This window comes from uncultured Nostoc sp. (genome assembly GCF_964245445.1).
Taxonomy (GTDB): Bacteria; Cyanobacteriota; Cyanobacteriia; order Cyanobacteriales; family Nostocaceae; genus Nostoc.
In genome coordinates, this window is the sequence record NZ_CAXTNE010000010.1 from 1 (window position 1) to 57,671 (window position 57,671).

Here is a 57,671-nt window from a genome sequence, read left to right on the forward strand (position 1 = left end):
ACTAAGTAGTTATCCTCAAAGGGTGGAGTATTTACCACAACCTTCCCAACCCGTAATCCCGTTAATAAAATTATTTGGGATATTTATATTCTTTGAAAGTAGCAAACTTCGATAATCTATTGTATAAACAAATAATCCTAACTAGTAGGGTGTATAGGTGTGAGAGTACAACACCATTCTTAAGGGTTTGGTGCCGTACTTCCGCAGCTATGCACCATACAAATACCTAACTTTGTTCAAGAATCAAATCGGATAACTATAGATCAATTAAGAATAAAAAATTAAATATTCTTAACAATAAATTTAATAAGTATTTGGATAGTAATAACTGAAAAGACTAAATCTAGATTTAAAAATGACGGTGACATGAGATATCATCAAATCCCTCGAAATTAAATATCCCAACAGTTAATCTGTTATTTCTAGAAATTGGCTTGCTAGCACTTAAATTTAATTGAACGTAAAATATATGGGACAAGGTTTTTTGCAAATCGGCTTAACGCTGTGTATTGTCATAACAATCACTCCGTTACTGGGTAAATACATAGCGCGTGTTTTCTTGGGAGAAAGAACACTGCTTGATTTTTTAATGAACCCAATAGAGCGAAGTATGTTCGTACTAGCGGGTGTCCGCAGGAAAGATGATATGACGGGTTTGCAGTATATTCGGGCTGTAATTTGCAGTAACCTGATCATGGGTATTTCAGTGTATTTCCTGATATATTTTCAGAGACTCTTGCCCTGGAATCCTAACGGCTTCGGTGCTATAAAATGGGATGTATTATTACACACAACCATTTCCTTTGTGACCAATACCGACCAGCAACACTATGCTGGTGAGACAACTTTAAGCTATTTTAGCCAGGTAGCGGCTTTAGGCTTTTTGATGTTCACCTCCGCAGCCACCGGGTTAGCCGTGGGAATTGCTTTTATTCGCGGGTTGACGGGTAGAAAGTTAGGAAACTTTTACGTCGATCTTGTCCGTGGAATTACGCGAATTTTGCTGCCAATTTCGATTATTGGAGCGATCGCTTTACTTGTAACAGGTGTACCACAAACATTAAAAGAGACTCTGGATTTGAGAACCTTAGAAGGTGGAACGCAATATATAGCCAGAGGCCCGGTGGCATCTTTTGAAATGATAAAACTTTTGGGCGAGAACGGCGGAGGCTTTTTTGGCGTAAACTCAGCCCATCCTTTTGAAAATCCCAATGGTGCTTCTAACTTGATAGAAATGATCGCCATGATTTCTATACCAGCAGCCTTAATTTACACTTACGGTATATTCGCTAACAACATCAAGCAAGCTTGGCTACTTTTCTGGATGGTGTTTGTGATTTTTATAGTTCTGGTGGGAGTGGCAACCGTAGGAGAACTCCAAGGTAATCCCCTTGTTAATAACGCCTTTGGATTAGAACAACCCAATTTAGAGGGTAAAGAAGTTCGATTTGGCTGGGCACAAACGGCATTTTGGGCAGTTATGACTACCGCTACTATGTCTGGTGCTGTGAATGGAATGCACGATTCTTTAATGCCGCAAGGAATATTTTCGACTCTCTTCAACTTGTTTATTCAGGTTATCTGGGGTGGCCAGGGAACTGGAACAGCTTACTTATTTATTTACTTAATTCTCACAGTATTCCTAACCGGACTAATGGCAGGGCGCACCCCAGAATTTTTAGGACGCAAAATTGAAAAGCGAGAAATCGTCCTCGCCAGTGTCGTGCTGTTGATTCACCCAATTTTAGTTTTGATTCCCAGTGCGATCGCCTTGGCTTATCCCATCTCCCTATCTGGAATTAGCAACACTGGCTATCACGGTATTTCTCAAGTAGTTTATGAATACGCCTCAGCAGCAGCAAATAATGGCTCCGGCTTAGAAGGGTTGAAGGATAACAGCCTATGGTGGAACTTGAGTACAATAGTTAGCTTAATTGGAGGACGCTACATTCCGATAATTGCCATCCTCTTGTTAGCTGACGGCATGTCTCGCAAACAACCAGTTCCTGAAACCCCTGGTACTCTAAGAACGGATTCTCTAGTATTTACTGGTATCACTGCTGGAGTGACATTGGTTTTGGGAGTATTGACTTTCTTTCCCGTTCTGGCTTTAGGCCCCATAGCTGAGGGTATGAAACTAGCATCTGGCAGTTAGAAAATTTATGAGTTATGAGTTATAAGTTTGGAATATAACGAGAATACTAAAAAATAAATTATTCCGTTTCGTAGGGTGTGTTAGCGATTGCGTAACGCACCTTCATCAGATGGTGTGTTAGTAACGCACTCTACAGATTGGATCTGTTTTTTATTGGAAGTTTCTAAGAACTCCTAACTCTAGCCATGTCAGCCCCTACGGGGAAGTCAAAAGTCAAAAGTCAATAATTTTGAACCCCACAATAAATTTAGGGGCTTGTCAAGGTGATCTGTAGCTTAAATTTCATATTGGTTCAAACAAAATCTTCACTTATTCTTTTATATTTTTGAAAATTCGGAGTTCAATGGCTCAACTTCCGAGTTCAGAAGCTAGTTATGAAAACAAAATTCACCTTGACAGCGCTACTCCTACTCCTAACTCCTAACTCTTGTACAGACGCGATTAATCGCGTCTCTACTTCTAGAGGCGATTAATCGCGTCTCTACTTCTAACTTTATTCATAAATCAAGTGGCAACTAACTTCAAAGCTAGACGGCCAAATCCTCGTTCTGGCGATCGCCGCCAAGCACGTAAAAAGGCCAAAACAAGTAATAAGTGGCTGTACTTAAGGGCAATGAAAGATGCTTTTGTCAAGCTCAACCCTAAGTATGCAATCAAAAATCCAGTGATGTTTGTGGTTTGGGTAGGGACAATCATCATCCTATTGCTAACAATTGATCCCAACCTATTTGGACCAACCCTCCAAAAGAACCCGCAAGTTTTCAACGGCTTGTTATCGGGGATTTTATTCTTTACAGTTTGGTTTACCAATTTTGCCGAAGCAATTGCAGAAGGGCGGGGTAAAGCCCAAGCCGATGCCTTGCGATTAACGAGATCAGAGACGATCACTAAAAAAATTGCTGCCGACGGCACAATTAGTGAAGTTTCATCCACCAGCCTTAAACAGGGCGATAACATCTACGTCATTGCTGGCGATATCATTCCCGCCGATGGTGAGGTAATCATGGGTGTCGCCTCAGTGGATGAATCGGCAATTACTGGGGAATCCGCACCAGTATTAAAAGAATCAGGTTCCGACGTTGCCAGTTCCGTCACAGGTGGGACGCGGATTATCTCAGATGAGCTAATTATCCGCATCACTAATGACCCAGGTAAAGGCTTTATTGACCGGATGATTGCCTTAGTAGAAGGGGCAGAACGTAGCAAAACACCTAATGAAATTGCCCTGACAGTATTACTGGCAGTTCTCAGCTTAGTGTTTTTGTTAGTCGTGGTAACTCTGCCTGCACTTGCTTACTATGTCAACAGTCCAGTCAGCGTGCCAATTTTGATTGCGCTATTAGTAGCATTAATTCCTACAACAATTGGCGGCTTACTAAGTACCATCGGCATTGCTGGAATGGATCGAGTTGCCCAATTTAACGTCATTGCGACTTCAGGACGAGCAGTCGAAGCTTGTGGAGATGTCAACACTTTAGTTCTTGACAAAACAGGTACAATTACCCTCGGCAACCGTTTGGCGGAAGAATTTATTCCCATCAACGGTCATTCAATATCGGAAATTGCTAATGTTGCCTGGGCGGCTAGTGTCTTTGACAATACACCCGAAGGTAAATCTATTGTGCGACTGGCAGAAAAGTTAGGCGCAAGGTTTGATTTCGACTTCAACCAGGCAGAAGGAGTTGATTTTTCTGCCAAAACACGCATGAGTGGTACAAACTTGCCTGGTGGGTATGAGGCAAGAAAGGGAGCAGTAGAAGCCATCAAAGGATTTGTCCGTTCCCGCAACGGACGCGATACACCAGAATTGGATGCTACCTACGAACGAGTTTCTCGCCTGGGAGGTACACCCCTAGCAGTCAGCCTAGATAACGAAATCTATGGGGTTATTTATCTCAAAGATATAGTTAAACCTGGTATCCGCGATCGCTTTGAGCAACTGCGACGGATGGGAGTGGATACCATCATGGTAACTGGAGACAACCAGATTACAGCTTCTGTCATTGCCAAAGAAGCTGGAGTTGATGACTTCATCGCCGAAGCCACACCAGAAGACAAAATCAGCGTCATTAAGAAAGAACAAACAGCAGGTAAACTAGTTGCCATGACGGGAGATGGCACTAACGATGCTCCCGCATTAGCCCAAGCTAACGTCGGCGTTGCCATGAATACAGGGACGCAAGCTGCAAAAGAAGCTGCCAACATGGTAGATTTGGACTCCGATCCCACAAAACTGATCGATATCATTAGCATTGGCAAACAATTGTTGATTACTCGCGGGGCATTGACGACATTTTCTATCGCTAATGATATTGCTAAATACTTTGCGATTATCCCAGTGATATTTGTCGCTGCTAATTTGCAAAGCTTGAATATTATGAATTTGACTAGCCCTAATTCGGCTGTTCTATCAGCACTGATTTATAATGCTTTGATTATTCCCGCTTTGATTCCGTTGGCATTGAAAGGTGTACGGTTTAGACCGCTGACAGCTAATCAGCTAGTGCAACGCAATATCTTAATTTATGGCTTAGGTGGGCTGATTGCGCCGTTTATCGCCATTAAATTGATAGATTTACTGATTACAATTGTGGGCTTGGCTTAAAGACAGTAAAAAATAAAATATTAGCAGCAATTGGAAAAATTTTATGGCTATTATTCGAGAAACTATCAGAGCAATTTTCATAACTCTAATGCTTTGGTTGTTGACTGCAATCATCTATCCTCTGATAATCCTTGTAGTCGGTCAAGTTTTTTTGCCCTACCAAGCTAATGGCAGCATTATGCTGAATCTAAATAATGAACCAATTGGTTCGGCTTTGATTGGTCAGTTGTTCACATCTGAGCGATATTTCCATCCTCGTCCCAGTACTGTTAGATATAGCCAAGGCAAAAAAGCCAAGCCAACTGGCATCTCTGGAGCCAGCAATCTTGCTGCTAGCAATCCAGAACTACTAAAACGGATTCTAGAACAGGCAAATCAGTTGCGAGACGAAAATCTTCAACCGATCGCTGATATGATTTATACCTCTGGTTCTGGTTTAGACCCGCATATTTCCTTCAAAGCAGCACGGCAACAATTGACGCGGGTTGCTGGTGCGCGGGGAGTAAAAGAAGAGGAAATCCTACGTTTAATTAATAGGTATACTGATGGCAGATTTTTATGGATTTTTGGCGAACCAGGAGTCAATGTTCTCCGATTGAATTATGCTCTTGACTTACAAGACTTTAATCGTCAGCAAAATCAGTAAATGGGGAGTGGGGACTAGGGACTGGGGAGTGGAGAGTAGAGAGTTAGGAATAAATAGATAACTTTTTTCTTACTCTCTGCGGCTGTGCGCGAACCATAAAAGAATGTTTTAAAATATTCGTGCAAGATACACCATAAAAAAAGTGAGTACAAAGCGCACGCTACGCAAGCACAACAAAGGATGAAATATATCTACTCCCTACTCCAATACCGTTGACTTAAGCTTTTTTCTCTCCCCCTGCAACGCCAGCCTCCCCTGCCGCCATGCCTGCCTTAACAGATAAATTTCCTTAACCCAAGCGTATTGCTCCCTACTCCCTACTCCCCACTCCCTATTTTCAAATGTCAGATAAAAGTAATACTGGTTCGGCTGGCACTCCTTTAAATTCTGGAAGTTACTCGCTTTATCCAAGACGGCGGCGGGGCAAGCATAAAATATTTATTGGCATGGCTCCTGGAGTAGGCAAAACCTACCGGATGCTAGAAGAGGGACACGCGCTAAAACACGAAGGAATTGATGTTGTCGTTGGGCTTTTGGAAACCCACGGACGCAAGGAGACAGCTGAAAAGGCAGAGGGACTGGAGATTATACCCCGTAAGGAATATCATCGCGGTGAGTTGACGCTAACGGATATGGATACAGATGCGATTTTAAAGCGATGTCTGGCGACAAGCCACTTTGCGTCTACGCCCCAATTAGTCTTAATCGATGAACTTGCCCATACCAATGTCCCTGGTTCCCCACGCGAAAAACGCTACGAAGATGTCGAAGTAGTTTTGGCAGCAGGTATTGATGTCTACTCCACAATGAATGTCCAACATTTGGAAAGTCTCAATGACTTAGTAGCTAGAATTACTGGAGTAGTAGTCCGTGAGCGTGTTCCTGACAGAATAATGGATGAAGCTAATGAAATAGTGGTAGTGGATGTAACACCGGAAACCCTGCAAGAACGGTTATTAGAAGGCAAGATTTACGCACCGCAAAAAATCCAACAATCCCTCGATAATTTTTTCCAACGCCGTAACCTGATTGCTTTGCGGGAATTGGCTTTGCGCGAAGTAGCAGACAAGGTAGAAGGAAATGCGATTGCGCTTCGCGCACGCTTTGCGAACGCTACTACCCCCAATGGGCAATTTTGTAATATTCACGAGCGGGTTTTGGTGTGTATATCCACTTATCCCAACTCAGTGCAGCTGTTACGCCGGGGTGCGAGGCTGGCTAACTACATGAACGCGCCACTTTATAGCTTATTTGTTGCCGATCCAGAACGCTTCCTTACCAAGGAAGAAAGCTTACACATTCACACTTGTGAAAAATTGTGTAATGAATTTGAAGGTACTTTTATTCGTGTTACCAACAGTAACGTAGCTAATGCGATCGCCCAAGTCGCCGAGAAATATCGGATTACCCAAATTGTAATCGGAGAAAGTCAGCGAACGCGCTGGCAAATGCTCCTCAAAGGATCTTTGACGCAAAAATTAGTGCGCTTGCTCAAAAATATAGATTTGCATATCATTGCCAGCGAAAAAATGATTTCACCCAAATAAGGGATTAAATTTCCCTAAAAACCTCAGAAGTAAAGCTTCCATGCAAACCATAGGGGATATGATGCTTTAGATGTAGGCGAGCAATTACGCCTTTAGAGAAATCATTAGCATCCAAAATTACCAAATCTGAGCGGTGATAGGCAGCATCATAAACCAAAGCTAATACCCAACCATCATCTTCCTTTTCAGAACCTGGGCGCGGAACAAAAATCGGTTCACCAACAAAACCACGGGGTGCAGCACTCCAAAATTGTCTTTCTCCAGACTCTAAATCAATTTTCAACAATGCTTGTAAGGGGGCATTACCAGTTTCTGCATGAGCCGCACCTATATATAGATATCGATAAGGGCGTCCCACATTCACCGGATGTATACTGGGAAACTCACAACATCGGCTCTCAATCAATTCTCGCCGCACTGTCCCATCCTTTAGATTCAGATAAAATCGCCAAAGTTGCCCAGGTGAAAGCGCCTCAAAATCAACTTGTCGAAAATCGCTTTTGGGTTCCACTTCGGGGAAATTTTGGTAACAAATGGAGTCAATCAAAATTTCATCTCCTACCTCAAAAGCATTAATGTGGTGGAAGACAAAACCAGAGTGAGTTTCCAGAATTTTTATCTCTTCTTGCCCTTCTTTGGGGAAGCGGGGAATAATTAAAATTTGAGTTGGCTGATTTGGCTGAAATTTGATACATTCTCCCGGCGCACGTATTCCCAAGACAAAAGGTATGGGATTGAAGGTGACAGGATTTTGAAAGAAGATGCAGTAATTGGAAGTAATAAGAAAATCGTGAATGAAACAGAAACCAGGAACACTATGAGCGTGCTGTCTGACAATTTCACCTGCTGGGTTTAGCTCAAAAATAGTAATTGTGGTAGATAATCCCGGCTTAATTGAGAAGTTCACCAAGCAAGGTGCGCCCCCATCTTGGTAACAATTATTTTCCACGCGGGGATGTGCAGCGAAAGCTTCACCTGCTGACAAAGCACCATTAAAATATTCATTGCCCAAGGTTTCAAGAGTATAAGGATCGAGGCGATATGGTTCAGCCGCTTCCCACATTGCTAGCAGTTTACCGCCCCAATAGATAACATTTGTATTGGCGATATTTTTGAGTTTGAAATCAAAGATATTAGCTAGCCAACCTCCGGGCTTTTGAGTGCCAAAAGTACCGCGATGAAGAACTTTTCCCGCCTTTTGCTCTGCCAAATAGCCACTTGTGCGGACAAAGCGATTGCGAAAATGGGCACGACCATTGGTAAAGGTAATTTTACTAATCATCCCATCCCCATCAAAAGGGTGATGAAGAGGTTGCCCATTCACATCGAGCAAACCGGGGCCATTTCTAAACAGCGTACCTTGTAATTCTTTGGGGATTTGCCCTTCTATATCATCAATCCAATAATCAAACTCTTGGGTTAGAGATTGATATCCTCCTTGCCAGTCTACACGGGTATAGGATTTTTCTGTAACTAGGCTTTCTTGAATTTTCAAATGCATATACTTTGTTTTTTCTTGTTATCTTGTACAAAAATTTGTAGCTGCTCAAAATAATTTATTTGCAGCTTTACTACGTTAGTTACTACCACGGAAAGGCAGCACACTGACTCGAAATAGCGTAAAATTTATTACGCTATTCGACTATTTTCGACTCTGGTTCTCTCAGTACCAACTCAGACATCAAATCTGGCAAAAACGCTTGTTCCCCATCTTTGGATGTCTCAGTTTCTTCCTCAGCAGCAGGTAGCCAGTTAATAAATGGTAGGGGTAACAGCGTGCTGAGGTTAGTAATTAGCACCAATAGCCAAAGTGATTCAAAGTTCGTTGCGGTGATGCCCAGCCAATAGGTGATTAGTGCCCCGAATGCATGGGAAACCGTTCCTGCTGAATTAAAGACCGACATTAACAAGGCAAATAATGTCGCTTCCACACCAGAGGGACAAAGCCTTGCTGCTAGAACCATCACTTGCATAAAGGCAATTTTCCCCATCACAGTGAGAATCAGGCTATCACCCAAACTAAACCAGTGGTCATCTATACCTAACCGCCTGTTTGTGTGAGTCACTAACAACAGCATCGTCATCCCCAAAATTGACGAAAGAACAGTACTCCAAGCAAAAATCACGCGAAAAGGGATGCTTTTGAGGAAACGTTGAAAAATCCAAACGCCTGCTAAAGAAGCGAAACTTGTTACCAAATGCACCCGCCCCAAAAATTCTGGTTCAAAGTGGAGTTCGTTGGTAGAGAAGTAGAAAAAGGCTGAGTCAGCATTTGGGGTAGCTTGCCAGATGAAGATAAACGCCGTTGGTAGCCAAATACTTTTTTGGCTAATGGCTTGGCGTAGCTGCCCCAGTTGATGTTTGATTGGTAAAGGGTTGGTCTGATTACTATCTTGAGTATCTTTGCTAACGGGGGACTCAGCAATTAACCAAGCTACCCCTGAGACGATGAGAGGGAATAAGGCGGTAATTCCAAAGACAGTACGGGTAGTAAAGTATTGCAGCAGCAGACCGCTAAAGTATGCTGTTATCAAACCTCCGATCGCAGAAGCACCCCAGCACAAAGATTGTAATGAACCGGCTTTTGCTTGCGATTCGCCTCTAGCTCGTTCCACAACCAGCGAGTCAACTATGACATCACTCATGGCGACAGAAAGAGAACCAAGAGCGATCGCTAATGTAGCTGCCCAGCTAGTATGAACTATTGTGGCCAGACTCGCCCAAGAAGCAGTTCCCAGTATCCCGGATAAAATCAAATAAGGACGTCGACGATAACCAAATATAGGCAAGCCATCAGAGATGAAACCAAACACCGGCTTGATCATCCAAGGTAGGAAGACAATTCCCAACAGCGCCGACACCTCGACTGGACTCAGCAGCAGTTCATCTTTGAGGAAAAAGCTAACGGCTAGACGCGATAATCCTAAAATTCCTTGGACAAAATAAACGGTGAGAATTGCAATTAACTCTGCATTAGGTTCATTACCCAAGAAGATTTTTTGTGTTAATGAGTCTTTGACCTTGGACAAGCCAGATGATTGAAGCACCATTCGATAAATATTTTTTAAGTTTTATCTACTTTTCTATCATATCGATTCTTGAGAAGTGGGCTTTGTTTATGTGCCCGTAAACTTTGCAAATTCCGTTCGTCATTGCTTAAGTTGATACCGATAAGCATTGTTCTACCCCTACCAACGTATTTGTATAACAATCCTAAATCAAAGGATTAGGGCGAACCTACCGTAAGTAAGCTCGCCCTAACTTGTATTTAACTGAATTGTTATCGGAAGTTTTGAAATCCTGTTTACAGCGCTACGCGAACGTGAAGCCTGGTTTTGTAGCCGAGTCAGAAGGAAGATTTCCTGGCTTAGGCATCTACTTATGACAATTCCAAAACTGACTTTTTCTTAACTCGACGAGTTAGAACTGAAGTAGCACCCACAAAACTAATCACAAAAACTCCTAATACAGAAGAAGACTCAGGAACTGCTGTAACGATATTACCAGTGATATTCTTGTAGCTAGTGGCGACTGTGTGGTTATCTGATTCAAAACCAGTTCCGCCAATATTGGTGAATTGAACCTGATCAAAAGTTCCGCCAACATCGTAGAAGTTGATGAACGCATAGGGTTCTCCAGAATTTTGACCTTTGAATGCCAAATTAGGATTACTGTAGTAACTAGCTTTATTTGGTAGCTTTGCGATATAATTAACCACATCAGCAGTGGTCATAGTTTGTACAACCTGACCTTGTGAAAGAAATGTAAGTTTGTTATTAGCGTCTCCCGCAGACCACCAAAGTCCAAAGTAACTTTGTGCGGTTGTCAAATTTAAGGTAGAAACCGTTTGCTGACCACCCGATCTGTTCGTATCTACATCAAAATATTTGCCTGTTCCACCAGCACCACCATATTGGTCTTTATCCACGATTAGAGTATTCGTATAACTACCAATATTTGTTGTTCCATCAGCCCATGTAAAGCCGTTTGCACTGTAACCTGTTGTTAGTGTTGAAGCATCAAAATTTTGTACACGAGCATTAACAAGATTTGAGTAATTTGCAGTTTGTACGGTTGGGTCTTCTATTGATACGGCAAAAGACGCAGCCATTACAGGGCGGGTAAAAGTAGCTAAGGACAAAACAACACCAGAAGCGATCGCGGACTTAATTAAAAGACTTTTCATTTTACAAATCTCTCTTGTTTTTAAAATCTTTCGTGTTCATGCCTATTGTGCGATGTGCTTCTAAATTCCAACATCAGAGAGATTACTACTTTTTTTATTTGATTTTACTTAGACGGAAATGTAAGTTGTTGGACTGGATTTAGAGAGAATCACTGATATTATGTTCTGTGATGTTTATCGCTTTATGTAGAAAGCGCGAAGTTATCAGTGGGAAATTGTAAACAAGCTTTATTTATAAAAAGTGCCATTTTGTGATTCACAGGCAGTTCATATTTTTAGGGTTCTAGGTAAAGAAGGCATGAGGCATTGTGCTATGCCAATTTATTGAAAACCTGTGTATATCCCTTGGCTGAATAGTTTTTCAACCTTACGCTCAAGATTATCTTGGTTTTTATTTAAAGTAATTAAGTAAAACTGTGTGGAAAAACAAAACTATGTTAAGAAAAATTAAATAGGCTTAAACCCTCTTACCTCCCGCCTCCTGCCTCATCCTAACGATAAATATTCACGCCCACCTACTTACATAATCTGCATAATGCTAGAGTCATTAACTGCACAATCTCTTTCTGAAAAACGATTGCATCAATCACAATGACATCCAGGATAGTTCTAATACCTTTCATAACTCTGGAATTGCCGTAATTGAAAATTTAATTCTTCTTTCTGCCTCAAAGGAATACCACTTTCTTTGACGGGTAGTTGTCGGCTGCCTCTTACCCCTTCCCTGACAATTTGTCTTTCTCCAGTCAACTATGCCACCTGAGTTTTTTTGACATGGGTAGTAACATGAATTAAACTACCTCTTGCAACAAAAGAGTCTTGATCAATGCATCCAACTGAAGAAGCTGCTGTCTCTACTCGCGTTATCGGTTTAATTAGTGGCACATCCGTAGATGGCATAGACGCTACGTTGGTAGAGATATCTGGTACAGAATTGGATCTTAAAATTGAGTTGCTAGCCGGGGCAACATATCCTTATCCAGCCGAACTCAGAGAAAGAATCTTGGCAGTTGGTGCAGGCGTTGCCATCTCAATGGCAGAATTGGCAGAAATAGATGATGCGATCGCTCAAGTCTTTGCCCAAGCCGCCCAAAATATTCAAATTGGTCATCAGCCAGCCACTCTCATTGGCTCCCACGGTCAAACAGTTTATCACCGACCACCTGCGGATAGGGGAATAGGAAACAAAACCACTCCCCACTCCCCACTAGGTTACAGTCTCCAACTAGGACGCGGTGAATTAATTACCCATATTACGGGCATTACAACGGTGAGCAACTTTCGCGTTGCTGATATCGCTATTGGTGGTCATGGTGCGCCTCTCGTGCCCAGAGTAGATGCCTATTTACTCAGTCATTCTGAAGAAGGGCGTTGTATTCAAAACATTGGTGGTATTGGTAATGTTGCTTATATTCCGCCTCGGCATGGCGACTGGCTCTCAAAAATTCGCGCTTGGGATACTGGCCCAGGAAATAGTCTGTTGGATCTAGCGGTGGAGCATTTAAGCGCTGGTGCTAAAACTTACGATGAAGATGGCAATTGGGCAGCGAGTGGTACTCCTTGTGATCCATTGGTAGAACAATGGCTCAACCAAGACTATTTTCATCTGCCGCCGCCTAAATCCACTGGTCGAGAGTTATTTGGTGTAGCTTACCTGCATCAGTGTTTAGAAGATGCCCAAGCATATCAACTCAGTGCTGCCGATTTCCTGGCAACTCTCACGGAACTTACAGCTGCTTCAATTTTTCATAGTTACCGCACTTTTTTGCCGGAAATGCCACAAAGGGTACTATTATGTGGCGGTGGTAGTCGCAATCTCTATTTGAAACGTCGATTAGAGTTGTTGTTGCCATCAATACCAGTCTTGACTACAGATGAAGTTGGTATAAGTGCAGATTTTAAAGAAGCGATCGCCTTTGCAGTTTTAGCCTACTGGCGACATTTGGGTATTCCTGGCAACCTACCTACTGCGACTGGGGCACCTCAAGAAGTGCTTTTGGGAGAAATTCACCAAAGTCAGTACTCAGTGCTGAGACAGGAACAATAAACAAGATAAAAAATTTCTTCATTCTGCACTGGCTCAACGCCTTGCTCTCGCTAACGCAACTTAGCACTGCTATAACTGTAGTCTTGGCGGCACTCGATCAAGACAGGGAATATAGAAGGTGGCTCATACTTTTTTATTGGAACCAGGACGCTGGACAATGCAAGGAAATTGGTTGGAACGTAATGGTATGCCAATCAGTGTCAAGGGTATGACCTTGGTAGCTTGGAATCGAGATAACTGGTTTACTATGGCTACAAAACTGATATTTCCTGGTAGCGATCGCTCAGAAATCTCTTTGCAATATAGGGGGCGGCTTCATGAGGGAGAGCGTCAGTATACTTTTTTACTTCAACATAATACTTTGGGGCAGATTGAAGGTGAAGGGTGGATTGGTTTAGATACAATTGTGCAGCGTTACTGGGTAATAGGCGATCGTCAGCGTCGTAGTGGCTTTGAAACCCTGCACCGAATTTCGGAAGATAGATATTACCTCAGTAGTGGCATCTTGGCTGGTCATTTTTTAACTAACACAATGGAAGCTAGCCTAGAGCGTCAGTCAACCTAAAGGTAGCGCTGCTGCCCGTCTAGGCTGGAAGCCTGCCGCTCAAACAATCCCAATCTACTGCTTCTGCTTCTTCAAAGTCCGATATCTCATGCCTGACCTCAAGGAGTTATCGTTTATTATCACTGACCGACTGAGTTGTATACTAAATAAGAAATTATCAAATTATCTTTAGACTTTATAGTATTTTTACCGAACCGTGTAGTCTGGAGTCCAGTTTTATGAATCCTAAAGTCTCTGTAATTATCCCTGCTTACAATACTGAAGCTTATCTTGCGAAGGCAATAGAGTCAGTTTTAGAGCAAACGCTCACAGATATTGAAGTTATCATAGTCGATGATGCTTCAAGTGATAAAACTGTAGAAGTCGCTAAAAGTTTTACTGACCCACGTCTCAAAGTAATAGTTAATCAACAAAACCTTGGGGCTGCTGCTGCGCGTAATCGTGCCCTTAGAGCAGCCCAAGGAGAATGGATTGCTGTACTTGATTCAGATGATTGGTATGCTCCTGAAAGATTGGAAAAGCTTGTGTCATTGGCAAACGAAAGAAATGCAGACATGATTGCTGACGATCTTTATTTAATTAACGATGGCGAAACATCTCCTTGGAGTACATTGATTCAAGAAAGTGAAGAAAGTATAGATAAAGTTTTCCAAATTGATATCGTTTATTTTGTTGAAACTGATGTCTATGGACAACCAGGATTGCATCTTGGTATAAGCAAGCCTCTATTCAAACGAGAATTTCTGGTTAAGCACGGCATCGAGTACGATGATGCCATCAGGATGGGTCAAGATTTTTGGATTGATATGAAATGCTTAATCAAAGGAGCTCGCTTTTTCCTTGAGCCAAAACCCTATTATTTCTACCGCTCACGCCCCGGATCTCTTGTACATAAAAGCCAATTATCACGTCTAAATCAATATTTGAATGCTAGTAATTCTTTCATGCAACAAGAAGTTGTGAAAAAAAATCCAGCTTTAATGCGTGCTATGTCTTATAATAATTCAGTCTATAAAAAACATCTAGCTTACTTTCAAGTTGTAGAGCCTCTCAAGGAAGGAAAATGGTTAAAAGCATTGGCAGAAATGGGTAAAAATCCTTACTTCTTTTATGATTTTATTTCCCGATTGAACAATATTATAGAACGTCGAATTCAATACTATGTAATGGGTAATAAATCAGTTTTTGACATTTCTTATAACATACAGAGACAACGAAAAACTAGCAATTAGTACTATCATATTTTTCTCAATAAATAATTCATCCTTACATCGTCAGAATCAGCCTGAAGGTCAAAAACTTGGTAAAGTAATAAGTATCTTTAATTATCCCTACTTACAAAATCAACGCAGAGTACAGCCTTGCTGGAGGTAGGAGGAAAGTACTAAATTAAGCAAAACTTTAGTTGTAGACCACTGCTCACTAAAATAACCTGAGTGTGACGAACCTCTCCCTGCCTTGAATTTTAGTTTAAGTCGTCCCTCTCCCACTAGGATAGGGACGATTTTGGGTAGTAAAACTTCTTAGAGGTCTTTTGAGCAAGGCAAATTAGGCGGACACTATATGAGCCGTCGAATTCACGTTAAAACAACAGTCATAAATCCTAATAAGCTAGAGCATTATTTACGAGGCATGAGAGTTTGGAGCTTATAAAATCTGCCCAGCACGGCTTCATGTCGTTCCTGAAGACTTTATTGATATTCAAAACTCCACACTCATTACTGAGTTCTTATAACTCTGTGGTGAGTGTGGTGCTACCTAATTAAATTTTTTGGCAGATTCTAGAGTTATCTATTTAGTCAAAATTGGGCAAACTAAAATTACACCACAATGAAAGTGCAAAATGGTAAAAAGCGTCATTATAAATCTACCCTTTCTGCTTGTTTGATCCTATATGTTACACCAATTGTAATAACCGCCTCGGTTGCAAACGGCTAGATCATGCTTTCAATCTTCTAAGAGAGGACTGAAAAAAGTTAGTACAGCAAGCGCGGAAATAAATATACCATTTCAAATAGCGCAAGAGCTTAAAATACAATTTCTTTGACTTTTGAGAGCCAGTTACTACCCTGCCTTAACGCTAAAAGCGTAGCAAGATCCCCGTAGGGGTACAAGTTGGCACAGCCGCAAGGGCGCAATGGCTCCTTTTGATCTTCCTCCGCCTTGCGGTATGAGCCTAGAAAGTCACTTATAGGCGCAATAATCAAATATCAGTTTGAATGCACTTTTCCTTCTAGACACTTACAACCTGCTTTTGGATTCAAATTCTCTATGTCAGACCCCAACATTGGTCGCTTACTCAGCAAACGCTACCAACTCCAGGAGTTAATCGGTACTGGAGCAATGGGTCGGGTTTATCGTGCTAAAGATACTTTGTTGGGAGGTGTACCGGTTGCGGTTAAGTTTCTGGCACTATCAATCCAAAATGAAAAGATGCGATTGCAAGACCGCTTTGAGCGAGAAGCAAAAACCTGTGCTTTACTAGGGCAAAAAAGCATTCACATTGTCCGAGTCATGGACTATGGCGTAGATGACAATAACACCCCTTTCTACGTCATGGAATACTTACAAGGACAAAGCCTGAACAATATTATTCGCAAACAAGGATTGCCTTTACCAAGATTTTTGAGTATGGCGCGTCAACTCAGCCTGGGGTTACAGTGCGCTCATGATGGCATCCCAGTTGAGGGCCATATTTGCCCAATTATCCACCGCGATATCAAGCCAAGCAATATGTTGGTGATTCAAGATCCCAGTTTTGGAGAATTGGTCAAGGTTCTAGATTTTGGTATTGCTAAATTATTACAGTCAGATGGCGACCATACAAAATTCTATTTGGGGACATTGGCTTATTCTTCTCCCGAACAGATGGAGGGTAAAGAATTAGACAATCGTTCTGATATTTATAGTTTGGGCGTCATGATGTTTGAGATGCTCACAGGCAAAATGCCACTGGCGCCATCAATTCACTCTTTTGGAGCATGGTATAAAACACATCACTATCAAAAACCACGTTCTTTTGCTGAGGTTGCGCCCGGATTAGAATTACCAAAAGAAATCGAAAATTTGGTGATGAGTTGTCTAGCTAAAGTACCACGCGATCGCCCCCAAAATATCACTGAAATCCTTAAGGTTTTAGCATCTCTAGAAAAGCCTGAGCATACACGCAATATTAAGCAAGACATCCAGGCGCTAGTTCCTGCTACTAAAGTGAGCAATGAGCTTGAACAAAAGACAAAAGGTGATTCGCGGGTATCCTCGTCAAACGATGAAATCGCTCGTGCCATTTCCTGGCCCCAAAATAAACCAGTTGCCGATATTGTTTTTCCCCAGCCCATTAATAACAATGGGGAGCTTTTACCCGCTCTGTGGGTGATGCTACCGCAAGAGGAAATTCAAAAGCGCTTACTCTGTACCCGCTATAACCAATTTCTTTTTATCTCTATTCCCCATCCCATGCTGCTATGGATTACTGTCATCTATAACCGCAAACATGGCACTAAATGGTTACCTTACTACCTTGATCTCAAAACTAGTCTTGGTCAAGAAATTGCCCGGTTACTACAGCACACAGGTTATTATCGTCTGTTGTTCTTTGCACGAGAAACACCAAATCGCTGTACCCATATCTTACATTCCAGCATCGCTTCTGCCCAGCGCCAACGACTGCAAGAGTGGCTCGCAATGAGCAACACATTAATCTCCTCTGCCGACTCGCAAATTAGTAAAAGCTTACTCAAAAGTGAGTATGAAAAGATTAAGCCTCAAATTCTCGCAAAACTGCAAAGTATTGATACAGATTCTCCATACGATCTTTCCAACTAGAAATAATTTATTTCTACTACATGTATTCTATGTAACTAAAAGGTGGTTTCTTGAAAAATGTAAACTTTTATAAACAAAATATATATATAGATGTAAGTTCTAGTTATATGTATAAAGAGTGAAAAAACTAGCTGCCAAATCACGGCTATTTAAATTCTCTCTCAATCTTTCTGTGTATATATTCCGGGAGATTGTAAATTTACGCAGATTAATCATCACATTAGACGAACTAAAAGGAAGTCTGTCTAAAGCCAAAAGTAGATTTTTACTACAAAATTAAAGTAAGTTTAGACTCTAGCAGATGTATCGTCGAAAAGTTTACTCCTTGTTAGTTTTTTGAATTTAATTTTTGTCCAACCTTTACAGAATTATTTATCGAAGTTGACGCCCCGACATCCCCAGCTGTTTTCCTCCTTGGAACCAAGCAAGAGAAGGAGGTCGCCCACTGCGACAGTAGAACGACTCTATGCCATAGTGGAACCGGAATCTAAGCCCCACTGGTGCTTAAGAAGCTCTTGATAAGTTGCCTCGCGCACGACCATTTGCTCATAGAGCTTAACTAAAAAGTCTTTAGCTTGGTCGTGGCTCATATTTTGTACCTGAGTAGCAAATGAGCAGATGCTAAATTGCTGTTCCAAGGATAGTTTCATTGGTTGGTTCATAATTAACTCCGAAAAAACAACGAATAAGGTGATATCGCTTACAGAAGTCCAAATTGGATAATTGGACTGGTATCTGTCCAACATTTGTTCCTCCGTATTACGAAAGATAACAAGTGTTTGACATATTGCCCACATCCAAAATGTGGAACTTTTCTGCTTTGATATCTTGCACCTAATCCTAGTGATATACTACCCAAGTCAGCCAAGCCATATTCCGGAAAATATTCTCTGTTTAATCTTGGATAGATATAACTACCTCTTGACTCCTTTTTGCTTTGCATAACTCTCCTTTGAGGAAATGAGCAAATTTTGTCCTAAATCCTACATAGTTATTCCTGTTTGAGAAAAACTAAGATGCTGTCTCTTCGCAATATGGAAGAGGTTTCGGAGGGTTGGGACTTTCAGGAGGTTGGAGAATGGATGGTAATAAGCGTGAATTATAGTTGCTTCACGTTATTACGTGCAAGATGTAAATCTACCAATTTATGCAAATTTAGCCTCTTTTAAGTCACTTTAGAGGCTAAAAATATTTGTATCAAATTGTAAAAAGTAAAAATGCTCATGCTGAACAAATTGCTGAGTATATCTACCAGATTTGTTATTTGTCCTTTATCCTTTGTCATTTGTTTAAAGTTACTAAGCATCGACTAATGACCAATGACCAATAACTAGTTAGTCGAGTGAGACGATGACAACTGTGATGTTATCGTGCCCTCCGTGGTCTTTGGCAGCCTCAACTAGAGAGATGGCGGCTTTATCAAGCCAAGGAGTATCTTGGAGGCAGCTAGCAATCTTATGTTCGACAAGTTCTTCTGTTAGACCATCACTACATAACAGTAACCGATCGCCAAGTTTTACATCTAATGGTTGTACATCAATATGATGCAAGTCTTCACGTCCTAAACAGCGCGATAATACATGACGAAAAGGATGCGATCGTGCTTCATCTAAAGTGATGTCACCGATTTTGATTGCCCGTGCTACCCAAGTGTGGTCTTCTGTTACTTGTTCTAATTGCGATTCTCGGAAACGATACAGCCGCGAATCGCCAACATGAGCGCACCAAGGCGTTTCTGGGGCGCGAAAAATTACTGCTACAACCGTTGTACCCATGTCGGCGCGTTCGGGATGATTTTGCTGATCATGCAAAATCGCTTCATTGGCACCCCACAAAGCTTGCTCTAGTAATTCTTGAGAAGATTTAGAAGATTCCCAATTTGCCAGCAAATACGCCTGAATTTCTCCAGTGGCAATGCGACTTGCTTCCTCACCTCCTGCATGACCACCCATGCCATCGGCAACAACAAAAAACCGCCCCTCTGGGTCGATATAGTAAGCATCCTGATTATTAGAACGAATAAGTCCCGGATCGCTAAAACCCGTGAAATTAAGTTTCATAAATTATTTTTGCAACCAACAATTAATACATACGATCGTAACGGTCAAGTCGTAAAAGTAGTCTGATCAGGATCACTGAAAGCCCTGCTGCAATTAAACCAGGCGCTAGTGCCCACCATACATAATTGGTAACGACTAAGATCGTAGCCGAAAGTGTGAAACCACTGATTAACAGAGCATAACTTATTGAGAGCTGAATACTGCTCTGTCGGCGCAATAGGCGTTCAGTTTCGATAGACCGAACCCGCAAGCGCATGTCTCCCCGTTCTAGTTTCTCTAAGGTATCCTCTAATCTACGTGGTAGACTAAACGCGGTACTACTTACTTGAGCTGCTTGACGACTTAATTCGTTAATAAAGCTATTCCCCTCAGAACCATTCATATCGGTCATAAGCTGCATTGCATACGGTTTGGCAACTTCCATAAAGTTAAACTCTGGATCTAAACCTTTGCCTACCCCTTCTAAAGTAGAAAAAGCTCGCATCACAAAAGTGAAGGTTGCTGGAAATCTAAATGGCTGATTATAAGCTATTTCGTAAAGGTCGTCACTAATTGCTGCCACCGATTGGTTTTCAAATGGCTTATCCATAAAATGATCCAGCATGTACTGGACGGAACGCCGGACTGGGCCCATATCATCGGTTGGGGCGATCGCGCCTAAATCGATCAGAGATTGAACAACGCGCTCGCCATCTTTTTGGGCAATGCCAAACAGTGTTTGCATTAGTCCTTCACGGACATTTGACTTAATCCGCCCCATCATGCCGAAATCGTAGAATATCAAAGCACCAGTTGCACTAATGGCAATATTGCCTGGATGAGGATCGGCGTGGAAAAAGCCACTGTTGAGTAATTGTAGTAAGTAGGCTTGAGCGCCTTGACGAGCGATCGCCTTTCGATCTAAACCTGCCGCTTCTAAAGCTTCGTATTGGCTAATTTTAATTCCAGGGAGATATTCTAAAGTCAACACTCTGGACGAGGCGTAACGCCAGTATACTTTTGGGACGTTCACCCAATCGTAACCGCGAAAGTTCCGGCGAAAAGTATCAGCATTACGACCTTCGTTGAGATAATCAATTTCTTCCCAAAGAATACGACAACATTCTTCATAAATACCTAACCAATCTCGTCCCCGTCCCCATTTAGGATGGTTTTGAAAATAGCGGGTAATTCCCTTAAGAATTTGTAAATCTATTTCAAATAACTTCTTTAGTCCAGGACGTTGCACCTTGACAACAACCGATTCTCCACTATGCAGCACAGCTTTGTGTACTTGCCCTAAGCTAGCAGCAGCCAAAGGAATCGGTTCAAAATTATGGAAGAGTTCAGGAATTTTCTTGCCTAGTTCTCTCTCAATGGTTGCTTCTACTTGCTCATAGCTAAATGCCGGTACTTTGTCTTGTAACTTGGCTAATTCATCTACATATTCAACTGGAAATATATCAGCACGGGTAGAAAACAATTGCCCTACTTTGATGAAGGTTGGGCCTAAATCTAGCAGGGTATTGCGAATCCACACCGCTTGGGTTTTGCGTCTTGTGGCTTGCTTTGCCTCAGTCACACCACCCGGATAACTCCAAGATTTGTTGTATCGCCAAAGTTTGAACAATAAGGTCAAAACAAAAGACCAAATGTCCACAAAACGCCGTCTGCTAGAGTATTGTTCCCGATTCCAACGGTATGCTTTATCTGAATAACCTTGTTCCATATACTTTGTTTACCGTTGGTTTGCAACCGAATTTCTTGAAAGAAAACGCACCTGATTCCTAAACTTTTTTTTAAGTGTCCTTTGTCATTTGTCATTTGTACATAATAATTTTTGACCAATACAACTCTTGGAGAGGCTGCGTCATATGCGTAGCTATGCCGCAGGCTTTACGGCAAAGTTCAGTACAAGTGACTAATGACCAATGACTAATGACCCAAATTTATGCAGAAGTTCTACGATAATGTTGCAATTCTGTTCGTAACAGGGCAATTTCTGCTCGTAGTTCATCAATATCTGCTTGTAAGTCACCGGAATCAGAACTGCCTTGTCCAGTACCTGTGGTACTTTGGCCACCATTAGCAGCTTCTGCTGCCCGATTTGCCCGCTCTAGAACTTCGTCTGTAAACTGGCGCAGCTGCTCTCTAGCTTCTGCATCAAATTTGCCCAAATCGCTCAAAGCATCGGTCAAGGCGACCTCTAAACGCTCATTAACTACTTCAGCTACTGCTCTGCCTACGAAAAAGGCTTGCACAAGGGGGTTACTCATAAATTTTTGTTACGTTGCACCGCAAGAGAATTATAACTTGCCCGTATGCTTTACGGCTTCTGTTGTAGAGCTAGAAATTTACGTGGCAGGATGGGCGACTTTCAGCCTTAGTGAATAGAATTTGCAAAGTTTACGGACACGCAAGCAAGAGCTACAACGATCTTGGCTCAGAGATTTCGAGTAATTCTCGATAATATTGCTCTGGTGTATTGGGTAAATAGGTTGTCATTTGCAAGGCTTGCTCTCTCAACTTAAAACTTTGAGTAATGTTAGTTCGGCTGAGGAAGTCTAGATCGTGGGAAATTACCCAAAGTGCCCCTTGATAGTCATTGATACCTACTACCATTTGTTCAACAGTTTCAATATCCAGGTTATTAGTTGGCTCATCGAGAATCAGCAGGTCGATTTCTGAGATACTGATCATAGCGATGCCTGCGGCGGGCTACGCCTACGCTAATCTTGCCAATTCACCCCCACTCAATACAGAGGCGCTTTTGTGAACGTCATCATATTTAAACAGAAAGTGTCCTAGTTGTTGACGCAAAAGCTGATAGCTGAGATGAGGATTGGCAGCTTGCATATTTTCCAAAAGTGTGTATGGGCGATTTACCATTTCGTAGGTTTGATCGAGATATACAGCTTTTATCGCTGGTGCAAGCAAAACCTCACCTGAGTCCAAAACTGCGGTTTGGTTTTCCATCCCCAAAATTGCTTTTACTAGACTCGATTTACCAGAACCGTTTGCGCCGATAATGGCTATGCAATCGCCAGATGATACATGTAATTGAATATTTTGAATCAATAGACGTTCTGATACCCTAAGATTTGCACCCTGGATATTAATTAGATTTCGGCGCTTTTGATTTTTTTCTTCTAGCTGAATACTAGTTACTTTGGTAGTTTTAACCTTCGTCTCTGCAACCTTTTGATTAGCCTTTGCTACTGCTGCTTCATGTTTCTTTTTCGCAGTTCCAGTAGACACCTCAGCTTTGGTTTTCATCAGCCCTGCTGCCATTTTATCAATACTGCCATTAAGAAACTTGGCGCGACCGTTGCGGCTAGATTGGGCTGCGCGTTGCTGTTCTTGCATAGCTGTGGCTTGGGTACGTTTGAGTTCCTTTCTGGCGACTTCGTGCGATCGCAATGCTACCTCTAACTCGATTTCTTTCTGTTCTCGATACTGAGAAAAATTGCCTCCATATATCTTTATTCTAACAGGCGTAAGTTCCCAAGTAACACAAGTTACTTGGTCTAAGAAAAAAGGCTTGTGCGAGACAATCACAAACGCGCCAGTGAAATTTTGAAGAAATTGCCTTAAACTTTCTAAGGCTTGCAAATCCATGTGGTTGGTTGGCTCATCCAGCAATAGTAAATTTGGTTCTTGGGCTAAACCGATCGCTAGAAATAGTTTTGTGAGTTCTCCTCCAGTTAAGTTAGTAATTGGTAGAGAAAAATCAATATTTGTATCAAATTGTGTTTGCAAAATATGCTCAATTTCCCACCATTCATCAGAGGTGGAAATCAAAAAATTCAGTACTGTATTTACTGTAGTTTCTTGCCTAATAGTGCTGATTTGTGGCAAATAGTAGACAATATCATTACGTAAAACTGAACTAGCCTTGGGGCTAATTTGGCCTGCAAGTATCTTGAGTAGGATTGATTTTCCTACACCGTTACGACCTACTAAAGCGATGCTTTGACGCAAATGCGTCTTGCCGAAGGCATCGCCTGCTTCGATACTCATCTGAATTTTTTGAAACAAAGTTCTGTCCAAGCTGAGTTCGTAAGCTAAATTCTCAGCTAATAATATTGATTTTTTCTGCATTCTTCTCAAACCTCAATTCGCAAAGTTCCACCCGTGTATTCATAACAATTACGGGTAGATTAGACACAAAACAAAGTTAGCCGCAGACACTTGCCAAGCGGTTCGATCTAGATACGAGTGATGACAATATTTTTAGTACATGACTATGTGAAGTAACCCTGTCAAACTAGTTGCATTTATTCTTTGTTGACATTTGTTACTTTGGCGCAACAGGTGTTTGGTACTATTTCATTTGTGCTATCTCGTTGGAGTTGTGATGAGGTTTGATATTGACTACAGTGTAGCATGAAGGTATTTCGGAAGGCTAGCGATCGCTTTTTCTTCTCTGTGCCCTCTGCCTCTCTGTGGTTAAAAATCTTTATTAACTGCAGAGGCAATGTCCTGCACCTATAACTATTGTTAAAAACGTTGATTAATTGAATCACTCCTGGTAATTTAAGTGTATTTGCGTAATACACAGCAAACTTGGCATACCCTACTTGTTGCCCTTGAACTATGAATAGCTATCCAGATTTCAGCGAACACGGCTGTCAAATTTTGCGAGAATTGGGACGTAATCGGGAAGGAGGAAGGATTACTTGGCTAGCATCAAAAGTTGATACAGGGGAACAGATGGTAATAAAGCAGTTTTGCTTTGCTCAAGCTGGCTCTAGTTGGTCTGGTTTTGAGGCTCATCAACGAGAAATTAGAGTGCTACAAGGACTAAATCATCCCGGTATTCCCCGCTACATAAATTCTTTTGCTACGTCTGATGGCTTTTGTTTGGTGCAAGAATATATCAACGCCCAATCTTTGGCAGAACTCCTCGGTAAGTTTGAAATAGAGCAAGTTAAGCAAATTGCTGTCAGAGCCTTAAAAATTCTTAGATACCTGCAAAATCTCAATCCTCCGGTAATTCATCGGGATATCAAACCGGAAAATATTTTGGTAGATGAAGAACGCAATGTCTATATAATTGACTTTGGTTTTGCTCGTATTGGCAGCCGGGAAGTTGCAGCGAGTAGCGTATTTAAAGGTACTCCGGGTTTTATTCCGCCAGAGCAAATGTTTAAACCAACAGACGCTACAGACTTGTATGCTTTGGGTGCAACCTTGATTTGCTTACTGACAGGAATCAAATCAACAAAAATAGATCAATTACAAGATCAAGATGATCCATATTTAATTAAGTTTCGTCATCTTCTACCTCGGTTGAATCTACGGTTTCTAGGTTGGTTGGAAAAAATGGTACAACCGCTACAGAAAAACCGTTTTGCTAATGCACAATCAGCTTTAGAAGCACTTAAACCTCTTGATGTTATTCGTGTAGCGGGAGTTGATTTCAGTGAAACAGTGCTGGAGTTCAAAGCGAACCGATTAGGGGAAAAGCTAACGCAAAGTATCATAGTTGAAAACCCCATATCAGATACCTTGCTAGAAGGTAGATGGGAAGTTGCACCTCATCCTAATGATCCACCGCATACGCCAGATGTTCATGCTTGGATTTCGGTGACACCTACTCAGTTTAGCAGGAATCATAATCGGTGTCAGGTTGAGGTGGATACGAGTAAATTGATGGCAGACAAGCAGTATAAACGTCAACTAATACTGCATAGTAATGCTTATCCAGCGACTCACACTTTAACGGTGAAGGTGCAGACGGCTGCTTTACCAATTGAAAAGCGGAAGATACCTTCTGGTGATTTAATTTGGCTGTTTTTAATTACTGTTTTAATTTCTGAGGTCGTACCTATGGCTACGACGTTAGCTGTAAACGCAGTTGTGAATTTGCTAGTAGCAAGACTTGGAAATGAGGGGATGATATTTAGCCTTTGGTCTTGCAGTCTAACTATACTTTTGTCTCTTATTTTAGTTTTTACTTATGATAATCCATATTTATTTTTATATTTGTGGCTTCTCATGCTGCCTTTAATTCTAAGTTTGGTTGTAGGTGCTGCTGTGGGTTTTGTTGTGGGTTCTTATGACGTTGGTTCTGTTGTATTTACTAGTATTATTGTAGGTTCAATTATAAATATACCCTTAGCTTTTGTAATATATTTTCTCAAAGAACTTTTACCTAGGGCTATAGATTTAACTAAAGACTCATTTACAACTGTACTAATACTACTAACATTAGGATTTGGGGCTAGTGTAGGAACTGGGATAATAGCAGGCTTTCTCAATCCATTAGTTTTGTTAGCACTGACCGGAATCAGTTTACCCGCAGTTTTCATGCTGCTTTATTCACCTCTAAAACGACGTAAGTTAATTGCTAAATATCGCCAGTCTGAGAAATCTTTAATTAAACCGTAATGAAACAGATACCCGACTTAATTTGAGAAGTCAGGTATCTTGTATTGTTTGTGACGAAGATAAGCTCACACTCTCTTTTTTTCTGCCTAACTTAAGAATGCGATCGCCTGTTTTTGCAAAGCCTTAATGTAGTGCGATCGCTTGAACAAAAAGATTAGCATATATAAATGAATATCAGTTAATCTATGCCTACCAAAGAAATCACAGAGTATTTCAACTTCCTGTCTTTTGAAGACATTAGACTCAAAGACTCAAGAATTGGGATTGAAACAATTCTTTATGAATACATTGATTGTGGACGTTCTCCAGAAGAAATTGCCCAAATCTATAAAACTATCTCTTTGGAACAAGTATATGCAACTATTCTTTATTATCTGCAAAACAAAGAAGCTGTCAGTGCTTATATGAGAAACTGGATAGAACACGGTCATAGAATGCGAGAACAACAGCGGCTTAATCCTCCACCAGCATCGGATAAACTGCGCCAACTCCGAATTGAAAGACAAGCTAAACAGCAAGCATGACACTGCAATATCTGATTGATGAAAATGTCAATCCTGTATATCCAAATCAAATTAGGCTAAGAGAACCTGGTATTGCGATTAAAGTGGTAGGAGAATCAGGAACTCCACCAAAAAGTACACTCGATCCAGAAATTATGTGTTGGTGTGAGGATAATAATTTTATATTAGTGACAAATAACCGAACTTCTATGCCAGTACATTTAGCTGACCATATCGCTGTTAATCGTCACGTACCAGGAATTTTTATCCTCAATCCGAATTTAAGTATTGGTGAAAATATAGAAGAACTCATAATAGTTGCTTTGGCATCAGAAGACGATGAATATCAAGACAGAATAGTTTATTTACCCTTACCCTAAAAATAGGATACTTTTACAGTCAGCTACGCATAGCCATCTACAACTCTGTTAAAATCAACCCAGAACTAATTAATGCCGGATTGATTCTATGACCATCACCCAAGAATCAGAATCTACTGAAGACATTTCGCAAGATGTGATATTTCCACCAGGTGATTTATATAGTGACGAACCTCCCTGGGAAACAGAACTGCACATGCGACAAATAATCTTACTTTTAGAATGCCTGAAATGGCTGTGGCGAGACAGAAATGATTTTTATGCGACGGCAAACCTGACTATCTATTACAATACGCAACAACTAAAATCAAGACACCTTAGTAGCCCAGACTTTTTTGTAGTATTAAAAACAGAACGTAAAATCCGCAAAAGTTGGGTAGTGTGGGAAGAATATGGCAAATATCCCCATGTCGTCGTAGAAATTATGTCGGAATCAACAGCCCAAACAGACAAAGGTATAAAGAAAAAAATTTATCAAGATACTTTTCGCGCACCGGATTATTTTTGGTTTGACCCATATACGTTAGAATTTGCGGGATTTCATTTAGTAGATGGAAAATATCAACCTTTACAGGCAAATGCACAAGGGCATTTGTGGAGTAAACAATTAGGGTTATATTTGGGAATTCATCAGGGATTATTACGTTGGTTCACACCTGATGGACAATTAGTTCTGACACCTGAAGAAACCATCGTGCAGGCACAATAAACCATAGTAAAAGCACAAGCGCAAGAAAGAGTAGAACGTTTTGCAGCAAAATTGCGAGAGTTAAATATCGATCCAGATACAATTTAGACTACTGCGATCGCAGTATATAGTATGAATGTGAAAATTTAATTCTCATCAGATAATTGATTATTTTATGTTTTACAAAGTAAACATTATTATCGAAAAAGATGAAGATGGCTATTATGCTTATTCTCCAGAACTTCCAGGCTGTCAAAGTCAAGGTGATTCTTTGGAAGAAGTAAGCTCAAATATCAAAGAAGCTGTTGAAGTTTACGTAGAAACTCTATCAGAGTCAGAGAAACAGGAACTTTTAAAGAAGGAAATCCTGACTATGACTTTGGAGGTTCAGGTTGCCTAAACTACCGCGACTAAATGCCAAGGAAGCGGAAAAACTATTATTGGATGCTGGCTTTATCCAGATTAGAAGTAAAGGCAGTCACAAAGTCTATCGCCTAGAAAATATCAGGGTTGTCATTCCTTTTCATTCGGGAAAAGTATTACACCCAAAGATAGTTCAACAGGTTATACAAGCTATCAAACCTGATGAAAATGATCCGCCTGATAATGAAACCTGAATTGATAATCTATTGCTCAACATTCCACAAATACATGAGCGATCGCTCATGTATTCATTTAGGATGGTGTTGTGCTAAAAACTCCTCAGCTTCAGCCCTATCTTTAATTACTCCATCTAAGGTAGCAGCAACTACATCATCTAATATTTGCCGATACTGCGGCCCTGGTGTGTAACCAAGTTTCTTTAAATCATTGCCATTCAATAGTGGCTGCACATTAGCCCAAACAGTTAAATATTCCCAAATTTGATGTCTAAGCGATCGCGGACTTTGCAAAGCGATTAAAATCAGCATTGGTAAATCGTACTGTCGCAACAACTGCACTATTTGACTGGAACTTTGACACTTAGGCAAAGATTCCATCACCTCAGTTTGGGCAGAAGCCAAGTTTTGCAAGCGTTTAATGCTATCCTCTTGCAGTTGCAGATTCTTTGCCACTTTCGCCCGATATTGTGGTGTTAGATGGGCGATTAACGCTTCTAAGCGCATTTCCCAATGGATGAGGGTTGGTTGCAGGTCAAATCGCCGCAAGCAGCGTTTTAGCAAACGTAATTGTCGCAATAGTTCTGCATCTAGCTTGAGGCTAGGATGGATACATTGCAATGCCCCTAAATTATCGAGTAACTGCAAAGCCGATTTCCAGTAGGGGGCTTCTAGGATGTGCTTTAATTCTGTTTTCAATCGAGTTTGCAGGGCTGGAGTTTTGCTATTCTCTTGAGCAGTGCGATCGTAAACGCCACTGTTGATGGCATAGCGGATAAACTCTTCAGTTTGCGGTTCAATTTGAAATCCGAAGCGCACAGCAAAGCGCACACCACGATAAATCCGGGTGGGGTCTTCGATAAAACTGTTGGGGTGTAAAACCCGAATTTGCCTAGCTTGTAAATCTAGTAATCCACCAAAGAAATCGAGTAATTCACCAGCACGGGGAGTAGTGAGGCGCAAAGCAAGGGCATTGATGCTAAAATCTCGACGATACAAGTCTTGACGAATAGAACTCGCCTCAACTTCTGGATTCGCTGCTGGATAAGGATAGAATTCTGTTCTAGCGGTGGCAATATCTACCCATAGAGAATCTAATTCTGGGTCTTTGTGCCACAGCAAAGCAGCAGTTTGAAAAGCCCCGTGGATTTCTAAGCGGGCAGTAGGGTAAAGTTGTTGGAGTGCCTTTGCTAGTTCCACACCAGCACCAACATCTGCTGATTTATGAAAGCCATCAACCACAAGATCAATATCTTTAATCATCAAAGTGCCTGATGTTGCATCAGCCAACAGTAAATCCCGCACTGCACCTCCGACAAGATAAAGATGCCAACCCCGTTTTTCTGCTTCTTGCGATGCTGTAGTGAGTAATTGCCACAGTTGCGGTGCAAGATGATTTTGCAACTCAGTGCTGAGAGGAATTTTGAATTTTGTTAACGCAGCGTTAGCGTCATTTTGAATTTTGAATTTTTGTCCCTCTTCGTCTTCATCTCTTTCTTGATGTAATTCCCGTAACACATCAGTACGAGTGACCAGACCAACTAACTGTTCATTCTCCAATACTGGTAAGCGCCCGATATCATAAGTCACCATCAGCGACTCAATTTGTGGCAGTGTCGTATCTGGTGCGATCGTTTTAAGATTCGTGGTCATATAGCCTTTAACTGGCGCATGACTAAATCCGTGGTGCAGCGCAACATCAAGATCCCGGCGCGAAATAATACCTACTAGTTGCCCTTGGGCATCGACTACAGATAAACCAGAGTGTCCATAACGCAATAAAATGCGCTGGGCTTCGGCAATTGTGGTTTCAGGTAGAATCGTGCGAACAGGAGATGACATCAAGTCCCTAGCGGTGAGGGGATGGGGAATTTGTGCTTTTACCCCGTCCAGGAGTTGTTTTAATATTGCCTCTGAATCAACTCCTCTTAGGTTTAGCGATGCGGCTTGTGAATGACCGCCGCCACCTAGAAGTTGGAATAATAGGTTAAGATCCGTTTTGGGAATTTGCGATCGCCCAATTACAGTTAAGCGTGAATCCTCTTCACCTAAAGGATACTCATTAGCCAACAGTAGGGCATCAATTTCGGTTAATTCCACGAGTTCCGATGCCAAACTCGATAACCCAGGCACAAAATTTTTAGTTTTTAGAGTTACCCAAGCAACCGTATATCCATGTAGACAAAGATATTCTAAATTTTCCAGCGATTCAGTTAATAACTGCTGCAATTGTACAGACAAACCAGGATCTCGGTAGGTGGAAATTACCGATAAACTTGCACCTTGTTGCATCAACCAAGCCAAAGCTAGGGCATCCCGTGGTGTGGACTGTTCATAAGTCAAAGAGCCAGTGTCAACGTGGATACCCAAAGCCATCACAGTTGCTTCGGCAGGAGTTAGGGAAATTTCCTGTTGTTGCAATTGCTCAACGATTAAAGTTGTGGTTGCTCCTACTGAAGAAATATATGATTCGGTAGCCGGAATATCTGATTCTTGTCCTAAGTGATGGTCATAAATTATAATTTCTCTAACATGGGGTAAATCTAACCACTGGGCAGCTTTACCCAAGCGATCGCGCTGTTGCATATCCACCACAGTCAGAGAACGAATTTTTTCTGGATTCACCGAACGGCGTTCAATTAGGGGATATTCATCCCGATGCAATGCTAAAAAATCCCGTACAGTAGGGTGAGAACCGCCACTCAGCACAATTTTACTTCCCGGTAGTAGGCGTGTTAACCCTACCGCAGCCCCTAGTGCGTCAAAATCTGCTGTTGTGTGGCAAAGAATTAAATCCATAGTTAAGAGTCATTAGTCATTGGTGCTTAGACAAAGGACAAATGACAAAAATGTTGCAATTTCTGCTAGCTTAAAAATAATAAGAAAATGTCAGTGTCGCCCTTTAGGATATTCTATCCTTAGTATTTCGCTGTATTGGGAGAAGTAAAAATGACCATAATATTCCAATTCGCTTTGATAAGCCTAGTTTTATTGTCTTTTGTCCTGGTTGTTGGCGTCCCCGTAGCTTACGCCACTCCCCAAAATTGGGTTGAATCTAAAAAGCTGCTCTGGCTCGGTTCTGGAGTCTGGATTGGTTTGGTATTTTTAGTTGGGTTGTTAAACTTTTTTGTCGTGTAGGCGACGACTTCACTCTGGCGCAGGAACATAATATAAGAACTAGAGGGGCAGATAAGCCTGGGTCAAAGACTAAAGGAGAAAAGGAGAAATTTTTTCCGATTTCCTTTTTTTTAACCGTGCTTTCCTGCTCCTCTACATTTAAATAAGAAATGTATATTGGCCAGAACTATAGTTGATTAAGAGGCAGTCATGGCAGTTTTCGAGGGAACTTTTACCCAAACGGAGCCTTTGCGGTTTGCAGTGGTGATTGGTCGATTCAATGACCTAGTTACCGGAAAGCTGCTAGAGGGATGTCAAGATTGCTTGAAACGCCACGGTGTAGATCCTAACCCCCAAGGTAATCAGGTAGACTATGTTTGGGTTCCGGGAAGTTTTGAGGTACCTTTAGTAGCTCGCCAACTAGCACTTTCCCATCGTTATGATGCTGTAATTTGTCTAGGTGCAGTCATTCGAGGGCAAACACCCCATTTTGATTATGTATCCGCCGAAGTTTCTAAAGGTATTGCCGCCGCTAGCTTTCAAACTGGAGTGCCAGTAATTTTTGGCATTTTGACAGTAGACACTATGCAACAAGCCTTAGAACGGGCAGGCATCAAAGGTAATCATGGCTGGGATTATGCCCTGAATGCCCTAGAAATGGCAAGTCTCATGCGGCAACTGCGTTCTAACCTGGCAGAGCCATATTCTCGTAATAGCCAGTCTTTGCCACCCTCTTTTCAAAGTGCCAGCATCGGCAATTTAACTGCAGAATCAGAAGAACTCGGCTAGAGCGTCATTAGTCATTTGTCCTTTGTTATTCACTAATGACTAATGACCAATGACTAATGACCAAATAACTAAATTAAGGGGTTGACAATTAGGAATATATCTGAGATATTAATATATGGCGATTGATTGCGGGTATAGCTCAGTGGTAGAGCGTCACCTTGCCAAGGTGAATGTCGCGCGTTCGAATCGCGTTACCCGCTTCCAACTAAAACCTCTTGCAGTTTTTAACTCCAAGAGGTTTAGTGTTTTTAGGGTGCATTAAATCAGTGAACAGTGAACAGTGAACAGTTAATCATTGAAAGTAGTCGGAGATTTGATCCCGACTGAAGCATGCCACTTAAATTTGTGGGGGACTCTGACTGCCAACGGACAAATTAACTGATAACTGATAAGTGATAATTGATAACTGTTGAAGTCTTCGGCGATTCGCACTACACTCTTGTGAATCACTCCTAATGTGGGCAAATCGAGCAAACAAATCGTCTACTGCCTCAATTTGAATATCGCCCACAAAAAGAAGCGTTACCCACTTGCTAAGAAATATAAAACCCAGCTTTAGACTGGTGTAGATATAGATTAGCTTGGCTACAATCTTTGTGTGTGATCACAATAAACGCCCAAAAAGGCAACCACATTATCTTTAAAGCGACAAATGAAGAGAAGGAAATTTTTACATAAGATTGCCAGCTATGGGGAAAGATTACAAACAGAGAAGCTCGTACTGATATGGCAATTAGGATATTTAGAGTCTGCTGCATCTACTGTTTGCAATGATGGCGATGTTTGAATCGCTTGTTTATTTTCATAAAAAGAGAAGCCTCTAAGGCATTTACCAAGGGATCATATTCTCACAGTTCGTGTAAAACACGCTCAAGTTACTAGAACGCTTGTGCAATCTCAAAAACCCGAAAAAATAGACTTCAATACCGAATACCCCTGTCCCTGTCGTCGCCGGGGTCAGTTAATTCCGATTACGCTGACAGAAGCATTTGGTTGCGATCGCTGTCAGCAAATCTTTGTAGTAGAAGATAATGGTCATGTCCTAGAACAGCTTTCTACCACCTATCCCTACAAGCGGGCTTGGCGTTGGATGGGAAATAGTTGGCATGTTGTCCATCCGCGCTTGGGAGAAAGCTATCTGCCTATAGCACTTGGCATTATTTTCGTGCTAGTGATTATATGGCTGCCATTAGCACTGCGATTGGCAAATAGTTCCAGCATAATTGCTTGGGCAATGGTGGCGGTGCTATTGGCTATTCTGCCAGCGCTAATGGTCTGGCTTACCTACAGACGTTAACTCAATGACTGTTGAAGTTTTGGATGATTACCCCGAACCAATTACTAGTGCCCAACGCGCCTATCATGCTTCCCTAAAGTTGGGGATCACAAAGGGAGCAGACCGGAGTCGTGCAGTACTGGCAATGGCACAAGCCCTTGAGCGCTCATTTGACGACATTCTAGAAGCCAATACCTTGGATTTAGAAGCCAGTCGGGAAATGGCAGTGCCTGAGTTGATACTAGACTGGCTGAAGCTGACTCCCACAAGGTTAGAGATGACCGTGGACATTTTGCAACGGTTGGGGGAATTATCAGATCCACTGCGGCGCGTCAGAACGGCTGATTATCAACTGGAAGATTCCCAGAGTTATACCCAGTTAATGCCCTTGGGAGTGATTGGATTTATTTATGAGGCGTTTCCAGATTTAGGAGCGATCGCAGCAGGTTTTTGTATCAAAACTGGCAATAGTATAATTCTCAAAGGTAGTACTGAAGCTAGCCATTCCAACGCGGTCATCGCTGAGGTACTCCAAAGTGCGATCGCTCAAGTTGGCCTACCTCCGGGGTGTCTAGAACTGATCACAGCAGAACATGGTGCTTCGCTTCGGGATTTAGTCACTCAAGACCAGTACGTGAATCTAGTGATTCCCTACGGACGTTCTAGTTTGGTACAGCAGGTAGTACGACAGTCAACTTGCCCAGTCTTAAAGTCAGCGATGGGTAACTGTTATCTCTACTGGTCGCTAAATTCCAGTTTAGAAATGGTGCGCTTGATGATTCTTAATAGCCATCAGAGCGAACCAGACCAAGTTAATGCTATTGAAAAGGTGCTAATTCATCGGCAAGCCTTGCCATCGTCTTTAGCCGTTCTGTGGAACAGCTTGATGGAAAAAGGCTTTGAAATTAAAGGGGATGCAGAACTAGTAAAAGCCTTTCCCCAGTTGCAGATGGTAAAGGAAGGCGAATGGGGAAACCCTTATTTAACGAGGACAGTAGCTTTTAAATTGGTGGATAGCTTAGAAGTTGCGATCGCCTGGATTAATGAACACAGCAGTGGTCATGCTGACTCCATCGTTACTGAATCCTACCAAGAAAGTCGGCAGTTTGCTTTAGGAGTTAACAGTGCTTCTACCTACATCAACACTTCCCCGCGTTTTTCCCGCAACCCCTCGCGGGGAGATTCAGTGTTTCTTGGCATGTCTAACCAAAAAGGTCATCGCCGGGGATTTATCAGCCTGGAAACCTTGACCACCGTTAAGCACATTGTTCAGGGAAATGGCAGATTTTAAAGAATTCGTAACTCGTAATTAGAAAAGGGTTTGATAAGAGTGCTGGTAGTACCAGTTCTGTTTGAGTTGGGGTATAAATCCCCTATGCCTAATGCCCCAATCCAATTTTAAACTTAACAAAATCTTAATTACTGCTTGATCCTGGTTTGCTAGGCTCCTTGTGTTTGGTTGAGCAGTAATTAGGAGACAAGTCAAATCAAGCCACTGTTTGTGCTTTTCCCAAATGACCCTCCTAAATGCCTGCCAACTGTATTTACATCTAGGTAGGGGTGAATATGGAACTTATGGATGGTACGCGCCTGCTAGCGAATCGTTGCAGAAGGCGGAGTTTTTTACTGGGTGCAGGATTCTTAACGGGGTTAACAATCGCTAGCCAATGGCATCCAGTATTGGCTAACTCAAGGTTTTCTGGCTATCCGTTCAGTCTTGGTGTTGCCTCTGGCGATCCTTTGCCGGATGGTGTTGTTATCTGGACACGACTGGCTCCAAATCCACTCTCTGGAGGTGGAATGCCACTTGTAAATGTGCCAGTGCGGTGGCAAGTTGCCCTTGATGAAAACATGAGGCAGGTTGTGCGGCGAGGAACAGTGCTGGCGACACCAGAGTTAGCACATTCAGTTCACGTGGATGTTCGTGGACTAGACCCTGACCGTTGGTACTGGTATCAATTTGAAGCGGGTAGGGAAGTTAGCCTCATTGGACGGACTCGCACAGCGCCAGCATTTTATGGTTCTATCTCACAACTGAATTTTGCTTTTGTCTCCTGTCAAGACTGGCAAAATGGCTACTATACGGCTTATCGGCATTTAGCTGAGGAAGACCTCGACCTTGTAGTTCATCTGGGTGATTATATTTACGAATACGGCCCACAACCTGGTGGGCCCCGTCAGCATAATAGTCCAGAAATCATCACTCTTGCAGACTATCGCGATCGCCACGCCCTGTACAAAACTGACTTGAATCTCCAAGCGGCTCATGCTGCTTTTCCCTGGATTGTCACTTGGGATGATCATGAAGTTGACAACAATTACGCCAACTTAATCCCCGAAGATAACCAAACCCAAGAAGCTTTTAGGAAACGGCGAACTAACGCGTATCAGGCATACTACGAACACATGCCTCTGCGTCGGTTTTCATTGCCCAACGGCCCAGACGCGCTACTTTATCGGCGGTTGACTTTCGGTAATTTAGCTGAGTTCAATGTCCTAGATACTAGACAGTACCGCACTAACCAACCTTGTAATGACGGACTTAAACCTCGCTGTCCCCAAGCTTTTGATTCAAATGCTACCATGACTGGCTCAGAACAAGAGCAGTGGTTACGAAAAGGGTTAGATCAGTCGCGATCGCGCTGGAATGTGATTGCTCAACAGACCATGCTTGGCCAGTACAATTTTAATAGTAGTCCAGGTGCAGGTGTATTTAATGTAGATCAGTGGGACGGCTACGTGGCTGCACGTAATCGCCTCTTGAGTTTTCTAAACCAGCGCCAACCTTCTAATCCAGTAGTGATTACCGGAGACATCCATTCTAGTTGGGTACATGACTTGAAGCTTGATTTTAATAACCCAAACTCACCGACGGTAGGCACTGAGTTCGTAGGAACCTCAATTACCTCTGACTTTCCCACCCAATCCATCGCACCAGTTCAAGCTTCCCTACCCAACAATCCCCATACTAAGTTTTTTGACGGTGCTTTCCGGGGATACGTGCGCTGTAAGCTTACCCCACAACGCTGGCAAAGTGACTACCGTGTTGTATCAAGCATCATTGATTTGAATGCCTCTATAAAAACCCTAGCTTCGTTTGTAGTCCAAAACGGACAACCAGGAGCGCATCTAATCTAAGTTAAGGGAAGTTCAATAAACCCTCCCTAAAAACTAAAGTTCAAGTCTCTCCCTCTCCGAGTCGGAGAGGGACGGTTTTACGTAGTAAAACCAGGGAGAGGTCTTTATAGTACCTCAACAAATAAATTTCCTTAACCCAAGCGTATCGGCTTACAGTAAATAAATCTTTTTGAAGAGTTATTTTGGCATTTCTTTGCAATACTTAACTAACTTCTAATTAAAAAAAGTGAATATAGATAAAAAATGATAACTAACATCATAATTGATTAAGTTATCCAAGCTAAATTGAGACTATGCTTAATAATTGCAGTCTAGTTGATTATCTTAAGTAAATAGGTGCAAATGAACTTAAATATTTGTTGAGCTTTTTGTACTTTGTCATTTGTTTGAGTGTTAAATACTAAAAAAGAAAGTTTATTTGTGCCAAGTTACTAACTAGGTTGTTGAGCAAGGCAGTAAAAATCTGACCTGAGCCAAGTAATAACAGCGACAACTAAAGTAAACTTAACAACAATCACGTAAAATGATAGAAAAAATTTTGCTGGCTGTATCGGGATTGGGACACGCAGAAGAAATGCTCAAGACCCTAAAAGAAATTCCTTCAATTCAATCTGCAAAAGTGACAATTTTGCATGTTGTTCAAGCACAAAATCCTGCTGCTACCATGACAGCTAAATGGGAAAATGGCGGTAGAATTTTAGCTAATGCCATTCAAACTTTGAACTTAGATCCTAGCCAGGTTTCTTCAATTTTGCGCGAAGGCGACCCGAAAGATGTAGTTTGCCAAGTAGCTGATGAAATCGACGCTGACTTGATTATTATGGGTTCACGCGGACTTAAGCGGCTGCAATCCATTTTATCGAACTCAGTCAGTCAGTATGTTTTCCAGCTATCTTCTCGCCCAATGTTGCTGGTAAAAGATGATATTTATGTCAAAAGAATTAAGCGCATTATGGTGGCAATAGACAACTCTGATTCAGCAAAGAACTGCTTGAAATTAGCACTGTTTTTACTGCGAGATATTCAGGGTGGCGAGTTAATTTTGGCAAATGTTGCCACCGATTTAGGCGGGAAAAAATCGGAAATAACTGAAGTTAGTTCAAACAAAAATCCAGTTTTAGCAGCCGCAGTTGCAGAAGCTGAAAAACAGGGCATCCAATCTCGTTCTTATATCAGCAGTGGCAAACCTGGTGAAGAAATTTGTCGGTTGGCAGAGGAGTTGAATATAGATTTATTATTGCTCGGTTCTCCAGATCGTCGTCCATCCATCGCTAAGAGTTTTGTTGATATAGACCGACTTATCGGATCTTCCTTGTCTGACTATGTTCGAGTCAATGCCACTTGTCCGGTATTGTTGGCGCGGACGATCGCTTAAAGTCAAAAATAGAGTTAGCGGTTGATAAATAAAAACCCCCACACACTGGTGCAGGGGTTCTTTGTTTGATACACAAACTCTTAACTATCTTTTCCACCTTCGCGGCTAGCAGTTTGGATGTACAGAATTAGTAAAAACACAGTAGGGACTAGTACGAACAAAATGCTCGCTACGAACCCCAGGTCATTAACTTGCATGGCAAGAAAACCTCTTTTAAATTTCCAGTCAACAACATTAGGATAGCATCATCGACGACACAGTTATACCAATTCAAAATTCAAAATCAGGAAACTTAATTTTGGTAAGTATTTTGACTACTGACTGGATACAAATTGAAGCAGTGGCAGATTTGAAAACTTAAGGCTTGGTGACTACACTGACTGAGCCATTCACTAAAGTTTGACAGGCAAGGCGGTAATTTTCCGGCTTTTTTTTGAATTTACGATTTTCTACATCTGTGCGGGGGGAAAGATTTTCTAGTCCTTCGACTATCTCGACAATGCAAGTACCACACTGACCACTACCACCGCAATTGGTCATCTTGCCAATGAACTTATATATATCAATGTCATTTTGCATCGCTTTGAGCCGGAGATTGGCACCATCTGCCGCCACTACTTCTTCATTCTCTTTAACGAATTTGATATTACCCATAACTGATTTCTCCTTGACTCTAAGCTTGGCTTTCAAGGCTTCATATTGACATGGCTTGATTCACATCTTATTTATTATATTAAATCATTACAAAATATTAATAAATATTAATTTTATAAAATATAGCCCCACAAAAAAATAGAACAGGTATAGTACCTGTCCTAATAAATTGAAAAATAGATTAACTTACCTAAATCCCACGGCTGCTTGCCAAACGAAAGCAAGCAACAAGAAGAATACGGGGATGACTGGGAGAACGTCCACCAAAGGATCAAAGATTTGGTATGCTTCAGGCAGTTTTGCTAATAAAAGTGCTGCTTCCATGTTTGTTTAAATCCAACTATCCAACACAGCGTTCATAATTGAGAAATATCTTAACATGGTTTGGGTCTTGGTCATTGGTCAATACTTATTTGTCATTTGTAATTTCCTCTTCATTTGGTACTGATTCAGATGAGTTTAGCCAGTGACCGAATTCTGTGACAAAGCGATCGCTTAATATTGCTTCTCTAATATGCTGCGTAAAGCGAATTAGTTCGGTAATGTTGTGAATGCTTAACAATGTATAAGCTAAAATTTCTTGCGATCGCACTAAATGAGATACATAAGCACGGCTAAAATTTTGGCAGGTGTAGCAAGGACAAGTTTCATCTAATGGCGTAAAATCTTCACGAAACTTAGCATTTTTTAAATTCCAGCGTCCGCCCTGAACTATTGCCGTTCCATGTCTCGCCCAACGGGTAGGAATTACGCAATCAAATAAATCTACACCAGATGCGATCGCGATCGCCATTTCCCGATAAGTACCGACACCCATCAAATAACGCGGCTTTTCAGGCGGTAGAAGCGGTGCTGTCACTTTTACAATCTCAGCCATCATTTCTGGCGGTTCTCCCACACTCACGCCACCAATGGCATATCCTGGCAAATCCAACTTAGCCAAAGCTTCCGCCGCACGGCAACGCAAATCCAAATATACGCCCCCTTGCACAATCCCAAACAACGCCTGTTCACTGCGTTGATGAGCCGTTATGCAACGCTCTAACCAGCGATAAGTGCGCTCAGTTGCCGTTTCAACCTCTTGGCGAGTAGCTGGGTAAGGCGGACACTCATCAAAGGCCATAATCACATCGGCCCCCAAAGTATTTTGAATCTCAATGGATAGCTCAGGGGTCAAGTTAATAATTTGTCCATCATGGGGTGAGCGGAAAGTAACCCCTTCTTCAGTAATTTTCCGCATCTCGCTTAAGCTGAACACCTGAAACCCACCCGAATCTGTGAGCATTGGGCCATTCCAACCCATAAATTTGTGCAATCCACCACCTCCAGCCACGATCGCTTCCCCTGGTTGTAGGTGAAGATGATAAGTATTAGATAAGATCATTTGCGCCCCAGTCTCTCGTAGCTGGGATGGGGTGATAGTTTTGACATTAGCCAGCGTTCCCACTGGCATAAATCTGGGGGTTTCTACAACACCGTGAGGAGTGAAAAACACTCCTGCTCTAGCTTTGGTTTGGCTACAGCAAGCGAGACATTCAAAGGAAAAATTCGCACTCATACCATTTTGGATTTTAGATTTTAGATTTTGGATTATGAAACGCTAATCGGTAAGGAGTTTCATAAATCCATAACTAGTACAACGCGGCAGAAATAAACCTACCATTTCATAACAGCCAGAAAGCCCAAAATGAAAGCATGCGTAACTTTTGACCTCGCTTCTCTAAGTTCACGCAGCGTGTCGCAGACAGACGCTACGCGTAGCTTGCTTCTTTGTAAGAGTACGCTCCAATTAAAAATCAAGAATTAAAAATTGAGATAAATTCTTAAATTTTTAATTTTCAGAAGGGGTTGACTTCCGCCTTGCGGTACTAGCAGCCATAAAACCAAATGGTATTAGGGCAAGATTAATATTATTTGGCTAAATTGTAGGCAAACATAAAAACTGGCAATTAAGTTTTCGTGAACACTTAAGCGTTCAGTACCAACCTAGTTACCAACTTTATGAGTATATCCTGTACTAATTGTTATTTAAAAAGAATCAGAACAGTCATCGTCAATTTCTGCATCCCACCTGGCTGAGAGGACTTGCTCCATCATCGCTTCTATGGCGCTGACATTGAAGTTTCGCTCTCGTCGCTCTTGTATGGGGGTTGAGCGGGGAATCAACCGCAGACACACTCCTTCTTGCATCAAATCAAAATAGGTTTCTTGTTGCGACGACTGTTTGAGTTCCAAGTAATCAAAACTACAAACATTCAGATATAGCGCGTGGTTAGCCACTAAGGTAGACCTTTGCGGATTGGCGAAAACTTCCATCACATCCCCTTCACCCTCGCTCAATACCTTATCTTCTTGGGTGTAGATGTAGTGGACTCGACCTAAGTCTGTCAGCAATCGCCGGATGTCGAGCTTATTCACAATGATGCCCGTGTTAATAATGCACGGAGCTGGTATCCTGATGTCGGGTAGATGGTGACTCATAGGAAAATAGCGATTGAGCTAAGGAGAGCGACAACATAGCTAAACTGTCATAATTGAATAGCTTGTTTACTTCCTACATTTAAAAAATATCAATTTTGTGGGGCAATCGTCTAAATAATTTTAAGTAAGTTTTTAGTTAACGAATACAAAACACAAATTTTGCTCCCTGATGGAATTTTAATTTCCTGAATCATTCGTTTTTTGTATAAAAAGTACTTCAATTATTTATTTACCACTTAGAACAGCATAACAAAATTTTCAAGAAGAATCTCTAATAGAAGTAAATCTTATCTAAATTTTTAAAGTATGCTCATGTTGGGTCTACTGAACCAAAGTCTATTATCCAGCAATTAACCATATATTAATGTTACTAAGATGACGAAACAGCAACAGTGGTGGAAAAAGCTGCTGTTAAAGCTGGCAGCTAGTATTATATTTTATACAAGTATTCCACTACCGTATTTGGACGGTTTAGACTTTCGGGGAGTGGCACGTCTTGCTTCGGTTGTAGGGTTAATAATTGGGGGAACTTTAGGATTACTGGATAGGGGGATGGATTATCTGGGTATGCCAGTGTTAACTCGTAGTGCTTTAGTAGTCAGCGTTTGGATTGCCATAACTGGAGGACTGCACTTAGATGGAGCAATGGATACTGCCGATGGTTTGGCAGTAGGCGATCCAAATCGGCGACTGGAAGTGATGACAGATAGTGCTACAGGTGCATTTGGGGCCATGGCAGCGATCGCCTTGGTGCTACTAAAAATAACTGCTTTGACGGATATGCCAGAAAACCGTTGGTTGTTGCTGATGGCTGCTTGTGGCTGGGGACGTTGGGGACAACAGGTAGCGATCGCGCGATATCCTTACCTGAAACCAACTGGTAAAGGTGCGCTTCACAAACAAGCCATTCGTTCTTACAAAGATTTGTTACCAGGATTGTTGTTGCTGCTTGGTTTGAGTGGTTTAGTTTGGTTGATAGATAAACAGCAGCTATTTCTCGCACTGACAATGATAATTGCTGGAAGTGCGATCGCTACTTTAACTGGTGCATGGTTCAACCACAAATTAGGTGGACACACAGGAGATACCTACGGCGCAGTCGTTGAGTGGACTGAAGCCTTATTTCTTTGTGTATTGACCATTTTTTAAGATGTGAGGAGTGGGGAGCAGAGGGAGCAGAATTAATAACCAATGCCAAATGCCCCATGCCCCATGCCCAATGCCCCATGACAAATGACAAATGACAAATGACTACTTTATTTAATCGGTTGCAGCTTTGTTACCTTTAGTTTAAAAGCCCCAATCCCAGTTTCCCCAAAAGACCGGACACGAATCACATAATTCCCTGTCTCTACGATGCGAGTAAATAGTAGGGAATTGCTACTACCATCAGGGCCATCATCATTTTCGGCCAAAGTCGATCCATCAGGTGCTAGGAGGGTGATGATGCTATCAAAGTTTTCGGATGACAGGTCAACTGCTAAATTATCGCCCTTCTGTAACTTCACAGTGTAATCACGGGCAAACCCACCTTGACCTGTGGGGATGTCTTTGTTTGAGAGGGTATCGGAAAATTCACTACTGTTAGATAAAGGAATGGGACTATACAACTTACTTTGAGCAAAAGCTGCACTTGTACTTATGCCTATTGCCAGCAATGTAGCAGGAATAATGATGAGTTGTTTTAAACCTGCCGCAAAAACTTTATTCATACATTTCAAGCAATTTTTTCTACAGAAATAGGGTAATTCGGTCAATTTATGTACTTAATCTGCTAAAGCCTGCCCATTAATTTTTGATTTATCCATCTTTAACGGCAGTGGCTACTGCTACTAATCCTAAAACCACAATTCCATACTGACGAAGTGTTTCCACAGCAGACCTAGCAGTAGCACCTGTAGTATAAATATCGTCCACTAACAGCACTGGGACATTTGGGGGACGATGGCGAAATTCTTGGCCAACAGCAAAAGCGTTAACCAAGTTTTTTTCTCGTTTAGATACCGATAAACCAAATTGCGCTTCAGTTTCTCGCACTCTTGCTAAACCGTTTAGTTTCAATTTTAAGCCAGTTATTTCGCAGAAGCTTTGGGCTATGAGTGCGGCTTGATTGTATTTACGTTGCTTTTGCTTGCTAGGGTGGAGTGGGATGGGAACTACTACAGGCTGGCTATCTCGGCTTGGTGAATTTAATAACCATGCTTCTCCTAACCAGTGACCCAAAGGACGAGCTATTTGGGGTTGATTTTCGTATTTCATTGCTGCGATCGCTCGTTTCACCGGGCCACCATACTCCCCCCAGCCAAATACTGGTATTGGCTCTTGCCACAGAGAAATCGGGTCTTGACGTTGACATTTTTGCAGTTGTCTGGTGCAATTTTGACAGAATTCTTGCGAGGTTGCACGTTGGCACAGAGGACAATGGGATTGGAGAAAAAGATTAAGTAAGCCTGTAAGATTTTTAATCCAAGTGTGCATTTAGAATTGTCCTTTGTCATTGGTTATTAGTCATTAGTCATTGGTCAAATACAAATGACTAATGACCATTGACCAATGATTTCATATACACGCGATCGCACCTTGTTGTTTCTACTCCCGTTGCTGGAGTGTAGCCGTTGCTTTCATACAGCTTGACTGCTTCCACCAAAACGCTGGCGGTTTCAATCCAAATTTGCTCAAAACCACGTTCTGCGATCGCTGCTTCTAGCTGTTGTAACAAATATTTCCCTAATCCTAAACCCCTAATGCTGGGCAAAAGATACATTTTGCGGATTTCTACAGCTTTTTTGCCTCGGTGTATGGGGTAGTATGCTCCAGTACCCACTAGCTGGCTTTGGTGTTCAATTACCCAAAACTCTCCCCCACTAGCTAAATAATATTCCTCTACTCGCAGCACATCTCGGTCAGCGCCCTTTGGTTCCCAACCCAGACCGTATTCTGATAATACATAACTGATGACTTCGGCAGCTCTGGTGCGATCGCTTTGCACCCAATTACGAATTAAAAAATCTTGATAATAGTTTTTCATTACCATTTACTGGTCAAGTTTACACAGAAAAATTTTCCGCATCTATATCCCAATTTACTCAGCAAATAGCAATTCTTGCAGAGTCCATTTCAAGCGGTACTCTCAAGGTGTCAATGAACACACAAAGAAAGAGGAATTATCTTCCCCTCGCTTTGTCTTCTTACCAACGATAATTCAACGATATACTAGCGATGCCTGCGGTGGTCACTGAGCGCAGCCGAGTGCGGGCTACGCCTACGCTGACATTGATGTTACGACTTGATATTAGCCTCTATTACTGTTCCAAGGGTCCCAGATAGCTAAAGTGATACCAGGGGTTTGAATGTTGACGAACAATGTATGACCATTAGGGGAGAAGCAGGCTCCAGCAAACTCACCAGTTTCAAGGGCATTATGTGCAAACTTGTAGATTTCACCACTGGGAGTAACACCTATCAAGAAATTGTCACCGCCAAAATTGGCCTGTCTCAGGATTGACATAAACGCAGTTAACTAAACCTATGCCTCTTAAAACACCATGCTCATTACCACTATATTGTCGTCGGGCTAACTCAATATCTTCGGAATATCTTTTATCTATAACTGTGTCATCGAAAATTACATGTCCATTTTGAGAAACTTTGATTAATGGTTTGGCATTTTTCCTTAGTTACGAGGTGTCAATTTTTCGCGTTTTAAATAACGATTTATCTTCTCATGACTAATTTCTTTTAAATGGTCAGCTAAATTTGTAATTGTATAGTTAATTTGACTACTTAATAAATATTGACAATAGTCAAGTTTGGTAAATATAATAAGTATAATTACTCGTCCACTTGTGCAAGCTACCCCAGTCACTGCGCCTAGAAACTGCCTTTTATCATTTTCACATTTTTAGTGTTTCACAGTTCCAGAAGGGTTGGGTTAAACGACACCAACAGCCATTAGGCAGTAAGTGAGTGCAGTATGCTTACTTCTTTGCTCTAAGTCTGCCAAAAAAGCCTCTATCTCTCAACCTTCAGCTTTGGGGAACGTGATCGCCTGTGACAGTTGCGTAAGTCCTGATTTTAAATGTAAATAATACAATTTAATTAAAAGTATTTCAGACATTAATCAGACCAAAAAAGACTATTTTTAATAACAGCAATAGCTATTTCTGAACCTGGTGTAATTTCTAGACTGTTGGTAGTTGTTTTCTGAGTAGAGTCCTGAAGAAAAAGCCAGCATCTATATAGATAGTGAACCTGAATAATCGAAGCGAACCTGATTAAAACTGTAATTGTCTATGATTTTAGCTTTAATAACCAAGGGAACTGGAAGGCACGCTTAAAATTGCCAAAAATTCGTAGGATGGTGCGGAAAACCCGCCTTTTGTTAGGGGCGGACGAAACGCCCGGATAATTTATTTCTTGGAAATCACTAAGGTTTAGTTAACCGATAATTCCCAGATTGTTGTAGATTTCGATGAGATTACCATCAGGATCGCGAAAATGAGCTGTGCGGATTCCCCAATCGGGGCGATCTTGTGGTTGAGTGACAACGAGCGCATTCTGATTTTTTACTTGCTCATAGACCTCATCCACGTTATCGACTGCGAAAATCAAGGCAATTTTATCTCGATTGGCAACATAAGAAGGCTGTTCGACTCTTGGAACTACTTCAGCCATTAATTCTTGTTTGAACAAACCTAGCTTGAGATATCCGGTATTAAACTCAGCATATCCGCTATCTTCATCGCCCCAATCGACATCAAATTTCAGCAGATCCCGGTAGAACAGAAAAGAATCTTTGTAGTTGGAGACAAGCAGTCTCAGGTGTGTTAGCTGAAGCTTCATATCTGTTGCCTTAGTCTACTAACTGTGAATTCTAGGTTCTGGGTGCAAAGTCGCTAGCAACTCACTTTCGACAATTGCTAATTCATCAAGCCTTTTCATAACAATTTCTTTGTCGAAGTAAGTAGCAGCTAATACCCAGTATATACCGTAGTGACGCGCTTCGGATGCCATTAGCCCCCGATAGAATTTTGCTAATTCTGGCTCTGGACAGTGAGCAGCTAATAACCCCAGGCGTTCGTGAGAGCGAGCTTCTATTAAACCAGTGACTAGTAAGGAATCCAGAAATCGCTCAGGTTCTTTAGGGCGGACAACAGCTTTTAAACCCGCGCCGTAAGGAGGCGGTGGTAGGGGAGCTAGGGGAATATTCCGGCGTTCTAACCATTGGTTAACTAGCTCAAAGTGTTCTAGTTCTTCGCGGGCGATCGCAGTTAGTTCCCGAACCATTTTAGTATTAGAAGGGTAGCGAAACATCATGTTCAAGGCTACGCCTGCTGCTTTGCGTTCACAGTGCGAGTGGTCGAGTAATATGATGTCTAAATTAGCGATCGCTTGTTCAACCCAAGCAGAGCTAGTGGGTTGTTTCAGAGCGTTGATAGTTGGTAACTGAGTAAGCACAGAGTCAATCAATTTTGGATTTTGGATTTTGGATTTTTCCATAGTTTAAACTAGTCCCCAGACCCCAACCCTTGTAGGGTTGGGGGAGAGGTTCTTTCAGAATTACTGAATTGGGGTACTAGTACAGTGGGCGCGGAAATAAACATACCATTTCAAATGGCGCAAGAAGCTCGGAATACAATTATGCGTGACTTTTGACTTTTGAGAGCCAGTTGCTTCAAGTCGGCAGAGCCGCCCAACGCACTGGCTCCTTTTGACTTCCGTCTTACGGTACTAGTCCCCAAGCCCCAGTTCAAGACAAACAACGAATCGCCTCTAATAGACCTCTAGCTTTATTCAGCGTCTCTTCGTATTCTTTTTCTGGCTCAGAATCAGCCACCAAACCTGCACCGGCTTGCACGCTTACCGTATTATCATGCACTACCATTGTGCGAATTGCGATCGCAGTATTTAATTGTCCTTCAAAATCGTAATATCCATACACACCGGAATAAACACCCCGACGGCTAGACTCTAATTCGTGGATAATTTCCATTGCCCGAATTTTGGGTGCGCCGCTTACCGTACCTGCTGGGAAGCAAGCTTTCAATAAATCCCATGCTGTTTTACCAAGTGCTAATTTACCCACAACATTGCTGACTATGTGCATCACATGGGAGTAGCGCTCAACTACCATTAATTCATCAACTTTGACGCTACCATTTTGACAAACGCGCCCCAAATCATTCCGCCCTAAATCCACAAGCATCACATGTTCGGCAACTTCTTTGGGATCTTCGAGTAAATCTTTCGCAAAGGCTGCATCTTCTTGGGTAGTTTTACCCCGTGGACGTGTCCCGGCAATTGGGCGTACTGTTGCTATGACTCCACCATCTGAATCGGTTTCGGCTTTCACCATCACTTCGGGACTCGAACCAATGATTTGCCAATTCTGGAAGTTAAAGTAAGCCATGTAAGGCGAAGGATTTATCTGACGTAGGGAGCGATAAAGGGCAAAGGGGTCGCCTGTGTATGCTGTTGATAGTCGTTGAGAAATTACTACTTGAAAGATATCGCCTGCTTTGATGTAGTCTTTGGCCTTTTGGACGCTAGCGCAAAAATCTGGGCGGGTGAAATTACTATTGTACTCCTCTGCTGCTTTGCTGCTTTGCTCTTCTGCTCCCCTGCTTCCTGGCGGTTTCCATTCCAATCGAGTTTTTTCTGGCGATAGAGGCAGAGATAGCTTTTCGAGCATTTGGGTGACGCGATCGCACGCTTGTTGATATGCTGCTTTTAAATCTACTTTCGGATCGCGTAAATCAGCATAAGCGATCGCCCAAATTTTCCGCTTCACCTGGTCAAAAATCAATAGGTGGTCTACCTGCATCCACAACCCATCAGGGATATTTCGCTCATCTGGTGGGTGAACTGGCACACGCGGCTCAATCCAGCGAATTAATTCATAGCCCCAAAACCCAAACAAACCGCCGATTCCTGGCGGTAGCTGTGGTAGCTTGACTGGGTGAAAAGGTGCTAAACATTCGGCTAAAGCTGTAAAAGGGTCGCCTGCAAAAACAACCTCTGAACCATCACGGTTTTTCTGGGTTGTGCGATCGCCCCTTGCTTCCAAAACCCACAGAGGATCGCAACCCACTAAACTATAGCGTCCCAGTTTCTCCCCACCTTCGATCGATTCCAACAAAAAACTATAGGGTTGACCTGCACAAACTTTATACCAAGCAGATACGGGCGTATCTAGGTCTGCCACCCATTCTTGATATACCGGGACGAAGTTGCCTTGTTGCGCTAGGGTGCAAAACTGGGAGAAATCCGGAAACATCATTATTTTTTAAAAGTAATTGGTAATTGGTAATGGGTAATGGGTTTTTACTTACCAATTACCCATTACTAATTACCCATTAGCTACTAACAGCTAGTTACGGAGCGTCGTAGGTAGTAACACCGCTAAACTTAACTTTAGAGGGACTGGGGTTTTGTCCGATACGACGGTCTACATAACGCACTTTGTCACGACCTGGGTTAACCTTTTCAGGGAATACACCATCAGCTGGGTGAAGTAAAGTGGTTTCTCCGTTGGGTAAAATCCGGTAAACTTTGTAATCTGTAATTTTGAGTTTCCGGAGTTGCTGACCGCCCAAAAAGATTCCATATTCTTTACGAGCTATATACAGCAGGTTTTCACCTTGCCGCATAGTAGCAGCACCACCTGTAGGCAATTCAAAAACTTGCTCTTTCGGGCTAGTCCAAGTAATAGCGTACTTTTCTTCTAGTTCTGCTTTTGTGAGCAAGCCACCGGTGCTGCCACCGTATAGCGGGGTTTGTCCAGAGAGTGTTTCTGCCATAAGTGATTCTCTCAACGTTTTTAGGGAATCCTAACACCGCAACCAGGATCATATTGCGATCGCGTTATAGACTGTAACAGTTTTTAGTGATTAGTCGTTAGTCGTTAGTCATTAGTCATTTGTCATTAGTCATTAGTCATTTGTCATTTGTTAAAAACTAATGCCCCATGCCCTATGCCCAATCCCCAATCCCTATCTACTCTTGACTTTTGTCCGCTTTTCCTCTTGGCTACTCTGAACAATTGGTATGGTGAAGTGAAACTGACTACCCTGGTCTTTGCCTGTTGACTCTGCCCAAATTTCCCCACCCCAGCCATTAACAATTTGACGGCAAATTGCTAAACCAAGTCCAGTACCCCCAGTGGTGCGGCGCAGCGCTCCCTCTTCTTGATAAAAGCGGTCAAAAACCACTTCTAAACGATTTGGTTCAATGCCGCGTCCAGTGTCTGCTACAGTCACCTCAACCATTTGATGGCTGTTGTAAATCGCTTTAATGGTGATTTCTCCTTGGGGTGGCGTAAATTTACAAGCGTTATCTATGAGTTTTGCCAGTACCTCTACTAGCCAATCACCGTCAGCTCTAACCAAAGGTAGGTTTTCGGCAATTTCAGTCTTGATTTTCGGCGGCTTTTCCGTTGAAGAACTCGTGCGATTGCGGCTGAGTGATAAATCTATACACTCTTGTAAGGTGAGGGATTCTGGATGCCATTCCACCCGGCCGCTTTCCAAGTTGGAAAGTGTTAGGAAATCTTGTACCAGTTTTCGCATCCGTTCTGAGTCGGAAAGAGCAGTGTTGAGCATGATTTGCTGTAACTCCAAAGGCATATCCGGCTCACTAGCTAGGCTTTCCAGGCACACTTGAATAGTGGATAGGGGGGTACGCAGTTCATGCCCAGTGATGGCTATGAGGTTGCTGCGGGTGCGGTCTAGGGCTTCTAGCTGCTGGTTAAGTTCTTCTAGGTTGGCGTAAGCTTCCGCTTGGATGAGAGCTGCTCCCACTTGGGTGGCGATCGCTTCTACCAAATCCAATTCCCCAGGTTGGCACTCGTGCGGTGGCATTCGGCAATAGTGTAACTCCACAATGCCCAATAATCGCCCTTGATAGAATACTGGTTCCATTAGCCAAGAACGAATAGCAAACTTTTTGGCGATCAAGGAGAGGGCTGGGGAATTGTTAACACGAGGGTCATTTAGTGTATCGCTAATACAAACACCTTCGCCTTGTTGCACTATGTCCCGAAATAGAGAATTTTTCTCTAACTCCCAGGTTTGCCCACGAAGCGATAAAATGCCCGGATTCAAAAACTCGTGTTCAATTATGGCTTGGCTATCTGTGGCTTGAGCGCGGTAAATTAGACAGCGACAAGCTTCTAGGTGTTGTCCTAATTCTTGTGCCGCCACCTGGAGAACTTCGTGAGGATCGAGCGATCGCCGAATGGCTGTGCTAATCGAGTTGACTAATCGTTCTTTTCGTGCTTGGGCAGCAATAGAACGGTAGGCTTTGTGCAATTTGTACTGACTAGCTTGCAAGTAAGTTACTAAGCGCTGCACAAAGGGATCTGTATCGATGTCACAAGCATATTCATTGATCTGTTCTGCTCCAGAGTGGCTTCTCGGTTCTCCTATACCAAACCTCTGACGTGCCTCCTCAATTTTACTTGCCAGTTCTGGTCTGTAAACCAAAATTCTGTCTAACAGCAATTCAGCTGCTTTGAGACTAACTCCTCTTTCCGATGTCCAAACTCCCTCAAATCTTCGCGCTGCGTCTATATCCAGATTAGGGCTTAGTTCCGGTAGTTGCTTGTTTTTAGCAATAGAACCAAGGCTTTCCCGGCAAACTAGACAAGTTGCATAATTGTCAGCAATCACTACCAAATGCCACTCATGGCTTAAGCCATCCGTTGGCTCAAAAGCTATCTTTTCGTAGTATTCTGAACTGTTGGCGAAATCCGTTTCAGGAGCAGCTAATACGTATATTTGGTTACTCCGCAAGGCAAGTCGCAGGTAGCGATGAGCTTCTTGGCGGTAGAATCGCTCTCGCTGGAAACTAGCAATTACAAGGGGTTGTGCTAAAGTCGCAGCCAAAACTTGATCTTCCATCGCATGGGAGAGCGCCGTTAGTGAAGCCTTAAAATATAGCTGGGGCCGCAAGTATGCTAGGGACTTTAGCAAATCACTCAGCACAGAAGTAGAAATGCTCATGAATTATTGTTAAACGCTCAACCTCGACAAGATCAAAAGTCACAGCTGCATTGTACAAATTCCAAGGGACTCTCAAGTTAAATAGAGAGTTGCAATATGTAAAGAACGCGCTTAAGCACTTTCTGCCAAAGCAGGCGCAACACTTTGTTACCAATTAGGAGGAGTACATACAACTTGATTTGTTGATTGGCAACCTACTACGCCCAATATACATTCTCGACCAAGTTTGAAATATGCTTGCACAACCAAAATCTTTACGTACTAAGTACCAAACTACTAATTTTTGTATAGTTTTAAATGTTTTATTCATTGATAACCACTGATTCTTTATTGATAGTCCACATATAGGCAAAGTAGCCCGTTGTAGACATTGCCTACTTTGCCTACGTTGATTTATGCCTACTAAATAAATTTTCTTATCCAAAAATCATTACTGCTACATTCACATAATTTAATCAATAATTATTGATTAAAATTAATCAATTAATGAATTATCATAAATTAGTCTAATCAAATACCATAGATTTTTAAAACAAAATCGTATAATAGGAGAAAACAAATAATTTCCGCCCTATAAGTGCGGAGAGTGGCAATTTAGAGTTATAAAATATAAATTTAGAAATATCTGCTTATACGGGTTTGAGCGCTACTATGTTGTCAGCAGTAGTTAAGTGTTATTTTGGCTTCAATGGCTCAAGCAAGTTTTAGAAAGCGTCTTTTTTTTGAAAGTTGTGAGGGTCAGCAATCTCTACTCAGAAGACCACAAAAATATAGACCTGTACACGGAACTTTGGCTAATGACACCGGATACGCTAATCACCCCGGAAAAAATTTTCCTAGATGGAAAAACTTTTATTCCTGCCGAACAATTACCTATCCCGGAGTGGCCTTGTGTTGTGAGTGAAAGACCACAACCGACACTGACGGTTAAAGATGATGATTTATTTTTTGTAACGGATACTATTGGGAACATTTCTGGCTGTTCGCTTAATGATGGCAATCCCAGCATGGGATTGTTTTGCTGTGATACGAGATTTCTCAATCGTTTGGAGTTGCAAATTGAAGGGCGATCGCCTGTACTGCTCAGTAGTACTGCTGAAAAAGGGTTTTCACTCTCCGTTTTATGTACTAACCCCAGAATCGACGAACGTCTGAAAGCCGAAACTGTGGGAATTAGCCGAGAAATGGTGCTGAACGGGGCACTATTTGAAGAAATAGAGGTATCTAACTACAGCACAACCACTGTCAATTTTGAACTAACTATCAGCTTTAATGCGGATTTTCTTGATTTATTTGAAGTCCGGGGCTATGACAGAGAAAAACGAGGTAGGCTGTTACGTCTAGTAGAACCAACGGCTGAAGAAGGAACAGTTTCTTTAGGCGATAGTGTTTCGCCTATATCCAAAGAACCACCAATTTTTAGGGAAGAATCCTTAACACTCGCCTATCAAGGTTTGGATGGCTCAGTAATGGAATCCCGTATTTTATTCCAGCATCGCCAACCAGACTATTTCAAGGGTTACACTGCGGTTTGGCAGCTAGAGTTGGCTTCTCACGAAACTCAAAAGTTGGGCTACCGGGTGAGCATGTTGAAAAACAACCAGTCTAGTTCAACCGTGAGCGCCGCCTTCACTTTAGGACAGGCGAAAGCTGCTGAATTGATGGAGGAGCAAAACTGGGTACAGCAAATTACACGCATTAGCTCAGATAAAAGCACCTTCAATCGAGTGATTGAAAGGGCCGAGCAAGATATGTATTTGTTACGTCAGTCTTTTGGCAAGCATAAGACAGTTTCGGCTGGAGTGCCGTGGTTTTCGACATTATTTGGGCGGGATTCGCTGATTACAGCTTCTCAAGCCCTGATGTTAAACTCGCAAATCGCCAAAGAAACCCTGATATTGCTTGCGGCATACCAAGGTAAAATCGAGGACGAATGGCGCGAAGAAGAACCGGGTAAGATTTTACACGAGTTACGTTTGGGAGAAATGGCTCGTTGTCAAGAAATTCCCCATACACCCTATTACGGTACAGTTGATGCGACTCCCCTGTGGCTGATGCTGTATGCCGAACATTATGCTTGGACTTACGATCACGAACTTCTAGAGCAACTTTGGCCAAATGCTCTAGCAGCAATGGACTGGATTGATCGCAATACGAAAGAAACCAGCTACCTCAGTTATTTCCGTAAATCCAAACGTGGTCTTCCTAACCAAGGTTGGAAAGATTCTGATGACTGTATCGTAAATCACAAGGGAGAATTAGCCAACGGCCCAATTGCCTTGTGTGAAGTGCAAGCTTATGTCTATGCTGCAAAAATGCGTCTAGCAGAAATCGCTAGGATGAAAAAGCGGCTTGATTTGGCAGATCGTTGGCAAGAAGAGGCCAGAAACCTTAAGGTTCGTTTTAATCAAGATTTTTGGGTAGAAGACCTAGATTTTTGCGCTTTAGCTTTGGATGGAGATAACAAGCCAGTAGACAGTATTACCTCAAATCCTGGTCATTGTCTGCAATTGGGCCTCTTCAACCACGAAAGAGCCTATAGTGTCGCAGAAAGGTTGCGGGCACCAGATATGTTTAATGGTTGGGGCATTCGGACTCTGAGTAGTTTGTCACCCGCTTACAATCCAATGGGCTATCACACTGGTTCTGTTTGGCCCCATGATAACGCTTTGATTGCAATGGGATTGCGATCGCTGGGTCTTATCGATCAAGCCCTGGAAATTTTTCAAGGTTTATTCGACATGACTAGTCAGCAGCCTTATCAACGTCCTCCAGAACTTTTCTGCGGCTACAAACGGAACGGTGATAATGCCCCTGTACAGTATCCAGTTGCCTGCACTCCCCAAGCTTGGGCTACTGGTAGTGTCTTCCAACTACTGCAAATGATGGTTAACTTGGTGCCTGATGCTCAAAATAACTGCTTGCGAATAATCGATCCAGCTTTGCCAGAATCGATTAATCGCCTATCATTTCATAATTTGCGAGTCGGCCCCACCATCCTCGATTTAGAATTCGAGCGTTCTGGGACTACGACTGCTTGTCGGGTTGCGAAAAAACGGGGCAATTTGCGGGTAGTTATTGAAGCATAGGAAGGGAGTAGGGAGTAGGGAATTTACTACTCCCTATTTTAAGCTGCGGGGCGTAGGCGTAGCCCGTCGTAGACATTGTTCAGTAGCATGATCTAAAATTCAGTACCAGGACTTGTTCTACCATCCACTCCAACCAACAAGCGTGTTAGTCTGCTTCATCGCCAGTGTGTAGAGTTCTCAAGAGCTGCTCTGTAAGCTCAATCAATTCATATACAGAATTTTGCGTTAGTTCTGTAGTTTTGAAGCCATGAGCAATAGAATTACGTAATGGGAGTAAATTCATTAGTAATTGATACTCAGATTTTGAAATTACACCTTCACTTACTAATTGGTTTATTAAGTAGCGTGGATCAAATCTTTCTAAACTTAGCTCTTCTTTTTGGGCAAGAAGTCTCAAAGTTGCTTCTACCAAAGACCAGGAAGATAAAAGAGCTAATTTTGGATGTTGCGTTATAAGTTGCTTTGCTACTTGCAACTGTGATTCTATTTCATGCTCTTGAAGAGAACCCTCTGCTTTCAGAGAATACGTTGTATCCTCTGGATTGGTCATTACTAATTCAAATCTCCAACCAGGATGTCTTTCTACCGCTTGAGCTAAATTACTTAAGTATTGATTAGAAGAAGAGTTAAGTGAGGAGCGTGACTTGACTTGAATAACTACATTTTCTTCTCCCCGACGTACTATCATGTCGGGGCGATAGGTTTTAAGGAAGTCGGGCAAGTCTTCTAGATTTGGATGAAAAAAAACTTCGTAACCCTTCTGGCGATACTCCTCTGCTAGTTTCAGCAATCGCTCTCTTTCTAGGTTTGCAGTTGGAATTGCCATCAAGTAAGTACCTCCTGGTTAGGAGCATCAATTACCACAATATGCAAGAACTGTTTGCCACGGTCAAAGCCTTCCGCCAATGTCGAGGTCATGTCTTCTACTTTAAAGTCACCTGATAAATTCCTCTTTCTAACTAGGAGGTCGCTTACTTGCTTATCATCAATGTAGGCTAATCCTTTAATAGCATCTTGAATAGGTTTTACTATATTGTCTACATCTATTTCAACAGAATCATAGAAATAGGTTATCTGGAGCATAACCAACCCGGTAGCTGTTTTTTGTTCCGAAGACCAATATTTTTCAGCCTCTTGTCGTACTGTCTTTTTCCAATCTTGAAGCCTATTGCCCTTACCGCGCTTACGAGCCTGTTGTGATACTGGTGGCCCATCTACTATGAACTCAAATCTGGTCAATGCACTTCTAAATAATAAAGCACAGGTTATTCTATGCTAGTAACCTCGAACATAAGCAGATAATTCCCGCTACTCATGACAGAGCAATACTGCCGTTACTAACTGTTCCTGCGTCACCCTAATAGCTTCGCTGAGTGCTTCACGAATTATTTCATCACTCACACCAAACTTTTTCAGGCTCAACCTGTCCCAAGTAGACAATACAATATTAACTTACCAGCCTACCGACACGCTCACCTCAAATTCAAGGATGGTAATAAATTTATTCTCAGGTAAGGGTTAAGGATGTAAAAACAACAATAATTTACACCCAAACTCTTAACTCCTAACTTTTTTTATGCTTCCTCAGAATTATCTCTTTTATGTCCTGGGGATGCTTCGTAAAGTGCATCAAGATGTTGACGCGCATCTTCAACGTTAATCGAACGCATTACTAAAAGTGGCTCTTTAATTAAGTTGCCCGCGTTATCTAATAACTCTGGATGGGGTACAAACTGTTTTTTTGATGAATAATGACCATAGTTGCTTTGATTATTCATTGGCGAGGAATTCGTTGGGTAAGTTCGCTCCCGATCAAAACTGAACATGATCAGGTTACGAATTAAGTTGCCAACAGCTATAAATGCAAGGATTGTAAAAGCAAGAATGTAAAGCAGGTGTAACATTGAATTTTCCTCCAGAACAGCAATTTTTAAAACTTTATTTTGATTTTGTCACACTTTGTTTCGCCGACACTGTGACTCACAGTTAAGACGAGTATTTGACGCACTCTTTGTGCTGTTACATTTATATGAAGCTTTTTGTCAACCGTTATTCCACTTACGGTAGCATAGGATACATTACTTTGTTAATTCAAAGAGTGTTAAGAGTTTTTTACTATTTTTTTGACGGCTGATTTGCCGTCTTGTGTAGATGCAAAGGGGCTAGCCTTGAGACATCGCTAAGTAGGCTGCCAAAATTTAGCAGATGCTTACATTTGTTGCTTAGGCTTCACGCGCTTGGCGAAAGCGCATTGCGACATTCCAGCATTCTGTTACTAATTGATGCCAAGGCATTAATGTTGCCATATCAATTCCGACTTGTTTATCAGTAGCTGTAAACAGCATCTTCGCCGTATTTAGTTCATCCTGCGCTTGCTTAACCCGCAAAAGCAAGTCAGATTGCTCTTGGTGACTCATAAATGATAGTTGCTCGGTTTCGAGTAAATGACGCGATCGCGTAAACCAATGCTGAAAATCTTCCAGCAGGGGTTCTAAAACCGTTTTTAGCAAATCAGTCCCTGGTAAATTTGAGTCTGACATAAATGAGAAGGATATTTCAAACTTTCTTACTAATATTAACGTTATTTACGTTTCTTAATATTTTTTTTAATTTTTTCATAATTTAAGGACGGAAAGATTTGTAACAAAGAACACATAAATCATTATATAGTCTTGCTATTGGGTTTGTACAGTTCCTTTGGAGAGGCGTCTATAGGTATAGCTGACGCTAAGTTGCAATTCATAAGATAATTTAGCGATGTCTACGACGGGCTACGCCTACGCGTCGAATCCTGAGTTTGATACTCACTGAACCGATGAAAAATTTATCTTTATCCCCTATCACAAATTAAGTCAGTAGTTGGAAGATAAAGGTGAAAAAAGCAAAAATCAAAGTCGTTATAGTTGAATAAGCCTACAGATTCAGATAAATCACCTTTTGTAATCACTTCGCCAATGGTTCAGCAGCCAATGTCGCCAAATTCATCAAATCAGTCCGAACAGTCAGAACAAGTTGAAAAAATTTATTTACCGCGTACCAGCGAATCGGAGAACCTAAAGAAGATTCGCCACACTGCTTCCCATGTTATGGCAATGGCAGTACAAAAGCTGTTTCCCAAGGCGCAAGTTACAATCGGCCCTTGGATTGAAAACGGTTTTTACTACGACTTCGACAATCCAGAACCATTTAGCGAAAATGATCTCAAAGCCATCAAGAAAGAGATGGCGAAGATTATTAATCGCAAGTTGGCGGTTATTCGAGAAGAAGTCAGCCGCGAAGAAGCCGAACGCCGAATTCAGAGAATTAACGAACCTTACAAGCTAGAAATCCTGGCAGATATCAAAGAGGAACCAATCACGATTTACCACCTGGGAAATGAATGGTGGGATTTGTGTGCGGGGCCTCATCTGGAAAATACCAGTGAATTAAACCCCAAGGCAATTGAACTAGAAAGCGTTGCTGGTGCTTATTGGCGTGGGGATGAAACTAAAGCCCAATTACAACGCATCTACGCTACCGCTTGGGAAAGTCCAGAACAACTCGCTGAATATAAGCGACGTAAAGAAGAAGCGC

49 protein-coding genes, 1 tRNA gene and 3 pseudogenes (1 of these 53 running past the window's edge) are annotated in these 57,671 nt (G+C 42.0%); 24 read left to right on the plus strand and 29 right to left on the minus strand.

The annotated features are described in order from the left end of the window. The first annotated feature begins 469 nt into the window (after positions 1 to 469). The 4 genes from kdpA to ACFE90_RS03045 all read left to right on the plus strand — a co-directional run bounded on the left by kdpA (position 470) and on the right by ACFE90_RS03045 (position 6,953). Positions 470 to 2,155, plus strand: a complete 1,686-nt coding sequence (gene kdpA / locus ACFE90_RS03030) for a potassium-transporting ATPase subunit KdpA (RefSeq protein ID WP_375497623.1) — start codon at positions 470 to 472, stop codon at positions 2,153 to 2,155. Between the two features lie 499 nt (positions 2,156 to 2,654). Next, positions 2,655 to 4,760 (plus strand): potassium-transporting ATPase subunit KdpB, encoded by a 2,106-nt coding sequence (gene kdpB, locus ACFE90_RS03035; protein ID WP_375497699.1) that lies wholly within the window; start codon positions 2,655 to 2,657, stop codon positions 4,758 to 4,760. Between the two features lie 43 nt (positions 4,761 to 4,803). Next, entirely contained in the window at positions 4,804 to 5,406 is a 603-nt protein-coding gene (gene kdpC / locus ACFE90_RS03040; protein WP_375497625.1) for a K(+)-transporting ATPase subunit C, read from the plus strand. 341 nt (positions 5,407 to 5,747) lie between these two features. Further along, entirely contained in the window at positions 5,748 to 6,953 is a 1,206-nt protein-coding gene (locus ACFE90_RS03045; RefSeq protein WP_375497627.1) for a universal stress protein, read from the plus strand. A 4-nt stretch (positions 6,954 to 6,957) separates the two neighbouring features. Here ACFE90_RS03045 and ACFE90_RS03050 read toward each other — a convergent pair whose 3' ends face one another. From ACFE90_RS03050 to ACFE90_RS03060, 3 genes are all read right to left on the minus strand, one after another. Next, positions 6,958 to 8,454 carry a carotenoid oxygenase family protein gene (locus ACFE90_RS03050; RefSeq protein WP_375497629.1) on the minus strand — a complete coding sequence of 499 codons (1,497 nt, stop codon included), beginning with the start codon at positions 8,452 to 8,454 and terminating at the stop codon, positions 6,958 to 6,960. A 133-nt stretch (positions 8,455 to 8,587) separates the two neighbouring features. Beyond that, the gene (locus ACFE90_RS03055; RefSeq protein ID WP_375497631.1) at positions 8,588 to 10,003 is read right to left on the minus strand and encodes a folate/biopterin family MFS transporter; all 1,416 of its coding nucleotides are present in this window, start codon (positions 10,001 to 10,003) and stop codon (positions 8,588 to 8,590) included. Positions 10,004 to 10,332: 329 nt separating this feature from the next. After that, positions 10,333 to 11,139 carry a hypothetical protein gene (locus tag ACFE90_RS03060; protein WP_375497633.1) on the minus strand — a complete coding sequence of 269 codons (807 nt, stop codon included), beginning with the start codon at positions 11,137 to 11,139 and terminating at the stop codon, positions 10,333 to 10,335. An 826-nt stretch (positions 11,140 to 11,965) separates the two neighbouring features. On the opposite strand from ACFE90_RS03060, the gene ACFE90_RS03065 reads away from it, so the two are divergent. The 4 genes from ACFE90_RS03065 to ACFE90_RS03080 all read left to right on the plus strand — a co-directional run bounded on the left by ACFE90_RS03065 (position 11,966) and on the right by ACFE90_RS03080 (position 17,576). Then, on the plus strand, positions 11,966 to 13,186 hold the full coding sequence (locus ACFE90_RS03065; RefSeq protein ID WP_375497635.1) for an anhydro-N-acetylmuramic acid kinase: 1,221 nt from the start codon (positions 11,966 to 11,968) through the stop codon (positions 13,184 to 13,186). Positions 13,187 to 13,304: 118 nt separating this feature from the next. Next, entirely contained in the window at positions 13,305 to 13,751 is a 447-nt protein-coding gene (locus ACFE90_RS03070) for a hypothetical protein (RefSeq protein WP_375497637.1), read from the plus strand. Positions 13,752 to 13,969: 218 nt separating this feature from the next. Then, complete coding sequence (locus tag ACFE90_RS03075) at positions 13,970 to 14,983, plus strand: glycosyltransferase family 2 protein (protein WP_375497639.1); 1,014 nt, start codon at positions 13,970 to 13,972, stop codon at positions 14,981 to 14,983. Positions 14,984 to 16,022: 1,039 nt separating this feature from the next. Further along, positions 16,023 to 17,576: a serine/threonine-protein kinase gene (locus ACFE90_RS03080; protein WP_375497641.1), complete on the plus strand. Its 1,554-nt coding sequence runs from the start codon at positions 16,023 to 16,025 to the stop codon at positions 17,574 to 17,576. A gap of 464 nt (positions 17,577 to 18,040) precedes the next feature. On the opposite strand, the gene ACFE90_RS03085 is transcribed toward ACFE90_RS03080, so the two are convergent. From ACFE90_RS03085 to ACFE90_RS03110, 6 genes are all read right to left on the minus strand, one after another. Next, positions 18,041 to 18,238: an NblA/ycf18 family protein gene (locus tag ACFE90_RS03085; RefSeq protein WP_041565841.1), complete on the minus strand. Its 198-nt coding sequence runs from the start codon at positions 18,236 to 18,238 to the stop codon at positions 18,041 to 18,043. Positions 18,239 to 18,910: 672 nt separating this feature from the next. Continuing rightward, the gene (locus ACFE90_RS03090; protein WP_375497643.1) at positions 18,911 to 19,636 is read right to left on the minus strand and encodes a PP2C family protein-serine/threonine phosphatase; all 726 of its coding nucleotides are present in this window, start codon (positions 19,634 to 19,636) and stop codon (positions 18,911 to 18,913) included. Positions 19,637 to 19,658: 22 nt separating this feature from the next. Next, a complete protein-coding gene (locus ACFE90_RS03095; protein ID WP_375497645.1) occupies positions 19,659 to 21,344 on the minus strand; it encodes an ABC1 kinase family protein in 1,686 nt (561 codons plus the stop codon). A 220-nt stretch (positions 21,345 to 21,564) separates the two neighbouring features. Beyond that, positions 21,565 to 21,891 carry a DUF6825 family protein gene (locus ACFE90_RS03100; protein WP_229471514.1) on the minus strand — a complete coding sequence of 109 codons (327 nt, stop codon included), beginning with the start codon at positions 21,889 to 21,891 and terminating at the stop codon, positions 21,565 to 21,567. A gap of 151 nt (positions 21,892 to 22,042) precedes the next feature. Beyond that, on the minus strand, positions 22,043 to 22,315 hold the full coding sequence (locus ACFE90_RS03105; protein ID WP_375497647.1) for a hypothetical protein: 273 nt from the start codon (positions 22,313 to 22,315) through the stop codon (positions 22,043 to 22,045). A 24-nt stretch (positions 22,316 to 22,339) separates the two neighbouring features. Further along, complete coding sequence (locus tag ACFE90_RS03110) at positions 22,340 to 23,716, minus strand: ATP-binding cassette domain-containing protein (protein WP_375497649.1); 1,377 nt, start codon at positions 23,714 to 23,716, stop codon at positions 22,340 to 22,342. 495 nt (positions 23,717 to 24,211) lie between these two features. On the opposite strand from ACFE90_RS03110, the gene ACFE90_RS03115 reads away from it, so the two are divergent. From ACFE90_RS03115 to ACFE90_RS03140, 6 genes and pseudogenes are all read left to right on the plus strand, one after another. Then, complete coding sequence (locus ACFE90_RS03115; protein WP_375497651.1) at positions 24,212 to 26,008, plus strand: serine/threonine protein kinase; 1,797 nt, start codon at positions 24,212 to 24,214, stop codon at positions 26,006 to 26,008. A 185-nt stretch (positions 26,009 to 26,193) separates the two neighbouring features. Further along, entirely contained in the window at positions 26,194 to 26,532 is a 339-nt protein-coding gene (locus ACFE90_RS03120; RefSeq protein WP_375497653.1) for a DUF433 domain-containing protein, read from the plus strand. Continuing rightward, a complete protein-coding gene (locus ACFE90_RS03125) occupies positions 26,529 to 26,891 on the plus strand; it encodes a DUF5615 family PIN-like protein (protein WP_375497655.1) in 363 nt (120 codons plus the stop codon). The genes ACFE90_RS03120 and ACFE90_RS03125 overlap by 4 nt, the downstream gene beginning before the upstream one ends. 88 nt (positions 26,892 to 26,979) lie before the next feature. After that, positions 26,980 to 27,687 (plus strand): annotated as a pseudogene (locus tag ACFE90_RS03130) (Uma2 family endonuclease). Positions 27,688 to 27,754: 67 nt separating this feature from the next. After that, positions 27,755 to 27,979 carry a type II toxin-antitoxin system HicB family antitoxin gene (locus ACFE90_RS03135; protein WP_229500906.1) on the plus strand — a complete coding sequence of 75 codons (225 nt, stop codon included), beginning with the start codon at positions 27,755 to 27,757 and terminating at the stop codon, positions 27,977 to 27,979. Further along, a complete protein-coding gene (locus ACFE90_RS03140) occupies positions 27,972 to 28,196 on the plus strand; it encodes a type II toxin-antitoxin system HicA family toxin (protein ID WP_375497657.1) in 225 nt (74 codons plus the stop codon). Before ACFE90_RS03135 ends, ACFE90_RS03140 begins: the two co-directional genes overlap by 8 nt. 54 nt (positions 28,197 to 28,250) lie before the next feature. Here the strand turns inward: ACFE90_RS03140 and ACFE90_RS03145 are convergent, their stop codons facing one another. Further along, positions 28,251 to 30,977 (minus strand): CBS domain-containing protein, encoded by a 2,727-nt coding sequence (locus ACFE90_RS03145; protein ID WP_375497659.1) that lies wholly within the window; start codon positions 30,975 to 30,977, stop codon positions 28,251 to 28,253. Positions 30,978 to 31,127: 150 nt separating this feature from the next. Here ACFE90_RS03145 and psbZ point away from each other — a divergent pair, with 150 nt between their 5' ends. From psbZ to ACFE90_RS03180, 7 genes are all read left to right on the plus strand, one after another. Then, on the plus strand, positions 31,128 to 31,316 hold the full coding sequence (psbZ, locus tag ACFE90_RS03150; protein WP_375497661.1) for a photosystem II reaction center protein PsbZ: 189 nt from the start codon (positions 31,128 to 31,130) through the stop codon (positions 31,314 to 31,316). Positions 31,317 to 31,505: 189 nt separating this feature from the next. Next, on the plus strand, positions 31,506 to 32,084 hold the full coding sequence (gene ribH, locus ACFE90_RS03155) for a 6,7-dimethyl-8-ribityllumazine synthase (RefSeq protein ID WP_375497663.1): 579 nt from the start codon (positions 31,506 to 31,508) through the stop codon (positions 32,082 to 32,084). A gap of 128 nt (positions 32,085 to 32,212) precedes the next feature. After that, positions 32,213 to 32,284, plus strand: a tRNA-Gly gene (locus ACFE90_RS03160). A gap of 689 nt (positions 32,285 to 32,973) precedes the next feature. After that, entirely contained in the window at positions 32,974 to 33,381 is a 408-nt protein-coding gene (locus ACFE90_RS03165) for a hypothetical protein (protein ID WP_069072751.1), read from the plus strand. Between the two features lie 4 nt (positions 33,382 to 33,385). After that, positions 33,386 to 34,651, plus strand: coding sequence for a glutamate-5-semialdehyde dehydrogenase (locus ACFE90_RS03170; RefSeq protein ID WP_375497665.1), 1,266 nt, complete (start codon positions 33,386 to 33,388; stop codon positions 34,649 to 34,651). Between the two features lie 275 nt (positions 34,652 to 34,926). After that, entirely contained in the window at positions 34,927 to 36,498 is a 1,572-nt protein-coding gene (locus ACFE90_RS03175) for an alkaline phosphatase D family protein (RefSeq protein ID WP_375497667.1), read from the plus strand. 523 nt (positions 36,499 to 37,021) lie between these two features. Continuing rightward, a complete protein-coding gene (locus ACFE90_RS03180; protein WP_375497669.1) occupies positions 37,022 to 37,873 on the plus strand; it encodes a universal stress protein in 852 nt (283 codons plus the stop codon). A gap of 80 nt (positions 37,874 to 37,953) precedes the next feature. On the opposite strand, the gene psbM is transcribed toward ACFE90_RS03180, so the two are convergent. From psbM to ACFE90_RS03205, 5 genes are all read right to left on the minus strand, one after another. Continuing rightward, positions 37,954 to 38,070, minus strand: a complete 117-nt coding sequence (gene psbM / locus ACFE90_RS03185) for a photosystem II reaction center protein PsbM (RefSeq protein ID WP_138497365.1) — start codon at positions 38,068 to 38,070, stop codon at positions 37,954 to 37,956. A 160-nt stretch (positions 38,071 to 38,230) separates the two neighbouring features. After that, positions 38,231 to 38,527, minus strand: coding sequence for a 2Fe-2S iron-sulfur cluster-binding protein (locus ACFE90_RS03190; RefSeq protein ID WP_375497671.1), 297 nt, complete (start codon positions 38,525 to 38,527; stop codon positions 38,231 to 38,233). Between the two features lie 186 nt (positions 38,528 to 38,713). Continuing rightward, on the minus strand, positions 38,714 to 38,851 hold the full coding sequence (locus ACFE90_RS03195) for a photosystem II reaction center protein K (protein WP_006195022.1): 138 nt from the start codon (positions 38,849 to 38,851) through the stop codon (positions 38,714 to 38,716). Positions 38,852 to 38,936: 85 nt separating this feature from the next. Beyond that, positions 38,937 to 40,085, minus strand: a complete 1,149-nt coding sequence (tgt, locus tag ACFE90_RS03200) for a tRNA guanosine(34) transglycosylase Tgt (RefSeq protein ID WP_375497673.1) — start codon at positions 40,083 to 40,085, stop codon at positions 38,937 to 38,939. A gap of 470 nt (positions 40,086 to 40,555) precedes the next feature. Beyond that, positions 40,556 to 41,008, minus strand: coding sequence for a hypothetical protein (locus ACFE90_RS03205; RefSeq protein ID WP_229486645.1), 453 nt, complete (start codon positions 41,006 to 41,008; stop codon positions 40,556 to 40,558). A gap of 375 nt (positions 41,009 to 41,383) precedes the next feature. Between ACFE90_RS03205 and cobS the strand changes: the two genes are divergently transcribed. Next, on the plus strand, positions 41,384 to 42,157 hold the full coding sequence (gene cobS / locus ACFE90_RS03210) for an adenosylcobinamide-GDP ribazoletransferase (RefSeq protein WP_375497675.1): 774 nt from the start codon (positions 41,384 to 41,386) through the stop codon (positions 42,155 to 42,157). Positions 42,158 to 42,264: 107 nt separating this feature from the next. On the opposite strand, the gene ACFE90_RS03215 is transcribed toward cobS, so the two are convergent. The 10 genes and pseudogenes from ACFE90_RS03215 to ACFE90_RS03260 all read right to left on the minus strand — a co-directional run bounded on the left by ACFE90_RS03215 (position 42,265) and on the right by ACFE90_RS03260 (position 51,009). Further along, positions 42,265 to 42,720 (minus strand): PPC domain-containing protein, encoded by a 456-nt coding sequence (locus ACFE90_RS03215; RefSeq protein ID WP_375497677.1) that lies wholly within the window; start codon positions 42,718 to 42,720, stop codon positions 42,265 to 42,267. A gap of 88 nt (positions 42,721 to 42,808) precedes the next feature. Then, on the minus strand, positions 42,809 to 43,486 hold the full coding sequence (locus ACFE90_RS03220) for a ComF family protein (RefSeq protein ID WP_375497679.1): 678 nt from the start codon (positions 43,484 to 43,486) through the stop codon (positions 42,809 to 42,811). A 58-nt stretch (positions 43,487 to 43,544) separates the two neighbouring features. Next, a complete protein-coding gene (locus ACFE90_RS03225) occupies positions 43,545 to 44,036 on the minus strand; it encodes a GNAT family N-acetyltransferase (RefSeq protein ID WP_375497681.1) in 492 nt (163 codons plus the stop codon). 264 nt (positions 44,037 to 44,300) lie between these two features. Continuing rightward, positions 44,301 to 44,471: pseudogene (locus ACFE90_RS03230) on the minus strand (alkaline phosphatase PhoX); the annotation flags it as partial. 16 nt (positions 44,472 to 44,487) lie between these two features. Beyond that, positions 44,488 to 44,831, minus strand: a pseudogene (locus tag ACFE90_RS03235) (transposase); the annotation flags it as partial. A 614-nt stretch (positions 44,832 to 45,445) separates the two neighbouring features. Continuing rightward, a complete protein-coding gene (locus tag ACFE90_RS03240; protein ID WP_375497683.1) occupies positions 45,446 to 45,850 on the minus strand; it encodes a VOC family protein in 405 nt (134 codons plus the stop codon). An 18-nt stretch (positions 45,851 to 45,868) separates the two neighbouring features. Beyond that, positions 45,869 to 46,507 carry a tRNA-(ms[2]io[6]A)-hydroxylase gene (locus ACFE90_RS03245; RefSeq protein ID WP_375497685.1) on the minus strand — a complete coding sequence of 213 codons (639 nt, stop codon included), beginning with the start codon at positions 46,505 to 46,507 and terminating at the stop codon, positions 45,869 to 45,871. 250 nt (positions 46,508 to 46,757) lie between these two features. Beyond that, positions 46,758 to 48,287 (minus strand): anthranilate synthase component I, encoded by a 1,530-nt coding sequence (gene trpE / locus ACFE90_RS03250; RefSeq protein WP_375497687.1) that lies wholly within the window; start codon positions 48,285 to 48,287, stop codon positions 46,758 to 46,760. A 94-nt stretch (positions 48,288 to 48,381) separates the two neighbouring features. After that, entirely contained in the window at positions 48,382 to 48,807 is a 426-nt protein-coding gene (locus ACFE90_RS03255; protein ID WP_375497689.1) for a photosystem I reaction center subunit II PsaD, read from the minus strand. Positions 48,808 to 48,999: 192 nt separating this feature from the next. Next, positions 49,000 to 51,009, minus strand: a complete 2,010-nt coding sequence (locus tag ACFE90_RS03260) for a DICT sensory domain-containing protein (protein WP_375497691.1) — start codon at positions 51,007 to 51,009, stop codon at positions 49,000 to 49,002. Between the two features lie 797 nt (positions 51,010 to 51,806). Between ACFE90_RS03260 and ACFE90_RS03265 the strand changes: the two genes are divergently transcribed. After that, positions 51,807 to 54,098: a glycogen debranching N-terminal domain-containing protein gene (locus ACFE90_RS03265; protein WP_375497701.1), complete on the plus strand. Its 2,292-nt coding sequence runs from the start codon at positions 51,807 to 51,809 to the stop codon at positions 54,096 to 54,098. Between the two features lie 145 nt (positions 54,099 to 54,243). Here the strand turns inward: ACFE90_RS03265 and ACFE90_RS03270 are convergent, their stop codons facing one another. The 4 genes from ACFE90_RS03270 to ACFE90_RS03285 all read right to left on the minus strand — a co-directional run bounded on the left by ACFE90_RS03270 (position 54,244) and on the right by ACFE90_RS03285 (position 56,638). Continuing rightward, positions 54,244 to 54,924, minus strand: coding sequence for a hypothetical protein (locus ACFE90_RS03270; protein ID WP_375497693.1), 681 nt, complete (start codon positions 54,922 to 54,924; stop codon positions 54,244 to 54,246). Then, positions 54,924 to 55,337 carry a RusA family crossover junction endodeoxyribonuclease gene (locus ACFE90_RS03275; protein ID WP_375497695.1) on the minus strand — a complete coding sequence of 138 codons (414 nt, stop codon included), beginning with the start codon at positions 55,335 to 55,337 and terminating at the stop codon, positions 54,924 to 54,926. Before ACFE90_RS03275 ends, ACFE90_RS03270 begins: the two co-directional genes overlap by 1 nt. Positions 55,338 to 55,672: 335 nt before the next feature. Beyond that, positions 55,673 to 56,002, minus strand: a complete 330-nt coding sequence (locus ACFE90_RS03280) for a DUF2973 domain-containing protein (protein ID WP_375497697.1) — start codon at positions 56,000 to 56,002, stop codon at positions 55,673 to 55,675. Positions 56,003 to 56,320: 318 nt separating this feature from the next. Beyond that, positions 56,321 to 56,638, minus strand: coding sequence for a DUF2605 domain-containing protein (locus ACFE90_RS03285; RefSeq protein ID WP_229494152.1), 318 nt, complete (start codon positions 56,636 to 56,638; stop codon positions 56,321 to 56,323). Between the two features lie 414 nt (positions 56,639 to 57,052). Between ACFE90_RS03285 and thrS the strand changes: the two genes are divergently transcribed. Next, positions 57,053 to 57,671 carry the start of a threonine--tRNA ligase gene (gene thrS / locus ACFE90_RS03290; RefSeq protein ID WP_375497703.1) on the plus strand. 1,232 nt of this gene lie beyond the right edge of the window, so only the first 619 of its 1,851 coding nucleotides appear in the window; the start codon lies at positions 57,053 to 57,055; its stop codon lies beyond the right edge, outside the window.

Coding starts and splice junctions, on each gene's coding strand:
- trpE (WP_375497687.1), bottom strand. CDS start 48,287: ATGATGTTTCCGGATTTCTCCCAGTTTTGCACCCTAGCGCAACAAGGC.
- ACFE90_RS03145 (WP_375497659.1), bottom strand. CDS start 30,977: ATGGATTTAATTCTTTGCCACACAACAGCAGATTTTGACGCACTAGGG.
- ACFE90_RS03285 (WP_229494152.1), bottom strand. CDS start 56,638: ATGTCAGACTCAAATTTACCAGGGACTGATTTGCTAAAAACGGTTTTA.
- ACFE90_RS03085 (WP_041565841.1), bottom strand. CDS start 18,238: ATGAACCAACCAATGAAACTATCCTTGGAACAGCAATTTAGCATCTGC.
- ACFE90_RS03095 (WP_375497645.1), bottom strand. CDS start 21,344: ATGGAACAAGGTTATTCAGATAAAGCATACCGTTGGAATCGGGAACAA.
- ACFE90_RS03190 (WP_375497671.1), bottom strand. CDS start 38,527: ATGGGTAATATCAAATTCGTTAAAGAGAATGAAGAAGTAGTGGCGGCA.
- ACFE90_RS03240 (WP_375497683.1), bottom strand. CDS start 45,850: ATGAAGCTTCAGCTAACACACCTGAGACTGCTTGTCTCCAACTACAAA.
- ACFE90_RS03255 (WP_375497689.1), bottom strand. CDS start 48,807: ATGGCAGAAACACTCTCTGGACAAACCCCGCTATACGGTGGCAGCACC.
- kdpA (WP_375497623.1), top strand. CDS start 470: ATGGGACAAGGTTTTTTGCAAATCGGCTTAACGCTGTGTATTGTCATA.
- ACFE90_RS03205 (WP_229486645.1), bottom strand. CDS start 41,008: ATGAGTCACCATCTACCCGACATCAGGATACCAGCTCCGTGCATTATT.
- ACFE90_RS03215 (WP_375497677.1), bottom strand. CDS start 42,720: ATGAATAAAGTTTTTGCGGCAGGTTTAAAACAACTCATCATTATTCCT.
- kdpC (WP_375497625.1), top strand. CDS start 4,804: ATGGCTATTATTCGAGAAACTATCAGAGCAATTTTCATAACTCTAATG.
- ACFE90_RS03105 (WP_375497647.1), bottom strand. CDS start 22,315: ATGATCAGTATCTCAGAAATCGACCTGCTGATTCTCGATGAGCCAACT.
- ACFE90_RS03220 (WP_375497679.1), bottom strand. CDS start 43,486: ATGCACACTTGGATTAAAAATCTTACAGGCTTACTTAATCTTTTTCTC.
- ACFE90_RS03045 (WP_375497627.1), top strand. CDS start 5,748: ATGTCAGATAAAAGTAATACTGGTTCGGCTGGCACTCCTTTAAATTCT.
- ACFE90_RS03080 (WP_375497641.1), top strand. CDS start 16,023: ATGTCAGACCCCAACATTGGTCGCTTACTCAGCAAACGCTACCAACTC.
- ACFE90_RS03245 (WP_375497685.1), bottom strand. CDS start 46,507: ATGGAAAAATCCAAAATCCAAAATCCAAAATTGATTGACTCTGTGCTT.
- ACFE90_RS03075 (WP_375497639.1), top strand. CDS start 13,970: ATGAATCCTAAAGTCTCTGTAATTATCCCTGCTTACAATACTGAAGCT.
- ACFE90_RS03170 (WP_375497665.1), top strand. CDS start 33,386: ATGACTGTTGAAGTTTTGGATGATTACCCCGAACCAATTACTAGTGCC.
- ACFE90_RS03175 (WP_375497667.1), top strand. CDS start 34,927: ATGGAACTTATGGATGGTACGCGCCTGCTAGCGAATCGTTGCAGAAGG.
- ACFE90_RS03260 (WP_375497691.1), bottom strand. CDS start 51,009: ATGAGCATTTCTACTTCTGTGCTGAGTGATTTGCTAAAGTCCCTAGCA.
- cobS (WP_375497675.1), top strand. CDS start 41,384: ATGACGAAACAGCAACAGTGGTGGAAAAAGCTGCTGTTAAAGCTGGCA.
- ACFE90_RS03280 (WP_375497697.1), bottom strand. CDS start 56,002: ATGTTACACCTGCTTTACATTCTTGCTTTTACAATCCTTGCATTTATA.
- tgt (WP_375497673.1), bottom strand. CDS start 40,085: ATGAGTGCGAATTTTTCCTTTGAATGTCTCGCTTGCTGTAGCCAAACC.
- ribH (WP_375497663.1), top strand. CDS start 31,506: ATGGCAGTTTTCGAGGGAACTTTTACCCAAACGGAGCCTTTGCGGTTT.
- ACFE90_RS03110 (WP_375497649.1), bottom strand. CDS start 23,716: ATGCAGAAAAAATCAATATTATTAGCTGAGAATTTAGCTTACGAACTC.
- ACFE90_RS03060 (WP_375497633.1), bottom strand. CDS start 11,139: ATGAAAAGTCTTTTAATTAAGTCCGCGATCGCTTCTGGTGTTGTTTTG.
- psbM (WP_138497365.1), bottom strand. CDS start 38,070: ATGCAAGTTAATGACCTGGGGTTCGTAGCGAGCATTTTGTTCGTACTA.
- ACFE90_RS03050 (WP_375497629.1), bottom strand. CDS start 8,454: ATGCATTTGAAAATTCAAGAAAGCCTAGTTACAGAAAAATCCTATACC.
- ACFE90_RS03180 (WP_375497669.1), top strand. CDS start 37,022: ATGATAGAAAAAATTTTGCTGGCTGTATCGGGATTGGGACACGCAGAA.
- ACFE90_RS03265 (WP_375497701.1), top strand. CDS start 51,807: ATGACACCGGATACGCTAATCACCCCGGAAAAAATTTTCCTAGATGGA.
- ACFE90_RS03125 (WP_375497655.1), top strand. CDS start 26,529: ATGACACTGCAATATCTGATTGATGAAAATGTCAATCCTGTATATCCA.
- ACFE90_RS03195 (WP_006195022.1), bottom strand. CDS start 38,851: ATGGAAGCAGCACTTTTATTAGCAAAACTGCCTGAAGCATACCAAATC.
- psbZ (WP_375497661.1), top strand. CDS start 31,128: ATGACCATAATATTCCAATTCGCTTTGATAAGCCTAGTTTTATTGTCT.
- ACFE90_RS03055 (WP_375497631.1), bottom strand. CDS start 10,003: ATGGTGCTTCAATCATCTGGCTTGTCCAAGGTCAAAGACTCATTAACA.
- ACFE90_RS03100 (WP_229471514.1), bottom strand. CDS start 21,891: ATGAGTAACCCCCTTGTGCAAGCCTTTTTCGTAGGCAGAGCAGTAGCT.
- ACFE90_RS03090 (WP_375497643.1), bottom strand. CDS start 19,636: ATGAAACTTAATTTCACGGGTTTTAGCGATCCGGGACTTATTCGTTCT.
- ACFE90_RS03135 (WP_229500906.1), top strand. CDS start 27,755: ATGTTTTACAAAGTAAACATTATTATCGAAAAAGATGAAGATGGCTAT.
- ACFE90_RS03065 (WP_375497635.1), top strand. CDS start 11,966: ATGCATCCAACTGAAGAAGCTGCTGTCTCTACTCGCGTTATCGGTTTA.
- ACFE90_RS03120 (WP_375497653.1), top strand. CDS start 26,194: ATGCCTACCAAAGAAATCACAGAGTATTTCAACTTCCTGTCTTTTGAA.
- ACFE90_RS03225 (WP_375497681.1), bottom strand. CDS start 44,036: ATGAAAAACTATTATCAAGATTTTTTAATTCGTAATTGGGTGCAAAGC.
- ACFE90_RS03270 (WP_375497693.1), bottom strand. CDS start 54,924: ATGGCAATTCCAACTGCAAACCTAGAAAGAGAGCGATTGCTGAAACTA.
- ACFE90_RS03115 (WP_375497651.1), top strand. CDS start 24,212: ATGAATAGCTATCCAGATTTCAGCGAACACGGCTGTCAAATTTTGCGA.